General features: G+C 49.8%; 35 protein-coding genes. 15 read left to right on the forward strand and 20 right to left on the reverse strand.

The window, feature by feature from the left end; all coding sequences use genetic code 11:
* Positions 1–127: 127 nt before the first annotated feature.
* The gene (locus tag VB741_RS08090; RefSeq protein WP_323364653.1) at positions 128–1,138 is read right to left on the reverse strand and encodes an ABC transporter substrate-binding protein; all 1,011 of its coding nucleotides are present in this window, start codon (positions 1,136–1,138) and stop codon (positions 128–130) included.
* A 59-nt stretch (positions 1,139–1,197) separates the two neighbouring features.
* The gene (metG, locus tag VB741_RS08095) at positions 1,198–2,898 is read right to left on the reverse strand and encodes a methionine--tRNA ligase (protein ID WP_323364654.1); all 1,701 of its coding nucleotides are present in this window, start codon (positions 2,896–2,898) and stop codon (positions 1,198–1,200) included.
* A gap of 186 nt (positions 2,899–3,084) precedes the next feature.
* On the opposite strand from metG, the gene VB741_RS08100 reads away from it, so the two are divergent.
* The 3 genes from VB741_RS08100 to VB741_RS08110 all read left to right on the forward strand — a co-directional run bounded on the left by VB741_RS08100 (position 3,085) and on the right by VB741_RS08110 (position 5,612).
* Complete coding sequence (locus tag VB741_RS08100; RefSeq protein WP_323364655.1) at positions 3,085–4,119, forward strand: DUF3616 domain-containing protein; 1,035 nt, start codon at positions 3,085–3,087, stop codon at positions 4,117–4,119.
* A gap of 190 nt (positions 4,120–4,309) precedes the next feature.
* A complete protein-coding gene (locus tag VB741_RS08105; RefSeq protein WP_323364656.1) occupies positions 4,310–4,837 on the forward strand; it encodes a hypothetical protein in 528 nt (175 codons plus the stop codon).
* A gap of 508 nt (positions 4,838–5,345) precedes the next feature.
* On the forward strand, positions 5,346–5,612 hold the full coding sequence (locus VB741_RS08110; protein ID WP_323364657.1) for a hypothetical protein: 267 nt from the start codon (positions 5,346–5,348) through the stop codon (positions 5,610–5,612).
* Here the strand turns inward: VB741_RS08110 and VB741_RS08115 are convergent.
* Complete coding sequence (locus tag VB741_RS08115; protein ID WP_323364658.1) at positions 5,609–5,953, reverse strand: hypothetical protein; 345 nt, start codon at positions 5,951–5,953, stop codon at positions 5,609–5,611. The two genes, VB741_RS08110 and VB741_RS08115, sit on opposite strands and share 4 nt — an antisense overlap.
* Positions 5,954–6,342: 389 nt before the next feature.
* On the opposite strand from VB741_RS08115, the gene VB741_RS08120 reads away from it, so the two are divergent.
* Complete coding sequence (locus tag VB741_RS08120; RefSeq protein WP_323364659.1) at positions 6,343–8,058, forward strand: protein adenylyltransferase SelO; 1,716 nt, start codon at positions 6,343–6,345, stop codon at positions 8,056–8,058.
* Between the two features lie 282 nt (positions 8,059–8,340).
* Positions 8,341–9,264, forward strand: a complete 924-nt coding sequence (locus VB741_RS08125; RefSeq protein ID WP_323364660.1) for a c-type heme family protein — start codon at positions 8,341–8,343, stop codon at positions 9,262–9,264.
* 153 nt (positions 9,265–9,417) lie between these two features.
* Here VB741_RS08125 and VB741_RS08130 read toward each other — a convergent pair whose 3' ends face one another.
* Positions 9,418–11,568, reverse strand: coding sequence for a protein kinase domain-containing protein (locus VB741_RS08130; protein ID WP_323364661.1), 2,151 nt, complete (start codon positions 11,566–11,568; stop codon positions 9,418–9,420).
* Positions 11,569–11,957: 389 nt separating this feature from the next.
* Here VB741_RS08130 and dapD point away from each other — a divergent pair, with 389 nt between their 5' ends.
* The 3 genes from dapD (at position 11,958) to dapE (ending at position 15,391) form a co-directional block, all read left to right on the forward strand.
* A complete protein-coding gene (gene dapD / locus VB741_RS08135) occupies positions 11,958–12,815 on the forward strand; it encodes a 2,3,4,5-tetrahydropyridine-2,6-dicarboxylate N-succinyltransferase (protein ID WP_323364662.1) in 858 nt (285 codons plus the stop codon).
* 245 nt (positions 12,816–13,060) lie between these two features.
* Positions 13,061–13,960: an aminotransferase class IV gene (locus VB741_RS08140; protein ID WP_323364663.1), complete on the forward strand. Its 900-nt coding sequence runs from the start codon at positions 13,061–13,063 to the stop codon at positions 13,958–13,960.
* Positions 13,961–14,197: 237 nt separating this feature from the next.
* Positions 14,198–15,391 (forward strand): succinyl-diaminopimelate desuccinylase, encoded by a 1,194-nt coding sequence (dapE, locus tag VB741_RS08145; protein WP_323364664.1) that lies wholly within the window; start codon positions 14,198–14,200, stop codon positions 15,389–15,391.
* An 80-nt stretch (positions 15,392–15,471) separates the two neighbouring features.
* On the opposite strand, the gene VB741_RS08150 is transcribed toward dapE, so the two are convergent.
* The 6 genes from VB741_RS08150 to VB741_RS08175 form a co-directional block, all read right to left on the reverse strand.
* Entirely contained in the window at positions 15,472–16,260 is a 789-nt protein-coding gene (locus VB741_RS08150; RefSeq protein ID WP_323364665.1) for an ABC transporter ATP-binding protein, read from the reverse strand.
* A gap of 64 nt (positions 16,261–16,324) precedes the next feature.
* Complete coding sequence (locus tag VB741_RS08155; protein WP_323364666.1) at positions 16,325–17,020, reverse strand: TVP38/TMEM64 family protein; 696 nt, start codon at positions 17,018–17,020, stop codon at positions 16,325–16,327.
* Positions 17,021–17,054: 34 nt separating this feature from the next.
* Positions 17,055–17,663: a Crp/Fnr family transcriptional regulator gene (locus VB741_RS08160; protein ID WP_323364667.1), complete on the reverse strand. Its 609-nt coding sequence runs from the start codon at positions 17,661–17,663 to the stop codon at positions 17,055–17,057.
* Between the two features lie 284 nt (positions 17,664–17,947).
* Positions 17,948–20,920 (reverse strand): HEAT repeat domain-containing protein, encoded by a 2,973-nt coding sequence (locus VB741_RS08165; RefSeq protein ID WP_323364668.1) that lies wholly within the window; start codon positions 20,918–20,920, stop codon positions 17,948–17,950.
* A complete protein-coding gene (locus VB741_RS08170) occupies positions 20,859–21,077 on the reverse strand; it encodes a hypothetical protein (protein WP_323364669.1) in 219 nt (72 codons plus the stop codon). The genes VB741_RS08165 and VB741_RS08170 overlap by 62 nt, the downstream gene beginning before the upstream one ends.
* Before the next feature lie 164 nt (positions 21,078–21,241).
* Entirely contained in the window at positions 21,242–22,570 is a 1,329-nt protein-coding gene (locus VB741_RS08175) for a hypothetical protein (RefSeq protein ID WP_323364670.1), read from the reverse strand.
* A 289-nt stretch (positions 22,571–22,859) separates the two neighbouring features.
* On the opposite strand from VB741_RS08175, the gene ilvN reads away from it, so the two are divergent.
* On the forward strand, positions 22,860–23,387 hold the full coding sequence (gene ilvN, locus VB741_RS08180) for an acetolactate synthase small subunit (protein WP_323364671.1): 528 nt from the start codon (positions 22,860–22,862) through the stop codon (positions 23,385–23,387).
* Positions 23,388–23,407: 20 nt separating this feature from the next.
* On the opposite strand, the gene VB741_RS08185 is transcribed toward ilvN, so the two are convergent.
* On the reverse strand, positions 23,408–24,646 hold the full coding sequence (locus VB741_RS08185) for a lipid-A-disaccharide synthase-related protein (RefSeq protein ID WP_323364672.1): 1,239 nt from the start codon (positions 24,644–24,646) through the stop codon (positions 23,408–23,410).
* A 121-nt stretch (positions 24,647–24,767) separates the two neighbouring features.
* Here VB741_RS08185 and VB741_RS08190 point away from each other — a divergent pair, with 121 nt between their 5' ends.
* The 5 genes from VB741_RS08190 (at position 24,768) to VB741_RS08210 (ending at position 30,809) form a co-directional block, all read left to right on the forward strand.
* Complete coding sequence (locus VB741_RS08190; RefSeq protein ID WP_323364673.1) at positions 24,768–24,977, forward strand: hypothetical protein; 210 nt, start codon at positions 24,768–24,770, stop codon at positions 24,975–24,977.
* Positions 24,978–25,433: 456 nt separating this feature from the next.
* Positions 25,434–26,513: an amino acid ABC transporter substrate-binding protein gene (locus VB741_RS08195; RefSeq protein WP_323364674.1), complete on the forward strand. Its 1,080-nt coding sequence runs from the start codon at positions 25,434–25,436 to the stop codon at positions 26,511–26,513.
* 328 nt (positions 26,514–26,841) lie between these two features.
* The gene (locus VB741_RS08200; RefSeq protein WP_323364675.1) at positions 26,842–28,290 is read left to right on the forward strand and encodes an amino acid ABC transporter permease; all 1,449 of its coding nucleotides are present in this window, start codon (positions 26,842–26,844) and stop codon (positions 28,288–28,290) included.
* 4 nt (positions 28,291–28,294) lie between these two features.
* Positions 28,295–29,890, forward strand: coding sequence for an amino acid ABC transporter permease (locus VB741_RS08205; RefSeq protein WP_323364676.1), 1,596 nt, complete (start codon positions 28,295–28,297; stop codon positions 29,888–29,890).
* A 142-nt stretch (positions 29,891–30,032) separates the two neighbouring features.
* Positions 30,033–30,809, forward strand: coding sequence for an amino acid ABC transporter ATP-binding protein (locus VB741_RS08210; protein WP_442786323.1), 777 nt, complete (start codon positions 30,033–30,035; stop codon positions 30,807–30,809).
* A gap of 92 nt (positions 30,810–30,901) precedes the next feature.
* On the opposite strand, the gene VB741_RS08215 is transcribed toward VB741_RS08210, so the two are convergent.
* From VB741_RS08215 to VB741_RS08230, 4 genes are all read right to left on the reverse strand, one after another.
* Positions 30,902–32,191 (reverse strand): hybrid sensor histidine kinase/response regulator, encoded by a 1,290-nt coding sequence (locus tag VB741_RS08215; protein ID WP_323364678.1) that lies wholly within the window; start codon positions 32,189–32,191, stop codon positions 30,902–30,904.
* A 165-nt stretch (positions 32,192–32,356) separates the two neighbouring features.
* Entirely contained in the window at positions 32,357–35,080 is a 2,724-nt protein-coding gene (locus VB741_RS08220) for an ATP-binding protein (RefSeq protein ID WP_323364679.1), read from the reverse strand.
* A gap of 1,173 nt (positions 35,081–36,253) precedes the next feature.
* Entirely contained in the window at positions 36,254–37,030 is a 777-nt protein-coding gene (gene gntF, locus VB741_RS08225; RefSeq protein WP_323364680.1) for a guanitoxin biosynthesis pre-guanitoxin forming N-methyltransferase GntF, read from the reverse strand.
* Between the two features lie 167 nt (positions 37,031–37,197).
* On the reverse strand, positions 37,198–41,517 hold the full coding sequence (locus VB741_RS08230; protein ID WP_323364681.1) for an amino acid adenylation domain-containing protein: 4,320 nt from the start codon (positions 41,515–41,517) through the stop codon (positions 37,198–37,200).
* A gap of 1,592 nt (positions 41,518–43,109) precedes the next feature.
* On the opposite strand from VB741_RS08230, the gene VB741_RS08235 reads away from it, so the two are divergent.
* A complete protein-coding gene (locus VB741_RS08235; RefSeq protein WP_323364682.1) occupies positions 43,110–43,400 on the forward strand; it encodes a Uma2 family endonuclease in 291 nt (96 codons plus the stop codon).
* A gap of 240 nt (positions 43,401–43,640) precedes the next feature.
* Here the strand turns inward: VB741_RS08235 and VB741_RS08240 are convergent, their stop codons facing one another.
* The 5 genes from VB741_RS08240 to VB741_RS08260 form a co-directional block, all read right to left on the reverse strand.
* A complete protein-coding gene (locus VB741_RS08240) occupies positions 43,641–45,878 on the reverse strand; it encodes a molybdopterin oxidoreductase family protein (protein WP_323364683.1) in 2,238 nt (745 codons plus the stop codon).
* Between the two features lie 304 nt (positions 45,879–46,182).
* On the reverse strand, positions 46,183–47,748 hold the full coding sequence (locus VB741_RS08245) for an MFS transporter (protein WP_442786322.1): 1,566 nt from the start codon (positions 47,746–47,748) through the stop codon (positions 46,183–46,185).
* Between the two features lie 751 nt (positions 47,749–48,499).
* Entirely contained in the window at positions 48,500–48,697 is a 198-nt protein-coding gene (locus VB741_RS08250; protein WP_323364685.1) for a hypothetical protein, read from the reverse strand.
* A gap of 77 nt (positions 48,698–48,774) precedes the next feature.
* Positions 48,775–48,939 (reverse strand): hypothetical protein, encoded by a 165-nt coding sequence (locus VB741_RS08255; protein ID WP_323364686.1) that lies wholly within the window; start codon positions 48,937–48,939, stop codon positions 48,775–48,777.
* A gap of 43 nt (positions 48,940–48,982) precedes the next feature.
* Positions 48,983–50,851, reverse strand: coding sequence for a ferredoxin--nitrite reductase (locus VB741_RS08260; protein WP_323364687.1), 1,869 nt, complete (start codon positions 50,849–50,851; stop codon positions 48,983–48,985).
* Between the last annotated feature and the right edge of the window lie 609 nt (positions 50,852–51,460).

A 51,460-nucleotide genomic window follows, 5' to 3' on the forward strand; every position in this document is an offset into this window, starting at 1 on the left:
CGCCGAATCGACGCTTAAACTTTGAATTGCTAAGGGTTTGGGTGGCTTCGTAGTTCATCTGCCTAGGTGTAAAGCAATGAACCAAAACCTAAAAATCTACCATAGAAACTATTATGCAAGAGGTCTATTATTCAAACACCTGATCGGCACTGGATTGGATGGCATCGGGTATGGTCACTCCCATGGCGGCCGCCGCCTTCAGATTGATGGCCAGGTCAACGGTGTTGGCTAATTCCACGGGGATATCTCCAGGTTTTTCGCCGCCGAGGATGCGGACGACCATGGCCCCGGTTTGGCGACCGACTTCGTAGTAGTCAAAGCTAGCGGTTGCGATCGCACCCCGCTCCACCGAATCCGTATCTCCAGCAAACACTGGCAACTTGTTCTCATTCCCCACTTGAATCACCGCCTCCAGGGCCGACACCACCGTATTATCGGTGGGGACATAGATCACATCCACCTTGCCCACCAGGCTTTTCGCCGCCGTCGCCACATCGGCCGAGCTAGATACCGTCGCCTCCTGCAGGGTAAATCCCTGCGCCTCAGCCTCTGTCTTGAGCAATGCCAACAGACTGACGGAGTTAGATTCTCCCGCGTTGTAAATCACCCCCACGGTTTTCGCATCGGGGACAATATCGGCCACTAAGGCCAGATGTTCATCAATGGGGGAGAGATCGCTCACGCCGGTGACGGTGCCGCCAGACGCCTCTAAACTGGGCACCAATTCTGCACCCACCGGGTCGGTCACCGCCGAAAATACCACCGGAATGGTGTCGGTACTACCCACCACCGCCTGGGCCGATGGGGTGGCAATGGCCACGATCAGGTCTGGGGCATCCCCCACAAATTTCTGGGCGATCTGGGCTGCATTGGCGGCCTGGCCCTGGGCACTTTCCCACTCCCACTTCAGGGAGCTATCGGCTTCGTAGCCCTCCTCCTTGAGCTTGTCTTTGAGACCATCCCGCACGGCATCTAGGGCCGGGTGCTCAACAATTTGGGTGACGGCAACGTAGGGCACATCGGTGGCAGTGGGATCCCCATATTCATCCAGTTCCTGGTTGCTACCGCAGCCGAGTAACGTGGCCGAAAGCAGGGCGGGCAGCACTAAGGTTTTAGGGAAAAAGCAAGGGTATTTCATCACTAATCAAAACCTCTCAAACAAAATCTATCCAGCAGCTAGTAGTGAAAGCAATGGCCCTAGTCACCGCCGTACTGGGCCTTGAGTTCAGCCACCCGATCATCATCCAGCTTTTGGAATAGGGGGGCGGGTACGGCAAAGCCACGACCCGCCGTCAGAATCGTTAGATCCGTGGCAGCCGCCATGGTGCTGTTGCGCTCTTCGTCGGTGAGCTGGAGGGCATCGTAGAGCAGGGCAGCGGTGTGGGGGATGAAGGGGGCACTAGCGATCGCATATAGCCGAATCAGGTTAATGCAGGTGCGAATCACCACCGCTGCTCCATCCTGATCTTGCTTAAACAACGACCAGGGAGCCCGCACGTCAATATATTGATTCCCCACCGTCCATAGGGCATTCAACGTTTCCGTCGCCCGCCGAAATTCCTGCTGGCGCAGATGGCTCCGCAGTTTTTCCACCAAGTCTTTACAGGTCGCTTCCAGTTCCGCCTCGGCCTCCCCAGGGGTACCGCCGGACGGCAGTTCTGGCCCAAACTTAGAGGCCGTAAACTTCAGAATCCGATTGACAAAATTCCCCAAATTGTCCGCCAGTTCCTTATTCACCCGGTTCTGGAATAGCTCCCAGGTAAAGGCAGAATCCGACGACTCCGGCGCGCTGGCCATCAGCATGTAGCGCCAATAGTCCGCCGGGGCAATGTCCAGGGCCTGGTCTAGGAAAACGCCCCGCTTAGAACTGGTGGAAAACTTGCCCCCATAGTAGTTGAGCCAGTTAAAGCCCTTGATGTAGTCCGCCATCTTCCAGGGTTCGCGGCTGCCGAGGATGGTGGCAGGCCACATAATGGTATGGAAGGGCAGATTGTCCTTGGCCATAAACTGGGTGTAGTGCACATCTTCTCCCCCTTTCCACCAGCTCTCCCAATCATTACCGGTGGATTCACCCCAAGCTTTTGTAGCCGACACATAGCCGATGGGGGCATCGAACCAGACATAAAACACCTTGCCTTCAAAGCCCTCGACCGGCACCGGCACCCCCCAGCTCAGATCGCGGGTAATGCCTCGGCTCTGTAACCCTTCATCCAGCCACTTCTGGGCAATGGACATGGTCAGCTTGGGCCATTGGGTTTGCTGATCCACCCAGGTGCGGATTTCATCGCTCAGTTTGTCCAGCAGCAAGAACAGATGCTTGGAACTGCGTACTTCTAAATTAGTGCTGCCGGAAATCGTTGAGCGGGGGTCAATCAGGTCCGTGGGGGACAATACCTTGGTGCAGTTCTCACACTGATCTCCCCGAGCCTTGTCATAACCACAGTGGGGACAGGTACCTGTGACATAGCGGTCGGGCAAAAAGCGGTCGTCTTCTAGGGAATAGATCTGGCTGATTTCCCGTTCTTCAATGAACCCATGCTGGGCCAGCTTTTGGTAAAAATGCTGGGTCAGTTCGTGGTTTTCGGGGGCCGACGTGCGACCAAAATAGTCAAAGGAAAGGCCGAAACACTCGTAGATATCTTTTTGTTTCTGGTACTGGCGAGTGCAGAACTCAGCCACCTCTAAATTTGCTTCTAGGGCGGCGATTTCCGCTGGTGTGCCATGTTCATCGGTGGCGCAGATATAGAGGACCTCTTCTCCCTCTTGACGCAGGAAGCGTGCGTATACATCGGCGGGCAGCATGGAGCCCACCAGGTTACCCAGGTGTTTAATACCGTTGATGTAGGGAAGGGCGCTGGTAATGAGGTATCGCATGCGGAGGTTGCTATCGTTTGCCAAGGCAGTGTGCTCTATACACCCTAGCGGGTTAGGTGTGTTGGCTCAATAGTAGCGAGCTTTTTAGGCTTAGCCAATTAAATCCCCTTTATACTGATCGTCAATATGTATGGGAATATGTATGGCTCTGTGGGATGCGGGTCAAGGGCACCCACGGTATGGGGATTCAGGTATTTTCCAAGGGGCATTATGCCAATTATTTCTCAAATTGTGACGTTTTCCGGCAAGATTCATCAGGGTGAGGATTTAAGTGCGATCGCAAACTTTACGATCGACGGCACCCCCTATCTAGCCGTTGGTTCCGATGAAAGCAAAAAACAGTTGCAGCTGCTCAAACAAACAGCCGACCAGGTCTACACCATTGATCAGAACCTGGAGATCGAACTACCTACCCCAGACGATGGCAATGAAATTGACATCGAAAGCATTGCCTTTGACCCAGATAACACCCAGCTTTACATCATTGGCTCCCACTCCCAAAAACGTCAGACCGTAAAAATTGACAAAAAAACAGCCGCTGAAAATCGCCAACGATTAGCCGATGCCAACATCGCCCCCGAGACCGACCGCAATCGCATTTTTCAAGTCACCCTAAAACCCAAAACCGGCAAGGTCAAAGGAGAAATCAAAACAGTCGACTATCTCAAAACCCTGTTTGCCCAAGACGACTACCTCAAACGGTTCATCGATATTCCCAGTAAAGAAAATGGCATTGACATTGAAGGCCTCGCCTACCAAAAGGGACAACTGTTCCTCGGCTTTAGGGGGCCTATCCTCCGGGGTAACTATGTGCCCGTAATGGTGATTGACCAGGATGCCTTCGACCGGACAAAAGCGTTAAAAACCAAAGATCTAAAAGCCAAAGATCCAAAACCCTACGAACTGCGATTTGTCCAACTCAATGGCGGAGCCATTCGAGACATGACAGCGGTAGACGATGGCTTTTTGATCATCGGTGGCCCCATGGGAGATGCCCCCGGTCCCTACAATCTATATTTCTGGGATGGTACGGACATGGTTTATGGCAAAGACCGCCTCCCGCCAATGCCCCCCGCCCTCATCCAGCTAGAAAATATTCAGCCTCCCCTGGGGGACGATGGCACTCCAGGCAAACCCGAAGGCATTACCGTGCTGGAAGAAACCATCACGGGATACAAGGCCTTGATCATTTACGACGGCATCAAGGGCGGGGGGCCCCAGCTTTGGCATATCCCCAAGCCCTGATGGTTTAACCCACTGGGCCAGGTTCACCATAGCCAGCTCCAGGTTTTAGCGAACCACCCTCCCGGCGGTGCCCCCTATGCCGATGGGTACCCACCCCTAGAACCAAGGCTGCCCAGGCATGCCTCCGACCCCCTTGCAAAATATCCATTTAACGATAAGCTATGGCCCAGACCAGCGTGTTTCTACCTAGATGCCAACGTCCAGCCCCCATGCAAAACAACCCAAAGCCCTTGCCCTGAAGCAGGCGGCAAACTGGCAGTGTAAGGCCTGTGGCAAGTTGTGTCGCCGCCCTAACGAATCCTTGGGTGACTTTGCGGTCCGAAGTGGCCATGAAGCAGAGGTGATCGCCGCCCACCCTCGCCGCTGGACGCTACATGTGACCAAAAATTACAAACCAGAATCCATTGTCTTAGACCCGGACAATGCCAAAAAGAAGGCCCCCAAGAAAAAAAACAAAAAATCCTCTAACCAGTCTGTTGTCGTCCTCTGTGGCTCGTGCCATCGCACCTATCACAACTACCGTCGCTGGCAGCGCCATCAACAGCAGCACCACCAACAGCAAGAACACATGGGGCAGCTCACCCTCAGCGATATTCGTCCGCCCCTTACCGGCCTACAGCTATCGTTAAATGACTGGGGTACTCCCTACGAAATCGTCAATCCCCAATCCCCCCGGCGGCGGCTCAAAGCCCCCAAAGCGACCAGTGACTTTAACTGACGTTTACCTAGGAATAGGGTGGCATGTTGAGAGAATTCTGGTGTTAGATCGAACAGTCCCAAGGGAAAAAATTACCCAAATACACGTAAATAACAAATTAAACTGCTTTACGTCCGGGACATCTGTGTAAAGGGTTGCAATATTGGGCATGCTCATTTCACTGGATGCTCTATGTCTTTGTCTGCTCCATTTATATGTTTGTTTTGGAAGGCAGTAAACTGCAACAGATCCAACAAGTTTTTAGTACCCATTCTCTCACAATAAGAATCCAGCAGTCAGGAGCCAGGAGTCACGAGAGGAAGGGATTTTAACTCCCAAACCAAGTCCAGGCAAAGCATCAAAGTCCCTCTCCCCCCGGGAGAGGGATTTAGGGTGAGGGAACCCCCAAGCCTCAAGCCAGCCAAAGTTTACCTACTATCCTTGGGAAGATTTTCCACTTTAAGTTTGTCGAATCAATCGTTGGTTGTGCCCTGTAGATCTCGAATATCAATCGTTGTGAGAAAATCTTATGGAACAGCCGATCATTCTCGATCAGGTGATCTCCTTTGATGGTAACCCGACATTATTCGTCACTGATAAAACGGTTACTAGGGAAGAGTTTCCTGAAGCTTTAAATGCTCCGGTGGGGTCAGAATTTGAGTTACAGGAAAAGTGGATAACGGCCATTGCCCATTGTCCTTTCCTGTCACCTGATCACCAATGGAAAGTAGGAAACATTCAGATCTGCATAGACTTTATTCCTGCTGAACCCTATATCGATGATGAATGGGCCTAAACTAGGTCATCCAGAATGGCTCGTTCTTTTACCCAGCGTTTGATCAGGGGAATATCAAATTCGTATTGGCCATGGTCTTCTTTGAGCACGTGGTAGCGGACCATGCGTCGGAGTGCGGCTTTGGTAGCTGCGTCAGTGGTTGTAGGCTGGGTGCCATCTGCCAAGGCTTTGAGGGCTATTTGGCCTGCGTGGACTTCTTCTGGTTTGGTGGGATCGCCGGTGAACTCGGTCCAGACGTTAGTGAAGTAGGAGGTGCCAAGGGTAAAGGCTCGGGAGATGGCGGCCTCTAGCATATCGGCGGTGGCAGTTTGGGTGTGGTGTTCGGGAGCAAGCTTGGACAAAAACAGCATCCCTACGATTTTGGTGCTTCCTGCTCCCAGATAACATTGGAAATGTTGTATTATCCATTATTCCTCCAGTGCAATAGGGACAGCTCCATCTATTAGACCTTTTGCATCATAGATTTCATGGTAGCCTAGCAGGCTTTAGTTCACTGTTTCCATGTCAGGCAGATGAACTACGAAGCAACCCAAACCCTGAGTGGCCAAAAGTTTAAGTGCCGATTTGGTGTCCAACGCGCCACATTCAATTGCATGGTCAAAGGGGTTAAAGCCCAAATCTCCGATAGGATTACCTACTTGGTCTAGAAAGCTCCACATTGAATATGCTAGCCTCTACATGATCCTCAATTAAGCACAAATCTTTCCCCACAATACGGGCGCTAGCAACAATGTCATATCCATCTAAACCCTCACCAGAGGTATCTGCTGAGCCCTGCGTAACCACATTCGATGAGTTTGTGCGATTGGCGGATTATTCTCTGATGGATACCCTAAATGCCGATCCTGACGCCACGGTCGATGGTGAAGATCACCGTGCCCGCCAGGTTTTTTCTGGTCATTTTGTACCTGTGGCACCCACACCGCTTCCAGAACCCGAATATGTCACCCATAGCAGCACTTTTTTTAAGGAACTTGGGTTGAGCGATGAGTTGGCCCTTGATGAAAAATTTCGGCAGGTATTTTCGGGTGATCTCTCTGCTGCCCATGGGCCGATGCGTCAGGTTGGCTGGGCGACGGGGTATGCACTGTCGATTTATGGCACCGAATATATCCACAATTGTCCATTCGGTACGGGGAATGGTTATGGCGATGGTCGGGCGATATCTGTATTTGAAGGCGTCATCAATGGCCAGCGCTGGGAAATGCAATTGAAAGGGGGTGGCCCAACGCCTTATTGCCGTGGTGCCGAAGGGCGTGCAGTATTACGTTCAAGTGTGCGTGAGTTTTTAGCGCAAGACTATATGCACGCTTTAGGTGTGCCAACATCGCGCTCTTTGACACTGTACGTTTCTAAATCTGAGACCGTTACCCGGCCTTGGTATTCTCAAGACTCCTACTCCACCGAGCCTGATATTTTGGTGGACAATCCTGTGGCCATTTCAACTCGCGTTGCACCCTCCTTTTTGCGCGTTGGTCAGCTAGAGTTATTTGCCCGCCGCGATCGCAACAATGCTCATCCAAAAGCATCAGAAGAGTTGCGTATGATAGTGTCGCATTTAATTGAGCGAGAATACAAAAGCGACATTAATCAAAACCTTGGTTTTGCAGATCAATTGGTTGAGTTGGCTAAGTTATTTCGCCAGCGTCTGATTTCACTGGTGGCCAACTGGCTACGGGTTGGTTACTGCCAGGGTAATTTTAACAGCGACAACTGCGCCGCTGGTGGCTTTACCCTCGACTATGGACCTTTTGGGTTTTGTGAAATTTTTGACCCTTGGTTTCAACCATGGACTGGCGGCGGCCAACACTTTGCATTCATCAATCAGCCAAGGGCAGCAGAAGCGAATTATTATATGTTTTGGAAAGCTGTGAGACCGTTACTTGCAGAAGATGCTGACGCTTTAGAACAGTTCGACCAAGTAGGCCGTGGCTTTGCAGAAGTAATGCAACAACAAATCCAAAACATGTGGGCGGCCAAACTTGGCTTAACTGAATTTAACCCAGAGCTATTTAAGCAATTAATGCAGTTAATGACCCACTCAGATGTGGATTACACCATTTTCTTCCGCGAGTTATCTCACATACCAGACGATGTCTCAGCCTTGAAAAAGAGTTTCTATGGTAAAACGTCACAACAACTCGATGAACAATGGCAAACTTGGCTAAAAAGCTGGCGTGACCTTGTTATTAACGACGGCAATTTGGCTGAGATCTCAACACATATGAAACAGACTAACCCAAAATACACATGGCGAGAGTGGTTGATTGTCCCTGCCTATCAACAAGCCATGCAGGGTGACTACACGTTAGTTAAAGAGTTGCAAGCAGTATTTAGCTATCCATATGATGAGCAATCACAAGACGTAGAAGATAAATACTATCGTCTAAGACCTAGTGCGTTTTCTGACGTTGGTGGCGTGTCGCACTATAGTTGTTCATCTTGATGATGCGCGGGCTTATGATCGGAGGGAACCAAAACCGGTTGCTTGGAGTCCTTCCGAGTTCCCTTTCCGGAAGTAATACAGCTATTCTAGCTAGGCAAACTGGGGTTTCCATGGCTAGGGCTGGGATGCCGCCCTAGGACCCAGCCTACTGGGTTGTCCTCAATTTAGATATTATTTATGATGAAATATTGCCAATTGAGTTGACTGACAACCCTAACTTGGACCGAATGGATAACTTAGGTAGAGTGCCTCTGCCCCATCACCTAGGATTTGCTGGTAACCATGTTGTCAAAACTGAACCTCGGACAAAAATTTACCCTGATGCTCCTGGGAGTATTTATGGTCGGTATCTTAATGGGTGGCATCGCCCTGTCGCGATTGCTGAACTACACTGCCCAGGCCGAGCTGACCAGTAAGGCCCTGATGCTGATGGAGACCATGAATGCTGTCCGACAGTACACCGTTGATGAAGTCACGCCAGAAATATCCGAACGTAGCGAAGTCCAGTTTTTGCCGGAAACCGTGCCCAGCTACTCGGCCCATACGGTGTTTAAAGTCCTGCAATCTAGCCCAGACTATCAAGACTTTTCCTATCGGGAAGCTGTTCTGAATCCAACTAATCCTAAGGATAAGGCCGATCAGCTGGAAGCGTCGTTGGTGAGTAAATTTAAAGAGGCTGACAGCCCTGAAGAATTCCACGACTTTAGAAATTCCCCAGGCGGCAAACTATACTACATTGCCAGGCCAATTCAAATCAAACAAGAGGCTTGTCTATCGTGCCATAGCACCCCCGAACGAGCGCCCAAAAGTATGGTTGACCTTTACGGTAGGCAGAACGGTTTTGGTTGGAAACTGAATGACATTATCGGTACTCAAATTATCTCGGTGCCCGCCCAAACCGTATTTACTAAGGCCAGGAAATCGCTGTTGATTACCTTGGGGGTGTTTACTGGGGTGTTTGCGATCGCAATCCTCCTAGTCAACTACTGGCTCAAACGCTACGTGGTACGGCCCCTCAACCGCATGGCCGCCACTGCCGAAGCCGTCAGCACAGGCGACACCAAAGCCGAATTTACCAAATGGTCCGACGACGAAGTGGGCAAACTCACCGACTCCTTTAACCGCATGCGCCTCAGTTTACAAATGGCCATGCAGCGGCTAGAACGCAATCGCAATAGACGACCAGGCGGATCACAGTCAGGTTAGGTGTAAGCGGGTACCAACTCAAAGCGAGACATTGTTCCAAGGATAGTATTCAGGAGTCAGGGGTCAGAATTCAGTGCCTGACTGGCTTCTGGCTTCTGACCCCTGACTCCCCACCCAGTCAGGATTTCCCGGCTTAAATTGATACCCTAAGCGTCATTTTGGCGACCGGACTTTCACAATGGCATTGCGTAACTGCTGACGAAATTCCTGGGCCTTCTTTCCATCTGGAATTTCCTTCGCCAGCCGATCCACAAAGGCGCGGGCAGTCAGGTCTGGATAATCGGCCAAGATATCTTCCACAATCATGCTAGCCATCGGCCCAATGGACTGGGCTAGGACCTGGCGACATTGGTTAATAAAAGCAGGCTTTAACAACTGCTGCAAGGTGTACAGCTCTGGCATCGTTTGACTGTTAGCCAAGGCTTCGCTAGGCACACAAATGTGACTGACAAAAGCGGTGGCCCGGTCCGCATCGGTGATTTGCCCCGCCAAAATATCAACTATTTCCTGGGGGGTGGCGTCAGGATTATCCTGCAGGGTTTCTTCGATCACCATGTCGGCAATGGGGCCAATGCAGCGCGCCAGTTCGTCACGGCACTGGGCAATAAAGGCCGGATCTGGCCGAAAAGGATTGCTGAGCTGCGGCTCGGGTGGAGCTATTAACCGGGTAGGTTGGGACACCGGATTCAGGGTTTTACCCACACTGGCCGGTAGTAGGGGGCTGAGCTGTTCAAATACTTCACTAGCAGACTGATACCGTTCCTGGGGCTGTTGCCGGATCATGGTGTCCAAAACCCTCGCCAGGGTTGGGCTGACGGTGGCATGCTGCTGCCATTGCAGGTCCAGCGTCCGATCATCCATCAGGTTGCGGGGATGCTCTCCGGTCAGGAGCACTAGGGCCGTTATCCCCAGGGCATAGAGATCGCTAGAAGGGTTGCATTTGCCATACATTTGCTCTGGCGGGGAATAGCCAAATTTACCCACGGCGGTAACTGAATTTTTGAGGCTGTCCGCCCGGGTAATACTTTCCGCTAGGGCATCGGACTTGGTGTTATTGACCAGGCCAAAGTCGATCAAAATGGGTAGGTTGCGATCGCGAGAAAACATCACATTTTCAGGGGAAATATCACGATGCATAATGTTCAGACTGTGGAGATAGTCCAGCACGCGCAGCATGTGGACCAGCCAGTAAACCACCTCCGCCTCGGTAAAGAGTTTAGATTGCTTCTTACGCCGTTGCAGCAGCTTTAGATAGGTGATCCCATCAATGTATTCCTGAACAATGAACAGCCGTTTGGCCTGGGTAAAGCTAGCCAAAAATTTAGGAATCTGCGGATGGTCAATGCTGTGGAGCGTTTTGGCCTCTCGCTGGAATAGCTCAATCGCCTTTTGCAAGAAGGCCCCCTGCTTTTGCATCGGGCGCAGTTCCTTGAGCACACAGAGTTCGCCAAAGCGCTGGGTGTCTTCCACCAAGTAAGAAAAGCCAAAGCCCCCCTGTCCCAACATTTTTTTAATGGTGTAGCGCCCTGCCACTTTGGTGCCTTCTGGCAGGACCTCCTTAGGCTGTGATCCCTGCTGGAGGGGTTGAGGCGCAGCTTGGGGAACTGAGGGGCGGCCAGCACTGGGCCGGGCCGATAGAGCGGCTGATGGGCGAGCCCGCTGAGGCAATCCAGGCTGGGGTTGATGGGGATCAGGCGCAGATCTGCCCCCAGATAGTTGAGCCCCAGGGCTGTAGTTGCCAGATGGGGAGCTCTGGCCCCGATGTCCAGAGCCCGCCACATTAAGGTGATAGACCGAAATCGGATCTTGAATATTTTTAAGTTTGAGTGGACCGACAAATTCTGCATCCAGGGACAGCCGCACCTTCACCAGGTCGTAGATCAGTTGGGATAGGCAAATGCCGCCGGGTTTAGCCTGGGTCTGGAGCCGCGCCGCAATGTTGACGCTGTTGCCCATGACGTCTGACTGGTTGAAAAAGACATCCCCCATGTGGATGCCGATCCGGTGAGCCAGGCTGTCGGAGTCTGAGGCTCTGGAAATAAAAGCTTTTTGGATTGCGATCGCACAACCCACCGCCTGCACCGCACTGACAAAATACATCAACAATCCATCGCCCGTAGACTTCAGCACCTGACCGTCAAACGCTTGGCACTGATTTTCCATCAATGCCAAGTCATGGCGAATCAGTCCTAGGGTTCTTTCTTCATCAACCGACATGCGGGCACTAAAACCCACCGCATCAGTCACAACAATGGCAGCAAGGGCACGCTGTCCTCGGCTAGGGATAGGAAGTTTGCTGGACATGAGCTCAAGGGAACTGTTAAAGGGGCACACTATGAAACGTAGGATGTGTAAATCGTCTCAGGACTCTACACAGATGACATAGGCCGTAACTAAATCGGCCACAACGTGTCACGCAGGGAACAGCACCCTAAAACCTTCACCACATAGGCCTCGGTTTTCTGATAAAGGCCCTGGAACCAATTCAAAAATCGTCTGTGCCTACACCTCATACTTTCCAGACTTCATTAGCCAACCCGCAAAGCTAGTGATTTTGATCACAAAGCTTAATCACTCCGTAAGCTAACAGCAGCCATAACTCCATTTCCCCTGGGACCCATTAGCGATAGCATTTTAAGATTGACGTTTTCCAATCTCCAGTGCAAACCGCTACCCCAAAGGCCACATTCTCCATGGACACCCAGACCCTGATCCGAATTATCGACACCGCTTGGGAAAACCGCAGTGAGATCAATTCCAATACATCAGGCGAAACCCGCGACGCCATCGAACATGTCGTCAACGGCCTCGATCACGGCCAGTACCGTGTCACCGAAAAATCAGGAGATGACTGGGTTGTTAACCAATGGCTCAAAAAGGCCGTCCTCATGTCCTTTCGTCTCAACGACTCCACCGTCATTGCTAGCGGTCTAAAGTACGCCGACATGGGCGATGCCCCCTGGTTTGATAAAGTCCCCTCCAAGTTTTCCGGCTGGACCCAGGCTGACTTCACCCAGGCCGGATTTCGCGCCGTACCCAATTGCGTCGTGCGACGCGGTTCCTACGTGGCTGGCAACGTCGTCCTCATGCCCAGTTTTGTCAACATCGGGGCCTATGTGGACAGCGGCACCATGATCGACAGCTACGTCACCGTCGGCTCCTGCGCCCAAATCGGCAAAAACTGCCACATCTCCGCCGGCGTCGTCATCGGCGGTGTGCTCGAACCTCTCCAGGCCAACCCCGTGATCATTGAAGACAATGTCTTCGTCGGTGGCCAAAGCGAAGTATCCGAAGGAGTGATTGTCCGACAAGGGGCCGTCCTAGCCATCGGCGTGTACCTAAGTCAGTCCACCAAAATTGTTAACCGCGCCACCGGAGAGATTACCTACGGCGAGATTCCCCCCTACTCAGTTGTAGTACCAGGGGCATTGCCAGGTAAGCCCATGCCCGATGGCACACCAGGACCTAGCCTGTACTGCAACGTGATCGTCAAGACCGTAGACGATCAGACCCGGTCAAAAACATCGATCAATGACCTGTTGCGAGATTAGGTCAGACAAAGACTAATCCATTTGGAGAACTAGTTTCTAACCATTTCCCCATCCCCTCTCGGGAGGGGTGCCTACAAGGCGGGGTAGGTTCACCGCTAACGCCAGAGTAAAACCCCCATCCCCTCTCGGGAGGGGTGCCTGAAAGGCGGGGTGGTTCACCGCTAACACCAAAGTAGAAACCCCCATCCCCTCCCAGAAGGAGATGGGTCATCACCAACAATTAATCTCACCCCTAGGAGTTCTCCATGTCTCTGTTACCTTTCGACCAAAAAGAAGGGTTTCTATGGCTCGACGGCAAAACCATTGTCTGGAAAGACGCCACCATCCATCCCCTCACCCACGGTCTCCACTACGCCAGTAGCGTTTTCGAAGGCGTCCGTATCTACAACGGCAAACCGTTTCTCCTCCCTGAGCACATCGAGCGACTGCACCAGTCCGCCAAAATCCTCGGCTTCGAAATTTCCTACTCCACCGCCGACATCATCGCCGCCACCCACGACCTACTGGCCCAGGAAGCCATCGACGTCGGCTACATCCGCCACTTTGCCTGGCGCGGCAGCGAGCGCCTCCGCATCTACGCCCCAGACACATCCACCCGCCTCGGCATTGCCGCCTGGGCCTTTCCCACCACTCTGTTCAGCATCGACACCAAACAACCCTTAACACTAACCAGTCAGATCACCTGGCGCAAACCCGATCCCACTACAGCCCCCACAGTCAGCAAAGCCGCCTGTCTCTATCCCATCTGCACCATGAGCAAGCACGAAGCCGTGCAGCAAGGCTTCGACGATGCCCTAATGCTCGACTATCGGGGGCTAATTGCCGAATCCACCGCATCCAATGTATTTCTGATTATGGACGGGGCCGTGCATACCCCCACACCCGATTGTTTTCTCAACGGTATTACCCGACAAACTATCATCAAACTAGCTAAGCAGCTAGGACTTGAGGTAGTAGAGCGCCATATTCAGCCGGAGGAACTAGCCCAGACCCAAGAAGTCTTTTTAACCGGGACCACCTGTGAAATCGAATCCATTAGTCAGATAGACAGGCAGACGTTCGAGCCCTTTGGACCAGTGACCATGAGGTTGATTGAAGCCTATAGAGACTTTGTAACCGATCAGACAGCGCTAGGTTCTCAATAAATAGGGAACGACGAGAAACCTTCAAAAACAGGGGTAACCCAGTAACCTGGGGTTTGGGGAGGCTCTCAGCCCTAACCATGAGAAACCCCAGGTTGCCTAAAAGAGATAACGGAACTGTTTCCAGAAAGGGAACTCGGAGGAACCCCAAGCAACATCTTTAAACTCCCCACCAACAGTCTAAGCTACATTCTCTTTGCAATCAGCCTTTACCTAATCACTGCCACGCCAACTACAATCATGACCACTACTCCCCTCAATACCCTCATCCTCGACCCAGTAAACATCACCCAAGAACTCATCCGCTGCCCCAGCGTCACCCCCGACCGAGAAGGCGGCCTAGACGTTGTCCAACGCCATCTAGAACTCCTCGGCTTCACCTGCCACCGCATGACCTTCCACAATGAACCCGGCAGCTACCCAGTAGACAACCTCTACGCCCGCCTGGGCACCGAAGCCCCCAACCTAGCCTTTGCCGGTCACACCGATGTGGTCCCGGAAGGCAATCGAGAGCGTTGGGGAGATATTGATCCCTACAAAGGAGAAATTCGAGACGGCATCCTATGGGGGCGGGGCACCGTCGACATGAAAGCCGGAATCGGCTGCTTTATTGCGGCAGTATCCACCTGGTTAGCCCAGAACAAAGACCGTTTTAAGGGCTCCTTCAGTTTCATCATTACCGGCGATGAGGAGCACGAAGCCATTAACGGCACCAAACCGGTGATGAAATGGCTAGAAGCACGGGGAGAGAAAATTGATGCCTGTGTAGTGGGCGAGCCGACAAATCCATTGGAAATGGGGGACTGTGTCCACATTGGCCGCCGGGGCAGTATCAACACGTTTATTACCGTCAAGGGCAAACAGGGGCATGTGGCCTACCAGCGCAATGTATTGAACCCAGTACCCGCAGCAGTGGCCATGGTGACGGCACTGCAAAATCTCCCATTGGACAATGGCAACAATTGGTTTGAGCCTTCAAACCTAGAAATGACCCAGTTTGAAACTGCTAACTGTGCAGAAAATGTAATTCCATCGGAGGTAAAACTGCGGTTTAATATTCGGTTTAACGATGAACAAACCGGGGATGGGTTACAGCAGTTAATCCGTGAAACGGTAGACCCCATTGCCCGTGAGTATGGCACTGAGTACGATATTCGCTTTCGGGTAAGTGGCGAAGCCTTTCGCACAGACCCGGACGATAGTTTTGTCGCCCTAGTGCAGGATGCAGTGGAAGAGATTGCCCATCGGCGTCCCAGACTGAGTACCGAAGGGGGCATTACCGATGCCCGCTATCTGGTGCCCCACTGTGTGACAGTGGAATATGGGCCGTTGGATAACACCATGCACCAGATTGGGGAGCATATACCCATTGCCCATATCCATGAACTACATCAGGTTTACGAGCGCATCATTGACAAGTTTTTTAAGGGATGAGGGGGACATAGTGCATCGGGTCTATCTGCCAGGGCAGGGGTAGACCCTATGGCCCAGTGGCTGTTTGAGCAAGGGCTTTTTTAATGGGTGGTTTTGCTGGCTGCTAATGGGCAGATCTGTGGACCTACCGGGGTATCTAAAATTGCTACGTCCACGTCAAATACTTCATTCACAATGTTGGGAGTGAGGGTGTCGAGCACAGGGCCTAGGGCCCATATTTTTCCTCTGCGCATGAAGGCTAGTCGATCGCTATAGCGGGCGGCGAGGTTGATGTCGTGCAGGACGGTGACAATGGAGAGATCAGTCTGTTGATTTAGCCGCTTGAGGAGTTCTAGAATCTGTAACTGGTAGTGGATGTCCAGATAGGTGGTGGGTTCATCTAAGAGTAGGACTTGGGGTTGTTGGGCCAGGGCTAGGGCCAAAAAAGCTCGTTGTCGTTGCCCCCCAGATAGGGCCGATACGGCCTGATGGCGATACTGTTCGACTTCTGTCCAGACCAAGGCCTGTTCAATGTGCTCGCGGTCTTCGGTTCCCAGCTCCCATTGCCACCAGGGTTGATGGGGAGAACGACCTAGGCTGACTAGCTGATAAACGGTGACCCCCGTCGGTAAAATTTGTTGCTGGGGCAGTAGGGCTAACTTTTGGGCGATGGTTGTGGGCGACAACCGTTGGATATCTTGACCGTTGAGCAAAATACTTCCCTGCTGGGGGGACAGGATGCGTCCTAGCAGTCTTAATAGGGTGGATTTACCGGAGCCGTTTGCCCCTAAGATGCTGAGCCATTCACCTGGGTTGAGGGCTAGGGTGACCTGGTCAATGATGGCTTGGTTGCCGTAGCCACCCCTGAGGTCACGTGTTTCTAGAACCATGGTTAGATGTTTTGTTGAGGCTCCGTTTGGTCCTGTTTAGGTCCAGTTTAAGCGCAGCCATGGGTCAATCTGGTGCATCTATGGACTGTTTTCGCTGGAGGACTCCGGTTAAAATGGCGAGGGCAAAGGCCCCTAGAATAGCAAATACTAACAACAGTTTGCCCCCTTCTAGGAGACCAGCTCCTAGGGCGACGATGGGGGGATTGGAGATGACGATGCTGAGGATGAGGGCGGGGAAAAAGCGTAGCCAGGAGGCTTGGGTGAGGCCAATGCCATAGGCGACAAAGTCGAAAAACCCCGTCATCAGAAAAGCGGTCATGAGAAAGAAATTGCGCTCTAGGTGCTTCTGGCTGAGGTTGTCGACTCGGGTGATAAATCGTTCGCCGATGAGTCGTTGAACAAAGCTGCGGCCAAACCGTCGGGAGAGGAAAAAGCTGAGGCTGCAGGAGAAAGTGTCGGCTAGGCAAATGACGACGAGTCCCTGGTGGAAGCCCAGTAGACCTCCGGCGAGGACCGAATAGGCGGTTCCTGGCAGGGCGGGAATAACGACGCTGGTAAAGCGGAGGAAAAATAGGGCTAGGGGAGCCCAAACCCCTAGGCTGTCAACATTGGCCCGTAGCTGACTGATGCCGTAGCGTTGAATGACTCCAATGATCAGGATGGTGGCGATCGCAATTCCCAAAAACTTCAGCCACTTACCTAGCCGTTTCCCCGGCTGTTTCCCTGGCTGTTTTTCCGGTTCTGGCTGTTGATCGATCATCGAAGGCCGCTCCCTACATCTCCTGCATTATGACCTACAGGGGCCATGGGCTTTCATGGAGATTTTTTTGACCCTGGGACGCGGTGACTACCGGACGGACGGGCTGGGCAGCGGGTCTTGGGGTGACATTGTCCGTCAGACTACCCGTGGCACTGACTTCCTGAAGGGCATCCTGGAGCCCGGGGGAGAGCTTGGTGGGTTGATTGGAGGATGATTGGCGACGGTTAAGCTCTTTGTTAATTTCTCGGATGCGGCGAGACAGCATGCGAATAATATTGACGGCGATGCCTGGGGTTTCCTCAATGGCTTCATACATCTGCTGTTGGGTGAGCACCAGACAGTCGCAGGGGTTGAGGGTGGTGATCGAGGCGGAGCGGGGTTCCGCATCAAACAGGGACATTTCACCAAAACAAGTGCCCTTTTCTAGGGTGGTTAGCTCCTGCGATCGCAAATGCACCCGAACCCGACCCGATACCACGATGTAGAGCGAGCGTCCCTCCTCCCCTTCCCTAAAAATGGCATGGTTAGCCGGAAACGACAGCTCATCCATAATCGATGCTAGCCGCACCAAAAAGTCATCCCGCAACTCAGTAAAGATCGGCACAGCCCGAACGAACAATAAACGATCAACGCTAGTGAGCATAGTGAACCGGGTTTGTTGCTAAAACTATCTTGTCAATACAATCTTCGAATACATTCATGCCAGTACAGCAGCCATACATGAACATCTAGCTGGGTAAAGCTGAGGGCAGCCTACAGCCAGAACAATCCATGTCATAGCTGTCATAGTCCTGCTGCTTGGTAATGGAGTGTACCCCTCCGCTGGAGACGATGCAAGACAACTCAGTACATTACCCATCAAACATTACCCACCCAAGGGGTGAACAATATGCTGGGCAGGCCCAGCCAAACAGAGACAACCGAGCCCTATGTTTTCAAGCCCACTGCCCCATGCCCCCCATACTTTTTAAGCATTTTCTGGACCTGCTCAGCCACAAGGCGATTTGGATCATTCACCATCTTGGGTAATAGGTACTTCAACGTCCGGGGTGAGGCCATGTCTAGGTAGCTTAAAACAGCCTCTCGCACAAAGCCCATCGGGTGATTCAGGGATGCCCTTACATGGTCAGAACGGATGCTCCACTTTTCTGCAGTGGCCACATGAAAGCAGCAGGCCAAGCCCCACGCCGACAGAAAATGTCTGAGCTCGATCAGATTGCGCAGACGTTCCTGGGGGCTGAGGGGGGTATAACTGACCAACGGCCCAACAGCGGCTATGGTGGCCTCCTCACTAGACTGCTCAAACAGCGTCAGAACAGCGCGTTTAGCCGGAATATCCAAGGTGTTATCTAAAATCTCTAACCCCCTAGCCCGACTAGATGCGGACCCATCTAAGCTGAGTTCTGCCGCTTGAATGGTGGAGGATGTATAAAGAAGCCGCATGAGCAAAAACATTCGCTCCATGGCATCGGTTTTCATGTCCTGCAGCGATCGGCGCAGCAAGTCAAAGGTTTCGCCGGTCGCCTTATCAGCGGAGCAGTCCACAAGACCGCTACAGAGCTGTCCAATAAACTGTAATTCCTGGTTGAGCAATTTTTCCACCCCCTGGCGACCCAGCTGATCGGGGGCAATTTCAATGTCGGATGAGCGGCGTAAACCCTCCTCATCCGAGAGCTTGACCAAAATGCGTAGGAGCCAGCGGCGCGGTTCTCCCCAGGATGTGAGGAGGTTAGATGCGAGCAGATTCATGGCCCTGAGGGTGCCAATCTGACCAATTACGTTCCAGGCTTGTTGCCTCAACGCATCCGACTGATATCGATTATTTGCCAGCTGGGTCAGCATGGGCAGGACATCGTCACCGAGGTCCACCAGGGCCTGTATGGCCGCTTTTCGGGTGTTCTTGTAGATCAGGGCCTGCAGCAGGTTGGGATAATATTTCTCCAGCCGGGTGGCAGCAATGGCTTCCAGCATTGAGCGACGTACCCGGAGGGAGTCGTCCTGCAGCAAATTGTCCACGTGCAGCCTCAACCCCTGCATATAGTCAGCTTCCCCCAAGGCCCGACAGCCCATCACCCGCTCCCGTTCCTCCTGATGGGTGAGCATCTGCTTCAGGATGTAGGTGGCACGAGCCCGCTCTATGGTGCTACCCCGCTTGAGCAGCATGGAGGAGGCGGTGCCTCGCACCACCGGATCAACGGTGGGTTGGAGATAGGGTTTGAGCTGGTTCACATCGGCATCGGTCTGGGTGAGCCACACGTAGCGGACGGCCAAGGCCAAAATTTGCGGTTCCTGGGCGGGGTAAATCAGGGCATCGACGTAGCCGGTAAAGGTGGGGTCTGGATAGACCAGCATGGTTTCTAGGCTTTGCTGCTGCAGCCCCGGCGATAGGTCGCTTAACATCGGAGCCAGCACCTCGCTAATGCTGCGGGGTTCGATCTGGGTTAACAGCTCGATCAAGGAGCGTTTGTCGGCCTCGGGGCCGGGTTTATCCAGGGCTTCGATAATCGCCTGTTTGAGTACCCGCAGATTGGCATCGGTAAAGTTCAGTAGGCCTCGTTCAGCGGTAAGGACGAGCAGGTTGAGGTATTGCGATCGCAACAAAAAAATGCTCCCCAACCACAGCAGCGATAGCCCCAGGGTAATCAGCAAAAACAGGGTGTCCCCCTGCATCCAACTAATGTGTTGAACCAGGGCTAGGATGACCCAAATTCCCACCCCCACCAGGCCAATGGCCACAGCCTCTGACACACCCACCAAGGACTGTACCCTGGCCCGCCGCTGGGCTGGAATTGGCTGAAAAAGCACCGGACGACTGCTGACCACGATGGTGTAACGCAGCCATTCATCAATAAATTTAAGAATCACCAGCCCGATAAACAGCCACTTGCTCCCCCCCAAGGCCGGTAAACTCACTACCAAACATAGACAGCTGAGGACCGCCACCACGGCAGGGAGGAAACCAGTAGTCAGAAACAACCCCCACCGCTCAATCAGTCGACTGGAGGTAAACAGCTGGGTGACCAGCTCCGCCAGCCCCAACACCCCTGTGAAGATGCCTAGGAACTTGGCCATAGTATCAACACTAAAGTTCTGCACCGTTAGCTGGTTGAGGTACTGATATTCCACCAAATACAGCAGCATCTGGGCGATCACGAAAAAGCTAACCAACAGCAGCACATAGCGCCGAATCAGTTTCCTTAGGCGGCGGGCGGCAAAGTTCACATTGGAGACTTCAACGATGCGGCGCTTAGAGTCGGGAAACGCATGCTGATAGGTATTGCTGATGTAAAACAGCACACCGGTGGCCACCAGCATGATGCCCAGCACTAGGTAAATAACATTTTTAATATCTAAAAAACCTAGCACCGCAAATAGGGTAAACCCGCTGAGGGTATCGGCCACCAGGTTCCCACTGCTAATCAGCGGGAAGGTACGTTTAATCTCCCGAATATTAAACAGCTGGTTGGCTAACACCGCCAGATTCAGCTCATTCAGGTTGGTGATGGATTCCATCCACAACCGCATGGCAAAAATCGTCATTGGGGCCCACACCACCACATCTAAGCCAATGCGGAACAGGGAAATGGGTAAGGTGATCAGCAGGGCAATCAGCACAATCACCTGACGCAGGGGCATCAGCCGCTGCAGCCAAGAATAGATACTGCCTAGGCTTACCCCCACCACCGCACTAAATAAATAAATCAGCGGTAGTTTGTTGGCCCCATACTGTTCTAAAAACAGGGCGGCAGAACTCACCTCCAGCCACATAATCCCCATGGACATGAGGGTGTAAAAGGCAAACAGCAGCAGGGTGCGATGGCCTTCTTCTGGGCGCAGGTTAAGGACGGTAAATATTTTTTGGAGCCAGGGGGGCGGGGAGTGGGACGGAGCCGACTGCATGGGCAAATAGGATAGCTAACGCAAAGCCGATGACGATCATGCCCATGACGCTACCGGATCGTTTGAGAATCAGCAATAGCAATCTGACACAATCTGGCGTAATTTGGCGCATCTGTTCTAACAGACCGGCCAGGTACATCACCCGCAATGGCTGCATGTATCCGAATGCAATGGCTACATGCAGCCATTGCATTCAGCATAGGCTTAAGGCCTATAGTGCCCCTGGGATAGGATTTATAGAAAGTTTGTTGATGTTTCGTAGTTGAGGCTGCTCCGGTGACCGGCCACATCCTGCGGGGCCGCATCCTGCAGCTTCAGCCCTCAATGATCCGGGATCCGGCTGAAGTGCCCCTTGCCGTGACTGCTAGCATGGCCGTTGACAGGATCGTTGACCTGCCCTTGGATGTGGCTGTTGCCGGAGTCGTTATTGCTCTGGCCATTAGCGTGACCGTTGCCACGGCGCTCGGGACTGGCGGCGACCAGCTTGGGGGTTGCCAACGGTGTGAGCCACCGGGACAGGTTTTGCTGCTGGGGCAGATGGTGTTGGGCCTGTGGGTGGGCGCAGACCTGGGCCTCAATGTTGGACACCTCTTCATAGCTGAGGGATAGCTCCCCCTGGAGATGCCGCAGCCACTTTTTTAATGGGGTGCCCAAGGGGGTTTCCAGCTCTAGGGCGGTGATCAAGGCATGGCGATAGCGATCGCAATGCTCTTGATGGACGGCGTAGGGGGTTATCACCTCGGTCTCAATGGCCTGGGCCTGCTGCAAAGTAATTCCCAGCTGGTGACGCAAAAATTCTAGAATATTGCGCTCGGCCGGGGCAATATGCCCCCGGTGGCGCTGGGCGTATTCGACCACGCTACGGTGATATTCCCGCTCGGGGGTATAGGTTTGGGCGGGCCATAGGGGAGCTTGGGCATCGCCGCTGTCGCCCAAGCAGGCCAAAGGGAAAATCTCCAAAGAGGTCTGCTCTAGGGCCTGGGCCATGTAGGTTTGCAAGTCCCCCAGGGAAATGCCGCCATCAGCGTCCACATCGGCCAGACCGGTGGTGATGCCTTCGATTAAGCAATGGGTGTATAGGGACAGACCCTGGTCTGCCCTGGGCCAGGGCTGGGCGTTACTGCCTAGGGCGGTGAATAGGGCACAGTTGCAGTCCGCCAGCTGAGTCGCCGATAGGCGCGAGCTGTTCTGCTGGCTGTTCTGCTGGGCGATTGGGGGAGCAGGGCTGGGCTGGGGCGGCAGGGCCCCCCACATGCAGTCTAGAATCATCACCCGACTTAACCCGGCTTGTAGGGACGGCAGGGCATGGCGGATATAGTCACTGGACAGGGTAGATGTGGACAGGGTATCTAGTTTGGTATCGTTGGCGGACAGATAAAGGCTGCCGGTGCGGGCATCGATTACACCGCAGCCCGTGTAGTAAATCAGACACAGATCATCGTGACGACACCGATAGGTCATGAGGGCAATGGCATGCCGCATTTGCCACAGGTTCGGGTCGATTAATGTGGTGATCTGATCCCCACGCAGGTCATCAACTTCGGTTAATAGTGTTTGCTTGAGGGCGTTAATGTTTGCGATCGCAGGGGACTGTTTGACATAGTCCTTAGCTAGTTCCCCGCCATTTACCCCAATTAACAGTACGTGCATGTGTCTGTGCTCCCACCAGGAATTGATGAACGGATGCCAGGTTTTTCTGCCGAGTTCTAGGACCAGGGTCTAGGGAACTGTTTGCATTAGCATGTGTAAAGATTCCATGAACAGGCTGCAGTATCAGGATGCTTCTGCAGACCTTGGACTTCAGCCTCTCAAGTTTCAGTCCCCAGGCTTTAGCCCCAAGCTTTTGGCTGACATATCAGGTTCTTGCGTTCTATCAAGCTGGCGATCAGAAGCCAGGGTTCTGGCCTAAAATAATTAGCCATCCATCCATGTCCCTCCTATGAAACACACCCTTTCTGTTTTGGTCGAAGACGAAGCAGGCGTTCTCTCTCGGATTGCCGGCCTGTTTGCCCGTCGCGGATTTAACATCGAGAGCCTGGCCGTTGGTCACACTGAGCAGACAGGGGTTTCTCGCATCACCATGGTGGTACCCGGCGATGATGGCGTGATTGAGCAGTTGACCAAGCAGCTCTACAAGCTGATCAACGTGCTCAAGGTGAACGACATTACCGACAAACCCTCCGTTGAACGGGAGCTGATGTTGATTAAGGTCAATGCCACCAATGACACCCGTTCAGAGATTATTAACTTTGCCCAGATCTTTCGGGCGCGGGTGGTGGATGCCTCCGATGAGTCCCTGACCATAGAAGTAGTGGGCGATCCAGGCAAAATGGTGGCCATTGTTCAGGTCCTCGATCGCTTTGGCATTCGCGAGATTGCCCGCACGGGTAAAATTGCCCTCACCCGTGAGTCTGGGGTGAATACGGAATACTTGAAAGCCCAGACCGCCAGTGCGTTGATTGCTTAGCTTCGGCTGCGCTCAGCTGCCTAGCTCAGACATTTAGCCAAGAGGGTTTTAGCCAGAATCTCAGCGATTCTCTGACTGGCGCCCGGCGGTCCCATGCGGTGCCGTCCGTTTTTGTATATGGCCGCCTGACGTTCTGGATTACCCAAGATTGATCGCACCGTTTCAGCCACCTGATGGGGATGGGACACCAGGGTGACAGAGGGACCAAGATGCCGAGCCTGGGCCTGGGCAAAGCTGTGGGTAAATTGGGGACCGTTGCCCGGTAAGGTAATCACCGGTTTACCCAGGCCCACGAATTGCTCGGTGGCGGTGCCGGCAGTTGCGATCGCCACCGTCGCTCGCTGGGTATAGTCCATAAATGCTCCTGCAGCCATGGATAGGGTGTTTTCCCCTTGCCGATAGTTCTGGCCGCCCAGTGGACCGTCCGGTGGGCCGTCCGCCTGCCAGCCATGGGCCATCAGGATCGTCGTCAGTTGGGCCAGTTCTAGACTGGCGGTGATGGCAGCCAAAAACGTCACGGGCTGGCTCAAATGGCGGTTAATATCGTCGACCCCCACCAGCAGCCGTTGCCAATTTTCATAGGCCTCCGGTGCACGCGACCCAGGCAATAGGAGGACCGTCAAGCGTTCCGGGTCCGTGGCCCCATGAGCCGGGGGAATCAAAAAACCATCCATCATCGGATTGCCCGCATCATAGGCCTCCACCGCCCATTGCTGCAGTCGCCGTGTCGTTATGCCATCGCGGGGAAACACACAGGCGCTGCGCCGCATCAGCCACCGTTCCCAGGGCATATAGACACAGGTGCGCTGAAAATCCAGGACATCCAGCAGCGTGGACCGATCCAAGCAGTTTCCCTGTTCGTCCCGCACATAGTATTCAGACTTGGCGGTCCCGACAAATCCATAGGCACAGCGGCTTAGCCAGCCAAACAACAGGGGCACAATGTCCCCCACCGCCAACACCACATCATCGGTCCGCAACCACTGACCCATCGCCCTTAGCTGGGCCACCGTCAGCTGCAGCAGACCGCCCTGGAGGTCCCGAGCCAGCTGCTGGCTGTCCATGTAGATAAACCCACCGGATGGCATTTGCTTTGTTGGCCCAATAATCTCAATCCCGGCTTTTTGGTACTGCCAACCCTCCCCCACAATCGGCAAGGCGGCCATTTCCAAATGTGGCAATAACCCTTGCACGGCCTGCAAAATCCTGACCGCGATCAGATCTTCCCCGTGCCCATTACTGATACAAAGTAGCCTCATCGCAGCGACCAATCTTGAGCTAGGCTCCCTGGCCAAGGAGCAAACTTGTCAAAAATAAACATCCAGTTCGCCGGGTAATGGTGATAATGGAAGTGAGAATGTTAAAAAAATCTTAAATTACATGTCTCCTTTTCTGCTTCGTCAGCTGTGGTCCGTCATTGACGCTGCCCACAGTAATCATCTCCTCAGCCTAGACGATCAGAGTTTGGCTAGTTGGGTTGTCGAGCAGCTGTGTCATCAGTCTCCCCTGGATAATGCTGAACTAACCCAGGTGAATCGCTACATTCAATCTAAGATTTCATTGATCCGAGATATGGCACAAAGTAAATAGGGCATTAGTTTTAGGTCAGTTTCTTGGGCCGTTCTAAGGGGTTGGGGGCGGATCAAAATCAAGGGGCCATAAAGGGGATAACCTCCAATAATTTCCCAGTGCTGTCTCTATGGTTTGCATAGATTGGGTGGGTTTTACGTAGGTCAGAAGAGGCAAGTCTTAAAAATTACCCAAAATTAAAAAATAGTTATCTGCAATACAAAGTCCTGCTGTCCTAAGGAAAACAGTCCCTTTTGCTCCCATATTCTTGTCACAACTGCCGCGTATTATACGTATTTATTCCTGGCAGGCGATAACATAACGTCTTAGAATGCAGAAAATTCCAGCTTAAACGTACAGGTGTATTCCAGGCTACGGTCTTTGATCGTGGAATCGAGTTTGCTTTCTAGCTAGGAATTGTCAGCTTTTTGGTCAAGCTGACCTGCTCTGTCTTAAATAAGTGTGTGTGAGGTAATTATGGCAAAATGGGGTTTTTCATTGGCAGCGCTCGTCGCTGTTGCCCTACCGCTGGCTGCATGCGGTGGTACTCAAGATGCAGGGGATACGGCGGCTACGAGCGTTGCCGGGGAAGCAGCTGGAGATGGTGGTAGTCGTTTGGAAGCTATTATTGCGCGCGGCACCCTCAACTGTGGTGTTGACGGGGGTATTCCTGGATTTAGCTTTGTTGACGATACCGGTACCTATTCCGGTCTAGACGTGGATGTTTGTAGGGCTGTAGCCGCTGCTTTATTTGATGATCCCGATGCGGTTGAATATCGCAACTTAGATTCCACCGAGCGGTTTGAGGCTTTGAAGGGGGGTGAAGTGGACATGCTCTCCCGGAACACTACCTGGACTATCAGTCGCGACACCTCTGTAGGTATGGAGTTTGCCCCCACTACGTTCTTTGATGGTCAGGGCATGATGGTGCGTGGCGACAGCGGCGTCACCACCCTCGAAGATATGGATGGTCTGTCCATCTGTGTTGAGACTGGTACCACCACTGAGCTGAACCTAACTGACCAGTTTCGTCAGCGGGGTATTACCTTTGAGCCGGTGGTCTTCAAAGATGCCGATGCGGGCTATTCTGCTTACGAGGAAGGCCGTTGTGATGCGTTTACCTCGGATAAATCTCAGCTAGTAGCTCGCCGCAGTACCCTCAGTGAGCCTGAGGCCCATGTTGTGCTAGACGTCACCATGTCTAAGGAACCCCTAGGTCCTGTGACGATCAACAATGACTCGGCTTGGTTTGATACTGTCAAGTGGGTCACCTATGGTTTGATCCAGGCAGAAGAGTTTGGCCTGACTGCTGACACCATTGAAGCGGCCACCAGCAGTGAGGATCCCAATATCCTCCGTTTTGTTGGCGCAGAAGGTACCTTGGGTACAGACATGGGTCTGCCCAATGACTTTATGGTGCGAGCTGTTAAGCACGTGGGTAACTACGGTGAAATCTTTGAGCGTAACCTGGGTCAAGAGTCTGTGTTTAAGCTTGAGCGGGGTCAGAATGCTCTTTGGACCGATGGCGGCCTAATGTATGCACCTCCTTTCCGCTAGAGCGTCTAGCGGGCTGATGGTCCCAGGATCTAATGGATATGCTTAATGGATACCATTGGATATTGGTTTAAACATTTGTAACATGAGTCTTGTGGGGGCCTATTAAGGCCCCTATTTTTTTGTTTTATTTTTTGTTTCATATTGTGATCAATTACCGCCACGGTAGCCCATCACACCGCAAAGCCCAGAAAATTACATTACGTTTACTAACAGTTTTAATCGCCCAGGGAAAAAAAGCTAGAATCTCCTATCGCCTCAGCTCTATGATGATTGAGCGCGGTTAGTTCTTGTTTATTGCCCTTGCCCAGCCCATTGTTATCTGTTCCCTATGGCCAGTAGAAGTAACAGTCCGATTTCTGGTATTCAGTCTCTGCTAAGAGACGAACGCTTTTGGAAGATCGCTTTCCAGGCGTTGATTGTTTTGTTTGTGGTGGATTTGCTTTGGCACTTCTCGGCCACCCTAAATGACAACATGCTCGGTAGGGGCATCAAGTTTGGCTTTAGCTTTCTAAAAAATCCGGCTGGATTTGCCATCGGCGAAAGTCTGTTGGACTATGAAGCTCAGGATACTTACACTAAAGTAATTCAAGTGGGCATCATCAACTCCCTGCGGGTGATGATTTTGGGGGTGATTTTGGCCACCATCATGGGAATTGCGGCGGGGGTGGCAAGTTTCTCCAATAACTGGCTGCTTAACAAAATTAGCCGGGCCTATGTGGGGTTGGTGCAAAACGTGCCGCTGTTGCTCCAGCTATTTTTCTGGTACCTGGCCGTTTTCTTTAGCTTTCCAGCGCCAAGGAACCCGTTTGTGTTTCCTAATGCCAATCTGAGCTGGTTTGTGCTGAGTAAAAAGGGAATTTATATCCCTGGCCCTTCCTTTACCCCCGATACCTGGACTGGGCTGATTCTGTTGGCGGTGTCCCTACTGTTGGTTGGTTTATTCTTTAATTCCATCAAGGTGGTGCGCAGCGGCAGCTATCGGGGCGGCATTGGCTCTTTAATGGGCTATGGCTTTAATCTGCTGCTAATTCCTGTTTTGCTGGTGACTGAATTTTTCCTGTTGTTCAATTGGAATGCTGGAAAAGGGGTGTATTTCAAAGGGGCCTTTCCATCCCTCATGTCTAGTCCCCAGGGGCTGTGGGTGATAGTGCTGCTGGTGTTGATTATTCCGTTGGTGGTGTTGGCCCGGTGGCGCACCAAGATGATTGCGGAGCAGGGGGAGTCTGGTAAGCCTCAGTTGATTGCGATCGCACTCCTACTGCTGCTCGGTCTAGTCATTCTTCTATTTGCCCTCGGCTGGCAATCCCCCGTTGCCGCCCTCAAGGATGACGGCACCTTTACCGGCGGCGTTACCGGTGGACTCAAGCTCTCCCTAGAATATGCGGCCATCGTTACCGGCCTAACCTTCTACACCGGAGCCTTTATTGCCGAAATCGTCCGAGCTGGCATCCAATCCGTATCCCAGGGCCAATGGGAAGCCGCCCGGTCCCTAGGGTTAAACTCCGGGCTAGCCATGCGCATGGTGGTGTTTCCCCAGGCCCTACGGGTGATTATCCCACCCCTTAACAGTCAATTTGCCAACCTGGCCAAGAACTCCAGTTTGGCCTTAGCCATTGGCTATCCCGACCTGTACTCCGTGGCCAACACCACCTTTAACCAGACAGGACGACCGGTGGAAGTCTTTTTACTCATGATGGCCACCTATCTGATTATCAACCTTCTGATTTCGTTCAATATGAATCAACTCAACAGCGCTGTTCAGTTCAAGGAGCGGTAGGGCCATGACAACAACTTCACCCAATTCACCCCTATTGGTAGAATCCAGCCCGCCCCCCATCGTCCAGTCAGGGCCGATGGCCTGGCTGCGAAAAAACCTCTTCAACACCTGGTACAACAGCCTGTTGACGGTCATTCTGGGCGTGGCAATACTATTGTCCGTGTGGGGCATGTTTAACTGGGCCTTCAATCTGGCTAAATGGGCCGTGGTGCCAAACAACCTGGCCCTATTCATGTCAGGTCTGTATCCAGAGGAGCTGCGTCCCCGCATTTGGTCCATGCTGGGGTTGAATGTGGCCATGGCCGGTGTCACCTGGGGCCTCCTAGTGCGAAATCAGGCCAACCTGTTTAGCCGCAACATTTTAATTGGCGTAGGTGTTCTCTGTGCGGGGCTAATTATTTTCCCCCTCACCCGTCCATCGGCCGTCAAACTGATTGCCATGGTGATTTTGACCCTAGCTTGTGCCTGGGGCGGAAAAATTCTGGGACAGCGAAAGCTCAATCTGACCCAGTTTCTCTCAGCGGCTTGGTTTTTAGTCTATGCCCTCTCCCTACTGATGTTGGCCGGGGGGGATATCCGCAATAGTCTAATTTTCCTGGTGGCCACCATTGCCCTGAGCATTTGGTTAGCCTCCATCGTCTTCAAACTGCTAACCAAGTTCGACGTAATTGATACCATTAGCGACAATATCGTTGGCATTTGGGCCATGCGAGTGCTCTGGTTTGGCGGCAGTTTAGCCCTGTTTTGGCCACTGTATGGCTTCTTGAACGTGCCCTTGCCCCTCAAGATTGTCACCCTGGTTACCTACCTAGCCTTCGTGTCCTTGCTAGTGCCCATTTTGGCCGACCGAAAGACCCTCACCACCTTTGTGATCGTCGGCCTGATGTTTGGCCTCGGCTACTTTGTGATTATGACCGTGGCCGATTTGCTGGGGGGCACCATTGGTCTTAAGGCCATTGGCACCAATAACTGGGGCGGTCTTACCCTCACCCTGTTCTTAGCTATTACCGGTATTGTCCTCTGTTTTCCTATGGGGGTGTTGCTGGCCCTGGGACGACGCAGCCAGCTACCCATCATCAAGGGCTTTTCCATTGCCTATATCGAACTCATTCGCGGTGTGCCGTTGATCTCGATTTTGTTTATGGGCCAGGTGATGATTCCATTGTTTTTGCCAGAGGGGGTGCGGCCTGACAACATTGTGCGAGCGATTGTGGGCCTTACCCTATTCAGCTCCGCTTACCTAGCAGAAAACATCCGGGCCGGTCTGCAAGCCATCCCCCGGGGACAGGCGGAAGCAGCTGCATCCTTGGGGCTGAACAGTCCCCTCACCCTAGCCCTGATCGTATTACCCCAGGCCCTGAAAACCGCTATTCCGGCAATTGTGGGTCAGTTTATTAGTCTTTTCCAAGACACAACCCTACTAGGCATTGTCGGACTGGTGGAGCTACTGGGCATTAGCAATAGTATTTTGGCGAACCCCAAATACCTGGGGGATTATGCCGAAGCATATCTGTTTATTGCCCTGCTCTATTGGTTCTTCTGCTATGCCATGTCCCTGGGCAGTCGCCGCATTGAAATGGCGTTGAATACCGAGCGATAGAGATCTGTTAAATCCCGGGTCGAAGGCAACATCGTTACCGGGAGTAACAAAGTCTGTTAAATCCCGTGTCGAAGGCATTATCGTCACCGGGGGTAAATGTCAAAATACAAGGAATCATACGATGACCCCAACTGATATGACCATGACCAATCAGTCCAATGGCCAGGCCAATGGCAACGTCGACAGTAAGGCCGTAATTGTGGCTAGGGATGTGGAGAAGTGGTACGACAACGGCTTCAACGTGCTGAAGGGCGTCAGCCTGGATGTCTATAAGGGGGAAGTGGTGGTGGTGATGGGGCCGTCGGGGTCCGGTAAGTCCACCTTTATCCGTACCTTTAATGCCCTGGAGCCCTATCAAAAAGGCTGCATTACGATTGACGGCATTACAATTTCCCACGACCTAAAGAACATCGAAGAAGTGCGGCGGGAAGTGGGCATGGTGTTTCAGCAGTTTAATCTGTTCCCCCACCTGACTGTCTTGCAAAACGTCACCTTAGCTCCCATTTGGGTGCGGAAGCAAAAGAAGCGGGACGCAGAGGAATTTGCCATGCAGCTGCTAGAGCGGGTGGGGATTTTAGCTCAGGCGAATAAGTTTCCGGGGCAGATGTCCGGTGGTCAGCAGCAGCGGGTGGCCATTGCACGTTCCCTAGCCATGCAGCCTAAAATCATGCTATTTGACGAGCCCACCTCCGCCCTTGACCCTGAGATGGTGCGCGAGGTACTCGATGTTATGCGCGGCCTGGCTGACACGGGCATGACCATGGTTTGTGTCACCCACGAGGTGGGCTTTGCCCGTGAGGTGGCTGACCGGGTGGTGCTGATGGATGAGGGCATTCTGGTGGAAGAGAACACGCCGGATGAGTTCTTTAATAACCCCCAGGAAGAGCGTTCCCAGAAGTTCTTATCTCAGATTCTGTAGGGTGCCGTAGGCAAAGTGTAATGTACAAGATCGCCCCTACTCGCTGTTTGTTAAGCCGTTTGGCAAGGCTATCAGTGTGGGCGTCGCGGCGTTTAAAAGGGACTAGCTGGAGATATGGGGATTTCAATGAAAAACTGAGTGCCTTGCTGTTCTGGATTGGGTTCACACCAAATTTTCCCCTTGTGGACCTCGGTGATGATTTTGTAGCTAATTGAGAGGCCCATGCCTGTCCCCTGACCGACTTCCTTGGTGGTGAAAAAGGGATTAAAGATTTGCGATCGCAAATCTTCACGAATACCCAAACCATTATCCCTAATCCGAACTGTCAACCAGTTATTTTGGACTGCTGTTGAAATCGTAATTTTGCTGGGAGCCGCTTTAACATTAGCCACTGTTCGAGTTGCATCACGCTCATTCAAAGCTTCAATTGCATTGCTGAGCACATTCATAAATACTTGATTGAGCTTCCCTGGGTAGCAAGCAACTTGGGGGATTGAGCCATAGTCTTTAATAACCCGGATGTCAGGATAGCCCTCCCTCCTTTTTAAGCTCCCTTGCAAAATGGTGAGGGTGCTGTCAAGACCCTCATGAATATCAGCTATTTTGGACTCTGCCTCATGGAGTCGCGAAAAGTTGCGTAGGGAGAGGACAATTTCGCGGATGCGTTCGGTCCCAACGAACATCGATTTCAGAATCTTAACCAGATCTTTCTCCAGATAGTCAAGATCACTCTTCTCTATCTTGTCTAAAATGCTTTCTGGAGGATGGGGAAAGTTCTGTCGATAAAGGGCAATAATTTCTAATATATCCTTGACGTAGTTATCGACATGAGGGAGATTACCATAGATAAAATTAACTGGATTATTGATCTCATGGGCAATGCCAGCAACAAGTTGCCCCAGGCTCGACATTTTTTCATTTTGCACCAGCTGCATTTGGGTTATTTTGAGTTCATCAAGTGTCCGATGCAGTTCTATCTCCGTTTGTTTTCTCTCTTTAATTTCATCGAGCAGCCGCATTTGCGTGTGTCGGAGTGTCAAATGGACTTTTACGCGGGCCAGCACCTCATCCACATGAATAGGTTTAGTAATGTAGTCAACAGCACCCATGCTAAGTCCTTTAACTTTATCGACCTCATCGGTTAAGGCCGTCATAAAGATAATAGGAATATCTTGAGTTTTAGGGTTCTGTTTCAATTTTTCACAGACTTCAAAACCATTCATCCCTGGCATCATAATATCCAGCAGGATCAGATCCGGTACGATTTTCTCTAGTTTTTTAAAGGCACTCTCTGCACTTTTGGCAATTGAAACCTTATAGTCAGATTGCTGCAGAAAATCATGGAGAAGCTTAATGTTGGTGGGAATATCATCAACAATCAAAATCTCACTTTGTTGGGAGCTAAACATAGTTTGGCAGAGTCCAGAGTAAGGATTTGATGGCATTAGGATTACTTTGAAGTCTTTCAAAGAAAGCTTTGTATTTACTCAGCTTAGTGAACTTAGAATTCCCAAACGTTGATGTATCCCTTCAAGCAATTACCGGAGTCATTGGTGAATATATGGTTTCACCAATTGTACAATGGCCTCATCATCAAACTCATCAACCAGTTCCAGCAGCTTGTCAGCAAATAGTGCATAATCTGAAGTGGTCTGTTTTAGCCGCTCAACTTCGATCCTAATATCTGAGATGTAGCCCTTTTCGGCTGCTTCATAGAGCGGCATAAGTTTTTCCGCTGATGGAATAATCATCTCAGATCCAATATCAGTGCATACCGATACAATTTCAGACTCTGGCTCATACTGCCAGTCGAGTTTCAATCCCTGCTGCAGCTGCTCTATTAATTCTTGTGCTTGTACAGGTTTCGGCAAAAAGCTATTGAATTCAGCTCCGATACTGTCTTGTCGATCAAGGCCAAACATATGAGCTGAAGACGCGATGATTGGAATCGATTGGAAATCTGTCAGTTCACGGAGCTGTTTGAGCAACCCATAGCCGTCCACATGAGGCATTAGCAAGTCTGTGATAATTAAATCTGGCAAGAATGATTGAGCTTTGGTCAGCCCATCCTGACCGTCCTGGGCTTCAAGCAGCTCAAATCCAAGCGGTTCTAATAGGTTAACAACTACGGAGCGATTTTCCCAGCGATCATCGACAACTAAGATTTTCCTACGTTTACCTTTATATCCGATCAGCTGACCTAACCCTTGCTGCCGGAGGTCGGCCTGTATCCAGTCGTCTGCCAAGGGACAAGCAATTTCAAATTCAAAAATGCTCCCTACACCCGGCGTACTTATAACCTGGATACGACTACCCATAAGTTCTATAATTTGCTGACTGATGGCCAGACCCAACCCTGTTCCTTCGATTACATGTTTAGTATTGTCCGCCTGTTCAAAAGGCATGAAGATTTTCTCAAGGTTATCAGCGTCAATGCCAACACCTGTATCTTCAACGATGAAATGGAGTTGTGTGAGAGCTAGATCATTGGGATCGGGTTGACTCTTCACCCTGAACGTGACATTCCCTTTATCAGTAAATTTAACTGCATTACTAATCAGATTTAACAAAACCTGACGCAGGCGTTTTTCGTCAGCAACGATGCCTGAAGGTAAATTATCGAGGGGTTCAAAAATGACCGGTAAGTTTTTCTGCTCAGCTCGAATGCGACAAATTTCAGTCACACCTTGTAAAAAAGAAGGAAAATGAAAGGGCTGAGGATTTAAATCTAGCTTTTGAGCCTCAATTTTAGAGATATCTAAAACGTCGTTGATCAGGGTTAAAAGATGATTACCGCATTGGGCAATAGTTTGAATACTTTTAAGATCTTTGTCAGAACGATTTCTTTGAGTTTGTAGAATTTGGGCATATCCTAAAATGCCATTGAGTGGCGTCCTGAGTTCATGGCTCATATTCGCCAGAAACTCGCTCTTGGCAAGGTTTGCTGAATCGGCAGCATCTTTAGCTTCGGCTAGCTGAGCAGTACGCTCAGCAACCCTGGTTTCTAACATTTCAAAGGAGTCTTTGATCTGTTCTGCCATGCGATTAAATGCAGACGATAACTCACGTAGTTCTCGGATACCTTTGAGCTGAAGGGTTTGATCTAGGTCTCCCATAGCAATAGCCTGACTAGCTAGACTTAATCGCTGAATAGGCGTTGTAATCCAACGCGATGTGAAAATTCCTAATAACGTCGCAATTACAAGGGATGCGATGCATAACATGACTGTGTTACGAGTATTAGCATTAATCACGTCCATAAAGTCAGATTCTGGAATGGCAATCACCATTAACCAATCCAGGCCGTAGTCATCTTGCCAGGGAACTACCTGAACGAATTGTCGATCTCCATCTATTTGAAACTTTAACTGCTGGCTGTTTTGAATATTTTCAAAACCTTTGAATTCTGATTTTAAATATTGAGCTGTGGCTCGAATGATCGGGTCAGAACTTTCCAGAGCGCTAAGGCGTTGGGTTTCTCCATTGACTACATTATAGGTCTTGGCTTCGCTGGAATTGCCTATCAATAAACCATCTCGTTCTAGCAAAAAGGCTTTTCCATTAGAGCTAATATCCAGTTTTTTCAGAAAATTACTAATATCACTGAGGAGCAGATCAATACTTAAAGCACCAAAGAATTTTCCTTGATCATCGTAGAGAGGATAGCTCGCAGAGGCAGCTACGTAATCTTCGAATCCTTCAGCCGTGTAAATACTGCTCCAGGTAGGTTTCCCAGCATTGACAGCATCAATATACCATTGGTCTTCTGGCGCGTAATATTCGGTTGCATCTAATATAACAGTACGATTTCCTTGAGTATCCGTGCCATAAGCATAGTCTTTCCCATCTACTAATGAGTGTTCCACAATAGTGACCCCTTGACCCTCTATCCATCGCCCAGCACCAACTCCTTCTCCTGACTCCAGGTAATATCCGATAAAATTGATATCTGGATAAATTTGTGCCTTTTGCCATAAGGTACGGCCCGCCAACTCAAAATCTTTGGGGTCAAGGACTCCCGTTTGCAGATTATCGGAGATTATTTTACCTAGATCATGGGGTAGTGACAGGTAACTATCTAAATGTTGATCAACCCGACTACTAATTTCGCTACTGAGCCTTACAACCAGGGTATTGACTGCTCTCTGGCCATTCCTAAAGGACAGGTACCCAACTAATCCTACAGCTGAGAAAATTTGCAATACAAAAGGAACAACGAGAACAAGGCTTAAAGGTGTCCCTTGAGATGTTTGGCGAAGTTTTCTATCCATGGCTATAACGTTTCTGAAGCAACACTACAGGAATATCGATGACACTATTCTTTGCTCAACTGCTCAAGGGTATTGACAAAGGATCGATCCAGTTATAACCGCTATAATGCCCAATAAAAAAAATTAATGATATGGACAAATAGTCATCCATACCATTAATTCCTTGTTACACAAGTGGCTAACCTAAACGTTTTAGGGTAACTCTAATCAGAAGTTACGTAAACTAAATGAGGGTCTAAGCAGCAATTCTCATTTTGAAACATTTGTACTGAAATCAGGGCTTTCAAAGACTTTTACTCCTGATCGTTTGGACGACAGAATGCAGGGTCTAGCCATTTGAAGCCACTGAAATCAGACATTTGAGTGAGAATCATTCTCATAATGAGAATTGCTGGGGTCTAAGCGTTAGCGATAGGGCTAGAGGTCGATTTACTAAGTCAGGTTGTACCAATATAATTTGATATAAAAGCCTTGACGACTGGGCTATGCAGGCTAAAGTTGTAACCATGTATATTGAACTTGTACCCAATTGAAACTCAGCACCCACCTTACTGCTGCACGAGTCCCGCCGCAAAACGGCAAAGTTAGCAAGCGTGCGTTTGCTAACTTGTCGAAGTAGTCACCTGAGGCAGTCAAACAGCTGGAAGAAAGTCTCAAAGGAGGGCAGAGGGTTGAGTCTTTGGCGACGAGTTTTGAGATTGTCTGTTCTCGTCCTCATGGCCATGTGTTAGCGGTATTGGGGTACACTGACTCGTATCCAACTCGATGAAGCCATTGGCCGACGTCGCAGCGATAACCGACAGTTTGTTATCGCGATGATTGTAGCCCGTATTCTCGACCCAACTGCAAAACTCTCAACGGCCCGTCACTCAACTCTGCCAACAGTACCGGTGCCTTGACTAGGCTCAATCACTCCGTACATCGGTGGTCCAACCCACTATTGGATGTGCTAATTTACTGGCGGAGTTTGAGCTCCAGCTTTGCTGGAAGCTTTATGTGTAGGAGCCACTCAAAGCGGCAGTGTAAATGAGAGGCAAACATCCCAATCTTGCTGAATCTCAGGGCTTATATCCCGTGAGCCTTTTAGAGGCTGCAATTTCTTATAGAACTGTCAAACTTGACGAGTTCCACAGAAGAGCTAGAAGTTTATGCCGATTAAATCAAAGATACACTTTAAGTATCAGAAGCTTTAACTCCACACGCAAAGATTGTGTAGAAAAATCCTTGCTCTGAATATTCGGGTAAATCTCTGACACGTATATCAAGGTTGACGAACCCATTTTCTAAAAAGCAACTAAGCACATCTTGAGGATTTAACTCCGTAGATGGAAAACAACTCTCACCAACTCGGTAATAGTTGCCAGAACCACAAGCCGAGGTTATGAGTGTGCCACCGGGTTGCACCATACTCATAATGTTGCGCATGTAGGTGCGCCACTCATCTTTATTGAGACTGATACCTTCTGCACAGTAATGAGCAGTCACCAGCGGATAAAAGCAGTGTTTAGATTCTCCTAGTGGATGAGTCTCTCTCACATCGCCCGGTATGACATGGGTGACTTTTTTGCGAACTTCAGATTCTCTCTGTTGGACATCAAAAGCTGTTGACTCATGGTTCCCTTCAAGTTGCAGGACTTTTTGTGTAAATAGACGCCAATCGTAAGCTTCTTTATCGGCAGACAACCATTTTTTTAGTTCAAGTAGGTTTGACTCAATGTATTCGGATACGTGAACTACTTGGGCTTTGGTTACCAAAGGTATAATGTGAGAAATAATAGGGCCACTGCCAAAATCTAAAGCAAATGGCACAGGAGCCATTCGCTTCAAGGACTCAGTAAGAAACTCCAAACAATATTGTTCATCAGGCATAATATCTGAATAATATTCTTGCAAATATTTTTTAGGGTCCCAATCAGAATATTCTGAATAATTAATTTCGACGGCTTGCATGGTGTTCTCCTAATTTTTCAAGACAGTGGCTAGTATGAATGATAAACAACTAAGGTTAAGTAAATCTAGAGGCTTGTTGAGACTACATAAATTAATATCTCTCTATTTACCATCTTTCAGGTTAATTATTACCAGTAGCCAATTGTAATCAGTGTATAAATAAACCATTAACTAAGTTTATCCAGGTATTTTAGTAGAAGATGACTATCAACTGTTTGGCAGTTGATATCTGTTTGATCCAGGCCCCGTTGGGTATTTTGACAGTCAAACATTTGGATGCCAGCCAGCCAAACTTCTAACCGGGTTAAGGAATGGCCTGGAAGAACTTCTGTTGCAATTTTAGCCAGTGGACTCAGGGCATTGTGGTGATTGTTTAATTTATTTTCCCATTGTTTATAGGATATTTGTTCGATGGAATAGCCAGCGTGCTCGAGTGTATAGACAAGTTTTTGTAACGGATAGGGGTTAGGATTAACCAAGTGAAAAGCTTGGTTCAGTGACTCTGCTTGAAGCGATAAGTGTACTATCGCCCGACTCACATAATCAACCGGTGTCATATCGATCATCCAATCTAGCTTAGGTGCACTTTCTAACTGAATAACACTTCTCAAAAAGCGACACATTAAATCGGTTGGATTACAGATTCCAGTTTGGGTATGGCCAGTTACCATGCCTGGTCGATAGATACAAGCCGGGATACCTGCTGCTATTGCTTTTGTAAGAAGTTGCTCCGCCACCCATTTACTTTGAGCATAGCCGCCCGAAATTCCAGCTCCTTGGGCGATGGTGTCATTCTCATAAATAACCGATGGACCGGTTGTTGCCAATGACTCAAACACGTCTAAGGTTGAAATATAGTGAACAGGTTTGAGCTTGCCATAACTGGCAAGCTTTAAAACAGACTGGGTGCCAATTACATTTGCTGCCTTTAATACCCCATAGGGATAAAACAAATTGACACTAGCAGCACTGTGGTAAATAACATCTACAGTTTTAGCTAGGTGTTTAAACTTCCCTATTTCTAATCCTAATAAGGGAGCGGCTAAATTACCGATGATTGGTTTAATTCTGGTGTAGGGAACGTCAATTCCAGGTAGATACTTTTTCAAGGATTGACGCAACTTCTGATACGCTTCTGTAGGCGTTTGTGCTCGGATCAAACAGTATACAGTAGCCTCTGTTTGTCGTAGCAGGTCGTATAACAAAGAGGTGCCAATAAATCCTGTTGCACCTGTTAATAAAATTGCCTGCGGGGCTGTCCAGTTGGGCTCAGGGTCTGACCAACGGAATAATGGAGAAGATGGGTTGAGATTTAGGGTTGCTTCGGCATCTAACTGCGGCAAAGCCATATGCTCTGTGGCTCTGGCAGAATTTTGTTTATGGTATAGTTGTTTGCCTAAATCTTCGATAGTTGGGCGCTCAAAGAAATCGGCATAGGAGACTTTTGCTTTAAAGCATTTCTCGACTTGGGCTATAAGCTGCATCAACCGTAAGGAGTCACCTCCCAACTCAAAAAAGCTATCATTAATCCCAATTGGTGAGATCTCTAGCACAACTGACCAAACTTCTGCTAATTTTTTTTCTTGAGCAGTTCGAGGTGCTAGAAAGGATGTAGATAGTTCTGGTCGAGAGGAATCAGGCGCAGGAAGTGCTTTTTTATCAATCTTACCATTGGCATTGAGAGGAAAGTTTTCTAACACCACAAACGCTGAGGGAACCATATACTTAGGCAATGTTTGCTCGGTATATGACCTTAGTTGAGTCGCAAGTGTTTGGGCTATTTTTGCTTGGAGTGGGTTATTAGCATAGGTACGCCAAGGCTGAAGTGGTGGCCGCCGTATAGCTGGTGGTAGCGGTTCAGTACTTCCTAATTTATGAGTATCAGTATCAGCTCGAGGTTTGAATAGGGCATTGAAAGAACCACTATTTTCCGTGCCGGGCCAGCTGATGGTGACGTCGTAAGATAGCTCGGTAGCAAGATGTCTGAGGTTTTCGGGATCTACTCCACCGATATCCTTGGTTTGCATTAGGTGTCCTCTGAGGTCTGCAACATTGCCTGATATTTGTGATTGTTTAAGCAGATCAGCAACTGTGATAGACTCTAAAACCCTTGCATTGGGGATGTCACGAAAGCCCAATGCCTTGATGGGAGATCTTTTTAAGCTTTGACGCAGTTTAGAAAGATCAAAGCATTGCTGGTTCCAATTCAACCAGGTAGTTTCAACTATTGATTGGGGAGTCGAACCTACATGCAAGACAACATCGTACCGAAACTGGGTAAGCTCGTTATGAAATCGACTTTGCTTTAACAAAATCTGAACCCGGCTAATTTGGGGTAGGTGCTCTTGCAAAGCCAAGAAAAAAGATGGCTCGATAGTTAACTCTTCTTCCTGATGTAATCTCTTTTGAATTCGTTGCCAGAGCTCTATGGCAGGAAGCTCATCGGAGGCCTTGAACAGTTCTACAGATGTTGCAAATGCCTCTTGTAGTAAATGATTTCGGACGTCTCCTATAAAGAGAGAACCACCGGGCTGGATTAAGCTTACCGCTTGTTCCAAGACATGAACTAAATAATCAATATTCGGGAAGTATTGTAAAACCGAGTTTAGAATTACCGTATCATAGGAGGCAGGTTCGATATCTTCAAAGTTATCGGCAGCACAAAGCTTCAGAGTGACTTTTGATAAAGAATGTTGAGTCCTTTCTAATTGTTTGTTGATATAGTCTAAAGAGATTTCTGAAATATCTGTACCAATGTAACTCTCACAGTGTGGTGCTACCTGAAATAACAATAACCCCGTGCCACATCCAAGTTCTAGAACACGTTTCGGTCTGAGTTGTAGAATTCGATCAACGGTGTTATTGACCCATTCCTTCATTTCAATCTCAGGAACTGGTTCATTAGTATAGCTGCTGATCCAACCACTGATGTTGAATGTGTCATCCCATTCTGTATTGACTGTATTTAAGTGATCATCATTATGAATCGCTCGCCATTGTTGGATTTGTTCTTGTTCTAGCTGACTGAGATCGCAATAGGGCGTGTTTTGCGCACAATTCTGTAAATATGTCACCACATAGGCAGTTAACCGATTACCCCCCAGATTATCCTGATGTGCAATAACCACAGCTTCTTGTACATCAGGATGTTGTTCCAAGAGGGTTTCAATTTCTTGCAACTCGACGCGAAATCCTCGAATTTTAATCTGATTATCGGCACGTCCTAGAAATTCTAACTGCCCGTCCTCACGGTAGCGAGCTAAATCACCAGTTTTATAGAGCCGAACACTTTGTTTGCCTTCTTCTAGAGTCGTAATTATAAAACTCTCGGCGGTTAAATCATGACGGTTTAGATAGCCTGCTGCCAAACTTTTGCCGCTGATATATAGCTCCCCCGTCACACTCTTAGGGACTGCTTGCATATTTTCATCCAGTATATGAGTCTGGATATTAGTTAAGGGTTGCCCAATGGGAATATTGTCTCCGTTATTGAGCTTGACTGCATGGGAACCTGTTAGATGGCAATAAGTGGTAACGACGGTAGCCTCTGTGGGGCCATAGGTGTTCACTAACTGCACGTGAGGACTAACAAACTGTTTCCAGGTATTCACCCATTGGGGTAATGCTCTTTCCCCACCGATAATGGTAAGTCTAACAGTTGAAGCCAAATGCATGGTTTCTAATGAGGCACACAACTGGTGCCAAAAGGCTGTCGGTAGATCTAAAACGGTTATCCGCAATACCTCACATGCCTGAAGGAAGTCCGGAATTGACTTCAGCATATCTTGAGTACGGAGAACCAGCGTTGCTCCTTGTGTAAGCGTTAGAAAGATCTCCTCAATAGCGGCATCAAAGCTAATTGATGCAAATTGCAATACGCGATCGTCTGCGACAATACCATAGGCTTGGTTTGCCGAATGTACGAAATTTGCCAAGGCCATTTGCCCAACCATGACGCCTTTGGGTTTACCTGTTGAGCCAGAAGTATAAATAACATAAGCCAACGTATCTACCGTTGGCAACGATGTAAGGTCATGGGTAGGCTGTTGAGCGATGGTAGGCCAATCAGCTTCTAAGCAAATGGTATTTGCTGTATGGGTTGGGAGGGTAAAGAGTAAAGATTGTTTCGTGAGTAAAAACGAAACTTGAGAGTCCTTTAAAATCCAGTCAAGCCGTTCTGATGGATAGCTAGGATCTAAAGGAACGTAAGCTCCACCCGCCTTAAGGATGGCTAACAAACCCACAATCATCTCAAACGAGCGATCAAGATATAGTCCAACTAAAATGTCTGGTCCAACACCTTGAGCACAAAGATAACGGGCGAGTTGATTTGCCCGAGAGTTTAAAGCTTCATAAGTCCAACACTGTTCCATAAATTCAACTGCTACAGCTGCAGGTTGTTTCCTAACCTGAGCTTCAAACAAGTTGCAGACGGATCTTTGACTCTCAAGAGGAATTAGCTGCTTACTAAGATCTGTGAAAACCATGAGTTGATTTCCTTCAAATATTGATTGTGAGACTGACAAATGCAAATCCTATACTGAGCACAGGAGAAAAAGGTCTTCAAACATATAACCTTAGGCATATACTGCCGGATTAATAGGGTTACTGCATCACATCATTAGGTACATAAAATCAGACCTGGAAAGGCTACTAAAGAGTGAAATTCTCATATAACAGAGGATAGGAAGGTGTAGCATGCATTTCAATATTCATCGTTAGTCGTGTTACTACCAGTGACAGATTATCTTGTCTGTTTTGAAAGCAAAATTATCCCCGAAGTGCTTTAAGAGCAATTGGAAAACCGCGAACCTAAAAAAAAAGTGAATAGTTTAACTAGATAGGTTAGAATGCTGATTTCAAAAGATTGTGGGATTCTATAAAGCCCTCCAACCCTTATAAACACTTTTAAATCCATAGAATCGTCAATTAGAACCGTGTTACTTCACATCCGGCGTTTACAAGCACAAACCATCAATATTGATGGTTTTACTGGATTAAGAGTTACCAATCATCAGCCATTTGAGAACTGGACGATTAAGGAGAAATTAAAACTGGACGACTAAGGAAAATATTATGTAGAGATATATTTGTTATCTCTACATAATGTTTTACGCTTTATTCTCCCTTAATAAAAACCGTATTTCACACTTATCGGAGTATTAAAAGATACAATAATTTGATTATTTTCATTATTATGCCCCCAAATTATAGAAATACTCTTGAGATTAAAGGTCTATGGTGTGGGTTCTTAGGTGTGAATACGGAGATTTTTAACTACAAATTATCTTGTCATACTGATGTGACTCCTCAGCCATGTGTATTTTTCTGTATGTAGATACGACTTTGACGACAAACCTAAGACTAATTGTCACTTAGACCTATGGAGATAGCAAGTTCGTTTACTTGCCCTTAATATAAAATGGCCAAAAACCTTTTGGTAAGGGGATTTCAATTGTGAGAATTAAGGGAATTGAGATGATATCTTTTTTCTTTATGTCATCTCCGTATTTTCTCTGTTTACATTTTGGGCTTAGTTTTATATGTCGTCTCCGTATTTTCTCTGTTTACATTTTGGGCTTAGTTTTAACGGATTCTTCTTGTGTTGAGCAGCTGCCAAACTGTGGAGATATTTTGAGCGCTAGTGACACCTGCATAATCTGTAATGCTGGATTTGATGGCAGTAAATCTTGTTGGTCGTTAAGAACAAACTCTACATCAGGGTAAATGAACGCATTGGGCAATCTGTCAATGACCGTAAACACACCTGCCAAATAAAATACCGATGAGTCGGGTTGAGTCCCTGATTACCAGTCAAAAGCCGCCACTTATAGTTATTTTTGATGATATTCAATAGTTAGATGAAGCATCGGTAGCTTTACTTCACTGCTTTATCAGCCCTGACCATTTGCCCTGAGCCTCGATAGAATAAGGTAATTCCTCACCGGAGGTGAGAGATCATGACCCAAACTACTGATCCGCGAGCATGGTAGACTACCCCCGATCTGTAGCTTATACTCGAAAGCAGCAATCGCTACGCAACCATTAATGGAGAGTTGCTTGTAACTAGACCACTCCATTGGGACGTCAAAAAGCTGGCGGTAACACCTCCGCTGAAGTAAGGAATTGGTCAGTCGAAACTGGATTAGGGGAAGCCGTCCAAACTTCAGGTGTCATCTTTAGTAATGCGGATAATATGATTCCTGATGTGGTTTGGAGCAGTAAAGCTCGTCTAGCTAGATCTTTAGACGAGGCAGGTCATTTAAGCGTTGCTCCAGAACTGATTGTTGAAGTACTTTCTCCTGGTGTAGACAATGAACGACGAGATCATGAAACAAAGCTGAAACTCTATACCAGTCGAGGTTTGTAAGACTATTGGATTTTGGATTGGCGCTTAAAACAAATTGAAGTGTGTCGCTGTCAGCCTGGGTTTTGACAACTTGAGGATATGCTTTTTTCCAGGTGATACCTTAAGTTCACCCCTGTTACCAGGGTTTGCTTGTGATGTAGAACATCCACTTCTTTAGAGGAGCACTGAGCAGGGATAGTACAAATGCCAGGGGACAGAAGACCAGGATTATCCTGTTTTTCGTATTCTCTCTCCTCGTTCCTAAACCATTATTTCCAGTGATTTCATCGCCATTTTTTGTGCTGCGGCAAAACGCGATTTTACCGTTGCATCCGCTGCGATCTGGGGGGCCGGAATCGGTGTGACCTGTACGGCGCAGGCCTTCAGTTCCGGCTCTAGGGAAATGGGACACACTGCTGGATGGGTGAGGGCATTGACCTCCATGTTGTCCCCCCATAGAAAGCCCCAGTGCATGGGCATAAACACTGTGCCTCGAGTGATATTTTGGGTGACTAGCACCTTGAGCTGAACAAAACCGCGTTGCGATCGCACCTCCACCCACTCCCCAGACTGCACCGCCAACCGCTGAGCATCCCGAGGATTCACCTCCAGCAACGGTTCCGGATAGCGCTTGGCAATGCGCTCAATGCGGCCCGTCCGACTCTGAGTATGCCAGTGGCCATACAGGCGACCATTAGTCAGCACAAAGGGATAAGCCTCATTGGGCGGTTCCGCCAGACCCTTGACATGAAACGCACAGAACCTAGCCTTACCATTGGGCGTAGCAAACCGATAGTCCGTATACAGCCGCTTATCATGTTTGCCGTAGGCCACCTCATCGGACTCGTCCGCCGGACAGGGCCACTGGATTGGACTGACGGCTAGCCGTTCATGGCTAAGGCCCGTAGAATCACACAACCGTCCTGCCGTCAGCGAGACAAACTCGCCATATACCTCAGCCGCAGTACGCTGGGCAAACTGTTTTTCAAACCCCAGCCGCCGACCCACCTCCGCAAAAATCTCCCAGTCAGCCCGCGCCTCACCCACGGGAGTACGAAACGCTGGACAATAGGTGACCACCCGCTCAGAATTTGTCATCACCCCCGCCTTTTCTCCCCACTGGGTGGCGGGCAGCACCACATGGGCGAAGGCCGCCGTTTCCGTCGGATAGTAAGCGTCCTGACAAATGGTAAAAGGAGACCGCTCCAGGGCCGCCTGGGTGCGTTTAATATCCGGCATACTTACAGCTGGGTTGGTGGCCGCTACCCAAAAAACATCCAGGTCCCCCTGTTCCAGGGCCAGCATCATATCCCAAGCCGCCAAACCTGGCACCGGAGAAATACTCCCCGCCGGGACTTTCCATACCGTTTCCACCTCCTGCCGGTGTTCCGGATTTTTCACCAGACGGTATCCAGGCAAAATATGGGCCAGGCCCCCCGCTTCTCTGCCCCCCATGGCATTGGGCTGGCCCGTCAGGGAAAAAGGCCCCGCCCCGGGCTTACCCACATTGCCCGTCATCAAATGCAAATTAATAATGGTCCGACATTTAGCCGTGCCCTCAGTTGACTGGTTCACCCCCATGGACCAGAGGGATAGCACTCGCTTCGATTTACCCCACCATTCCGCTGCAGTTGTGAGCTCGCCAAGGGTAATGCCACAAATCTCAGTCACCCGCTCCGGTGGGTAACTCTTGATCACCTGGGCATAGTCACTAAAACCCTCGGTACAGGCATCAATAAACCTAGGATCAATCCAGCCATTTTTCAGTAGCAGGTGGGCAATACCGTTGAGTAAAGCAATATCGGTACCCGGCTTAATCGCCAAATGCAAATCCGCTGCCTTGGCAGTATCCGTATGGCGCGGATCGACCACAATCATTTTTACCTTGCGGTTTTTTTTGTGATATTTCTTGAGACGATTAAACACAATCGGGTGACAGTCTGCGGTGTTTGTCCCAATCAAAAAGGCACAGTCGGTTTTTTCCAAATCGTCGTAGCAGCAAGGCGGGCCGTCTGAGCCAAAACTTTGACTATATCCCGCCACCGCTGACGACATACACAGCCGTGAATTGGCATCAAAATTATTAGTGCCCAAACATCCCTTCAACAACTTTTGGGCGGTGTAATAGTCTTCCGTTTGAAACTGACCCGACCCATACATAGCGATGGCATCGGGGCCTTTTTCTGCCAGCGTTTTACGGATCTCACTGACGATGCGGTCGAGGGCTTCGTCCCACGATACCTGCCGCAGGGGCTGATCGAGAGACTCCCGCATCATGGGGTGCAGCAGTCGCCCCTGATCGAGGGAGTCGCCGATGGTAGCGCCCTTGATACACACCTGGCCTTGACTAGATGGATGGTTGCGATCGCCCCGCGCCTGCCACACCGGATTACCCTGCTCGTCACGGTTGACCGGGCGACCCGGTTGGGCAGGTGGCAGCACCTCAAGGCCACAGCCAACACCGCAGTAGGGACAAAGAGTTTTTGTTGCACCGGCCATGATCATCCTCCATCCACAAAAAGTCTGTCTTTACAGGGTTTCAAAATATCAGCATAGTTCTAATTTCAACTTGGACATGGTTTAGCCCGGTACCCATAGTAACGGTTATAAATTGTTCTTTATTGTTCTCTTTAGACAGAAAAGGGGAGCGATTAGCGCTCCCCCATCTGTTGAGTTGACATCGCTGTCGTCACCAATCAGTGAAATGCGCACAGATCAACCAAGCCATAAAAGATTGATTTTAGATGGCATGCCAATAACCGATAAAAAGGCCCCATGGATCTAACCAAGCAAATTGGCTTTATTAACCAATGTAAGAGCCATCGGGTACCGAAGAGCCACCGGGTACTACTAAATCTTCACCTTCGTGGGCTTCAGCAAAGGAACCCTGGGGTTCTTCGAGAATAAAGAAGCAGAGGAAGGCCACAATGATAGAGGCTATACCCAGGGTCTGGAAGAAAATGACGTTACCCACATCCCCTTCAGGCACCAAACTATAAAGAGTCAGGTAAGCTACCGCGCCGACATTGCCGTAAGCGCCGACGTTGCCCGCCACCTGGCCGGTTACCCGCCGCTTAATCAAAGGCACAATCGCAAAGGTAGAACCTTCCCCAGCTTGGACAAAGAAGGAACAGGCCATAGTTAAAATCACGGCTAGGATAACCATAGGGGTGCTGCCTTGACCAACTCGGGCGCTGATGGCAGGAATACTGCTCATCACCAGATAGCCAAGACCCATGCAGAGGGTCAGAACACCCATGGTTATCTTACGACTGCCCAGTTTGTCAGAAATCAAACCGCCGCCGGGCCGAGCAACCAAGTTCATAAAGGCATAGCTTGCCGCCAGCATCCCAGCCATCGCTTTAGGCAGACCAAAGGTCGTTTCAAAGAATGTTGGCAGCATGGATACAACAGCCAGCTCAGAACCAAAGTTAACAATGTAAGTTAGCTCTAGAATGGCTACCTGCTTAAACTTGTAACGATCTTCCGCTGGATACCGCTTGGCACCCGACAACAGATCTTTGTTTACAGCCCAGCAGTTATAGGCTTGGAAAAGATACAGGGCAATAAAGCAGGCGACCACCAGACCAAACGTTCCCGGATTTAAAAAGCCAACCTTTTTGAGCCGCCAGGCCAAGACAATGAGAATACCCGTCAGGGGTAAATTCATCAGCATCAGACCCCAGAAGTCCTTCACGGTTGTTACTTCTATGCCGCGAGTACTAGAGGGCCGCTGGTAAACTTTGCCAGGGGGCGTATCTTGAACATTGAAGTAGTACAGACAGCCGTAGAGGGCTGCAATAATACCGGTGGCAGCAATCACAAACCGCCAGTTCAACAATGGACCATCGGGTACCTGGAAGGCTCCAGGGATGAAGTTGAGGGCACCTGCCACAGCTACTAGGGTAAAGGCAGAGAAGGCAGAACCAAAATTTCCCCAACCGCCGTAGATACCTTCAGCCAGACCAATTTCCTTTGGCGGGAACCACTCTGCAGTCATCCGGATGCCAATGACGAAACCAGCGCCCACAATACCCATGAGCAGACGGCCAACCACCAGCTGGTTAAAGGTTTGGGCAGAGGCAAAAATAATACATGGAACCGCTGCGTACATGAGCAGCAGCGAATAGGTTAACCGGGGACCGTATTTATCCAACAACATGCCAATAATGATACGCGCTGGGACCGTGAGGGCCACATTACAGATGGCAATGGTACGAATCTGACCGACCTCTAGACCAAAGTCTGCCGCAATAGCTGTCGAAAAAGGGGCAAGGTTAAACCAAACCACAAACGACAGAAAAAACGCAAACCATGTCATATGGAGGATTTTATAGCGTCCCCTAAAGGACCACATCTCGCCAAGCATCAGTGCTATTCTCCTGGACAGACAAACATTTTACATTCCTTCTAAAATCTGCTTGCGAGGTAACCGTCCCAAGCATTTAACGAAGATTGGTCGTTTCAGCCATTTTAGGTTTAAACTCTGTGAAAGACAGAGGCTGAAACCCTATTAGACTCGTTCGCGACCAACCCCGATCTGAGTCTCTGGGAAGGTTACCTTGCGAGCGGGGTTTATTGGCGTTGCTCCGAGGGAGCAACGCCAATAATGCCATAAATCCTAGTGGGACAACAGACAAAACGACGCAACAGATCAGCGATGAACAACAACCAATTTCTGATGCTTAACCAAGGCAACAAACAAAACCCTTAACAAAAAGTATCTGCCAAAGTTGTTTAGTTGTTATGAATTAAGCAAATGAATTTAGGTGATTTCACCATAGGGCTACAGTATCGGTGAGCAATGGGAAAAAATGTGCTCAACGCTACCGTTAGTCCAGCAGGATTCTTTTTTTGCATAATCTCGTTTGTTTTTTGCATAAAAAGCCGGTGAAAATGAGGTGAAGGCAGGGGCGTACCAGGCTCTTTTGATACGTCGTTGCCGGGGAGAATCGGGTCCCTAGAAACTCAAGCCATCGGCATAGGACTCTAGATCTGTCCAAAAAAGAAAATTAGCCATTAAAAAGACCTGACGTCTTGAACAGACAAGCCAGGTCTTGGAACTTTTTATCAAACCGTTAGCTGCTTGGCGCTAGGGTAGGTCACCCACTCATACGGAGCTATCTGCCTAACTCAGACCACAGTTCCGCCTGATGGGGAATAACCGTAGGCACAGGCGTATTTGCAGCGGGTTGAGCCAGATAGACCCGCACCGCCGTATAACCAACCACAAACATTGAAAACGCAGCCAGCGTAGCCGCCAAAGTTCTATCTAAGTTAGAAACCTGACTAGATATCGTACGGGTTTGGGAAGTCATGAAATCCACCCTGGACTAAAACGTCAGTTCCAAGCATCCCACAGTTATTCTGTAGCAAGCACTACTGTTTACGAAATTTAGTCTTGAAAAGAACGACTCACGGTTTGGGATGCGCTAAAAGGGCTCACTAACTGTTCGGTTAAGGACATGGGCAACCCAGCCTGATGGGAAATTACACCGTGGGCGATACCTGCCGCTAAACCTAAAAAAGCAGGTAAAATCAAAGACTTCAAGCTATCCATGCAGTTACAACATCCGTAGGGTATTTATCTAGCGAAAGACTCTTTAAATATCGATAACGACTCGCCCTTCTGGATGGGCGATACAAGTCAGCACCGCGCCCGCTTCCCCCGTATCCAAGGCGACTGGGTCACCTTCATAGCGCACGTTGCCTGCTAGCAACGGTAGCTTGCAAGTTCCACAGGAGCCAGACTGGCAGCTGTTTGCAATGGCTATGCCCGCATCCTCGGCAATGGCCAAAAGAGATTGACTATCATCGCAGCCAATTTCCTTGGCCGATTTGGAAAATACGACAACGGCGGGCTTTTTGGCTGTGGGTATCTCGGCCTGACTCGCCGCTGGCGCAGTGATCTCTTCAATGACGACACCTGGTTTGAGGGTCGCTCCAAATTTTTCCATTAGGAGCTGACGCACCACAGTTGGAAGCTCGTCGCAGGGCACTTTCGGCATGACGCATTCACCCAGGTGGGCATCTTTACCCACGGTGCCGCCCATATAGATGTCTACGGCAGGTACCATTTTCCCGTCCTTGCGGGCTTTCGTGCCCATCATACCGATTTGAGCAACCTGGGGCTGACCACAGGAATTAGGACAGCCGGTCCAGTGCATGCGCACAGATTCTGGTATGTCTAGCTCCGAATCTAGGCGTCGAGATAAGGCTAGGGACTGCATTTTTGTTTCTACCAAGGCAAAGTTACAAAACTGCGCCCCTGTGCAAGACACCAGGGAGCGCACCAGGGTAGAGGGTTGGATGGGAAATGTTTGTACAATCGGCTCTGCCAAAAAGACGGCCAATCGATTGTCAGGCACATTGGGAACAATCACATTTTGCTCAACCGTGAGGCGGAGCTCGCTGTTGCCGTAAACTTCGGCAACGCGGGCTAGCTCATACATGTGCTCCGCTTGCAATCGCCCCACAGGAATATGCAGACCAATATAGTTCAGACCTGCCTGCTTTTGCTGAAAAACGCCAACATGATCTCGCTTATTGGCATTCAGGGCGTCCTCAGCAGCGGCCTGGGCTAGGGGCTTACCCATACTTTTCTCAACTTCTGCTCGAAATGTTTCTAACCCCCATTCATCGATCAGCCACATTAGGCGGGTTTTTTGACGATTGCTACGGGGGCCATTGTCTCGGTAGACCGTTAAGATCGCGCGGCACAGCCCAACCACATCGTCTTTTTCGGGGGGAACCCAGACATCAAGGGGGATAGCGGCAGCACAGCGAGTAGAGGAAAAGAATCCCCCCACCAAGACATTAAAGCCCAGTTCTCCGTCTTTGTAGGCTGGCACAAAGGCAATGTCATTGATCTCGGCATGGACCGAATTGTCGGTGCTGCCTTCAAGGGCGATATTAAATTTCCGAGGTAAGTTTGTAAAATCATAATTACCTTCGCCACTGTTGGTAATCATGTCCTGAACCGCTTGCACCAACTCCCGTGTATCAATTAACTCGTTGGCATCAATGCCAGCGACAGGAGACCCGGTGATGTTGCGTACATTGTCCATGCCTGACTGCATAGAGGTCAGACCAACGGCGTGCATACGCGCAAAAATGTCGGGAATATCCTCTAAGTGAACGCCGCGCAGCTGCAGATTTTGGCGAGTCGTGATGTCAGCACTCCCATCGTCTCCGTAGCGCTGAACAATTTCAGCTAGTACCCGTATTTGCTCAGAGGAGATGAGGCCGTGGGGCATCCGCAGGCGCAGCATAAATTTGCCGGGGGTCACGGGCCGGAAAAAAATGCCTAGCCACTTGAGCCGCTGGGTTAAGTCAGTTTCATCTACCGCTTCCCAACCCATTTGGGCAAACTTTTCCAGTTCGTCCTTGACCGCTAGACCGTCTTTTTCTGCCTTGTATTTTTCAAACTTGTTGAGCTTTACTTTTTTCTCAGTAGTGGATGCAATGACCACAGCAGCACTCCCAACCTGGTTAACAGAAAACACCCTTGGCTTAGTTACCACTGGTGACTCCTTGGGCAATTCATGGGTCTAAAGCTTAAGCAAAAAAAACGGGAGCAAAAATCCAAGATTCACAAGAACCTATGGCTCTGCCCCGCTAGACACACTTATAAGGAACCGCTTCAGGAGTTCATTTAGCTCGCTTGCTATCGAGTTAAATCAAGAGTATTCAGAAAACATCTGTTCGTTTGTATATCTGATTACTTTCCTGGGGGAGTGTTGCCATTTCTGCATTACAGCTATGCAAAAATGTCGTTAGTCAATTGCTGTTTGGGTACTAAATTGGCTGTATTTACAGCTCTTTGGCGGCTTAAAGCCAGGACTGGGCTACCAAGGTGGTTTTTGGGGGTGGGGTATGGAGAAAACGATGGATGTAGATTTGGACGCTAGGGGTATGCATATTTGTGGGCATTTATGGGGCTACCGCCAGTGATGCAGCAATTATAAATTCAAAATGTAATATTTGATACAGACGCGCGTGCCCAGTAAATGGGTTTTAAGAAATAGTTGAAACCTAGCGTGTGGGTCGGGTGCATCTCTATGGAAAATATCGGCATCAGC

The sequence above is a fragment of the Leptothoe sp. PORK10 BA2 genome (genome assembly GCF_034932105.1).
In the GTDB taxonomy this organism is placed as follows: domain Bacteria; phylum Cyanobacteriota; class Cyanobacteriia; order Phormidesmidales; family Phormidesmidaceae; genus Leptothoe.

Bases quoted from the DNA above. Each gene is read 5' to 3' on its own strand.
- VB741_RS08255 (WP_323364686.1), bottom strand. From the start codon at position 48,939: ATGGATAGCTTGAAGTCTTTGATTTTACCTGCTTTTTTAGGTTTAGCG.
- VB741_RS08090 (WP_323364653.1), bottom strand. From the start codon at position 1,138: ATGAAATACCCTTGCTTTTTCCCTAAAACCTTAGTGCTGCCCGCCCTG.
- VB741_RS08110 (WP_323364657.1), top strand. From the start codon at position 5,346: ATGGAACAGCCGATCATTCTCGATCAGGTGATCTCCTTTGATGGTAAC.
- VB741_RS08220 (WP_323364679.1), bottom strand. From the start codon at position 35,080: ATGGATAGAAAACTTCGCCAAACATCTCAAGGGACACCTTTAAGCCTT.
- VB741_RS08230 (WP_323364681.1), bottom strand. From the start codon at position 41,517: ATGGTTTTCACAGATCTTAGTAAGCAGCTAATTCCTCTTGAGAGTCAA.
- dapE (WP_323364664.1), top strand. From the start codon at position 14,198: ATGACCACTACTCCCCTCAATACCCTCATCCTCGACCCAGTAAACATC.
- VB741_RS08140 (WP_323364663.1), top strand. From the start codon at position 13,061: ATGTCTCTGTTACCTTTCGACCAAAAAGAAGGGTTTCTATGGCTCGAC.
- VB741_RS08125 (WP_323364660.1), top strand. From the start codon at position 8,341: ATGTTGTCAAAACTGAACCTCGGACAAAAATTTACCCTGATGCTCCTG.
- VB741_RS08190 (WP_323364673.1), top strand. From the start codon at position 24,768: ATGTCTCCTTTTCTGCTTCGTCAGCTGTGGTCCGTCATTGACGCTGCC.
- VB741_RS08185 (WP_323364672.1), bottom strand. From the start codon at position 24,646: ATGAGGCTACTTTGTATCAGTAATGGGCACGGGGAAGATCTGATCGCG.
- VB741_RS08195 (WP_323364674.1), top strand. From the start codon at position 25,434: ATGGCAAAATGGGGTTTTTCATTGGCAGCGCTCGTCGCTGTTGCCCTA.
- VB741_RS08210 (WP_442786323.1), top strand. From the start codon at position 30,033: ATGACCAATCAGTCCAATGGCCAGGCCAATGGCAACGTCGACAGTAAG.
- VB741_RS08170 (WP_323364669.1), bottom strand. From the start codon at position 21,077: ATGCAGCCATTGCGGGTGATGTACCTGGCCGGTCTGTTAGAACAGATG.
- VB741_RS08240 (WP_323364683.1), bottom strand. From the start codon at position 45,878: ATGGCCGGTGCAACAAAAACTCTTTGTCCCTACTGCGGTGTTGGCTGT.
- VB741_RS08175 (WP_323364670.1), bottom strand. From the start codon at position 22,570: ATGCACGTACTGTTAATTGGGGTAAATGGCGGGGAACTAGCTAAGGAC.
- ilvN (WP_323364671.1), top strand. From the start codon at position 22,860: ATGAAACACACCCTTTCTGTTTTGGTCGAAGACGAAGCAGGCGTTCTC.
- VB741_RS08150 (WP_323364665.1), bottom strand. From the start codon at position 16,260: ATGGTTCTAGAAACACGTGACCTCAGGGGTGGCTACGGCAACCAAGCC.
- VB741_RS08165 (WP_323364668.1), bottom strand. From the start codon at position 20,920: ATGCAGTCGGCTCCGTCCCACTCCCCGCCCCCCTGGCTCCAAAAAATA.
- VB741_RS08200 (WP_323364675.1), top strand. From the start codon at position 26,842: ATGGCCAGTAGAAGTAACAGTCCGATTTCTGGTATTCAGTCTCTGCTA.
- VB741_RS08160 (WP_323364667.1), bottom strand. From the start codon at position 17,663: ATGCTCACTAGCGTTGATCGTTTATTGTTCGTTCGGGCTGTGCCGATC.
- VB741_RS08120 (WP_323364659.1), top strand. From the start codon at position 6,343: ATGTCATATCCATCTAAACCCTCACCAGAGGTATCTGCTGAGCCCTGC.
- VB741_RS08250 (WP_323364685.1), bottom strand. From the start codon at position 48,697: ATGACTTCCCAAACCCGTACGATATCTAGTCAGGTTTCTAACTTAGAT.
- VB741_RS08245 (WP_442786322.1), bottom strand. From the start codon at position 47,748: ATGCTTGGCGAGATGTGGTCCTTTAGGGGACGCTATAAAATCCTCCAT.
- VB741_RS08130 (WP_323364661.1), bottom strand. From the start codon at position 11,568: ATGTCCAGCAAACTTCCTATCCCTAGCCGAGGACAGCGTGCCCTTGCT.
- VB741_RS08155 (WP_323364666.1), bottom strand. From the start codon at position 17,020: ATGATCGATCAACAGCCAGAACCGGAAAAACAGCCAGGGAAACAGCCG.
- VB741_RS08105 (WP_323364656.1), top strand. From the start codon at position 4,310: ATGCCAACGTCCAGCCCCCATGCAAAACAACCCAAAGCCCTTGCCCTG.
- VB741_RS08205 (WP_323364676.1), top strand. From the start codon at position 28,295: ATGACAACAACTTCACCCAATTCACCCCTATTGGTAGAATCCAGCCCG.
- dapD (WP_323364662.1), top strand. From the start codon at position 11,958: ATGGACACCCAGACCCTGATCCGAATTATCGACACCGCTTGGGAAAAC.
- VB741_RS08100 (WP_323364655.1), top strand. From the start codon at position 3,085: ATGCCAATTATTTCTCAAATTGTGACGTTTTCCGGCAAGATTCATCAG.
- gntF (WP_323364680.1), bottom strand. From the start codon at position 37,030: ATGCAAGCCGTCGAAATTAATTATTCAGAATATTCTGATTGGGACCCT.